The organism is Bifidobacterium sp. M0404 (assembly GCF_016101415.1).
GTDB lineage: Bacteria > Actinomycetota > Actinomycetes > Actinomycetales > Bifidobacteriaceae > Bombiscardovia > Bombiscardovia polysaccharolytica.
Window position 1 is genome coordinate 57672 of sequence record NZ_JACFQP010000001.1, and the last position, 57671, is coordinate 115342.

General features: G+C 59.0%; 52 protein-coding genes and 1 pseudogene (1 of these 53 only partly in view). 39 read left to right on the top strand and 14 right to left on the bottom strand.

Translation table 11 applies throughout. The features are described 5' to 3' along the window. Positions 1-828: 828 nt before the first annotated feature. Positions 829-1344 (top strand): single-stranded DNA-binding protein, encoded by a 516-nt coding sequence (locus H3T93_RS00270; protein ID WP_144177502.1) that lies wholly within the window; start codon positions 829-831, stop codon positions 1342-1344. A 119-nt stretch (positions 1345-1463) separates the two neighbouring features. On the opposite strand, the gene H3T93_RS00275 is transcribed toward H3T93_RS00270, so the two are convergent. Further along, positions 1464-3557 carry a M13 family metallopeptidase gene (locus H3T93_RS00275; RefSeq protein ID WP_144177501.1) on the bottom strand — a complete coding sequence of 698 codons (2094 nt, stop codon included), beginning with the start codon at positions 3555-3557 and terminating at the stop codon, positions 1464-1466. Between the two features lie 174 nt (positions 3558-3731). Here H3T93_RS00275 and H3T93_RS00280 point away from each other — a divergent pair, with 174 nt between their 5' ends. From H3T93_RS00280 to H3T93_RS00290, 3 genes are all read left to right on the top strand, one after another. After that, positions 3732-4430, top strand: coding sequence for an HdeD family acid-resistance protein (locus H3T93_RS00280; RefSeq protein WP_144177500.1), 699 nt, complete (start codon positions 3732-3734; stop codon positions 4428-4430). A gap of 103 nt (positions 4431-4533) precedes the next feature. Beyond that, positions 4534-5310 carry a type I methionyl aminopeptidase gene (gene map, locus H3T93_RS00285; protein ID WP_046323210.1) on the top strand — a complete coding sequence of 259 codons (777 nt, stop codon included), beginning with the start codon at positions 4534-4536 and terminating at the stop codon, positions 5308-5310. A 349-nt stretch (positions 5311-5659) separates the two neighbouring features. Next, entirely contained in the window at positions 5660-6949 is a 1290-nt protein-coding gene (locus H3T93_RS00290; protein ID WP_144177499.1) for a citrate synthase, read from the top strand. Positions 6950-6968: 19 nt separating this feature from the next. Here H3T93_RS00290 and dapD read toward each other — a convergent pair whose 3' ends face one another. After that, positions 6969-7928 carry a 2,3,4,5-tetrahydropyridine-2,6-dicarboxylate N-succinyltransferase gene (gene dapD, locus H3T93_RS00295; RefSeq protein ID WP_144177497.1) on the bottom strand — a complete coding sequence of 320 codons (960 nt, stop codon included), beginning with the start codon at positions 7926-7928 and terminating at the stop codon, positions 6969-6971. 145 nt (positions 7929-8073) lie between these two features. Here dapD and H3T93_RS09225 point away from each other — a divergent pair, with 145 nt between their 5' ends. The 12 genes and pseudogenes from H3T93_RS09225 (at position 8074) to H3T93_RS00350 (ending at position 22386) form a co-directional block, all read left to right on the top strand. Beyond that, entirely contained in the window at positions 8074-8205 is a 132-nt protein-coding gene (locus tag H3T93_RS09225; protein WP_255297770.1) for a hypothetical protein, read from the top strand. 107 nt (positions 8206-8312) lie between these two features. Then, complete coding sequence (gene prfB, locus H3T93_RS00300) at positions 8313-9446, top strand: peptide chain release factor 2 (protein WP_110425579.1); 1134 nt, start codon at positions 8313-8315, stop codon at positions 9444-9446. Positions 9447-9543: 97 nt separating this feature from the next. Continuing rightward, positions 9544-10575 (top strand): annotated as a pseudogene (gene ftsE / locus H3T93_RS09085) (cell division ATP-binding protein FtsE); the annotation flags it as partial. A 770-nt stretch (positions 10576-11345) separates the two neighbouring features. Then, entirely contained in the window at positions 11346-12269 is a 924-nt protein-coding gene (gene ftsX, locus H3T93_RS00310; RefSeq protein ID WP_046323206.1) for a permease-like cell division protein FtsX, read from the top strand. Between the two features lie 87 nt (positions 12270-12356). Next, complete coding sequence (locus H3T93_RS00315) at positions 12357-13745, top strand: CHAP domain-containing protein (RefSeq protein WP_144177495.1); 1389 nt, start codon at positions 12357-12359, stop codon at positions 13743-13745. 92 nt (positions 13746-13837) lie between these two features. Further along, on the top strand, positions 13838-14314 hold the full coding sequence (gene smpB / locus H3T93_RS00320) for an SsrA-binding protein SmpB (protein WP_046323204.1): 477 nt from the start codon (positions 13838-13840) through the stop codon (positions 14312-14314). Between the two features lie 309 nt (positions 14315-14623). After that, complete coding sequence (locus H3T93_RS00325) at positions 14624-15562, top strand: ABC transporter substrate-binding protein (protein ID WP_144177494.1); 939 nt, start codon at positions 14624-14626, stop codon at positions 15560-15562. Positions 15563-15628: 66 nt separating this feature from the next. Further along, positions 15629-16603 carry an amino acid ABC transporter permease gene (locus tag H3T93_RS00330; protein WP_144177493.1) on the top strand — a complete coding sequence of 325 codons (975 nt, stop codon included), beginning with the start codon at positions 15629-15631 and terminating at the stop codon, positions 16601-16603. 16 nt (positions 16604-16619) lie between these two features. Continuing rightward, complete coding sequence (locus H3T93_RS00335) at positions 16620-17432, top strand: amino acid ABC transporter ATP-binding protein (protein WP_144177492.1); 813 nt, start codon at positions 16620-16622, stop codon at positions 17430-17432. Between the two features lie 87 nt (positions 17433-17519). Next, entirely contained in the window at positions 17520-19412 is a 1893-nt protein-coding gene (glmS, locus tag H3T93_RS00340) for a glutamine--fructose-6-phosphate transaminase (isomerizing) (RefSeq protein ID WP_144177490.1), read from the top strand. Positions 19413-19421: 9 nt separating this feature from the next. Then, positions 19422-20162 carry a pseudouridine synthase gene (locus tag H3T93_RS00345; protein WP_144177488.1) on the top strand — a complete coding sequence of 247 codons (741 nt, stop codon included), beginning with the start codon at positions 19422-19424 and terminating at the stop codon, positions 20160-20162. Positions 20163-20283: 121 nt separating this feature from the next. Further along, positions 20284-22386: a beta-galactosidase gene (locus H3T93_RS00350; protein ID WP_144177486.1), complete on the top strand. Its 2103-nt coding sequence runs from the start codon at positions 20284-20286 to the stop codon at positions 22384-22386. Here H3T93_RS00350 and H3T93_RS00355 read toward each other — a convergent pair. Continuing rightward, a complete protein-coding gene (locus tag H3T93_RS00355; RefSeq protein ID WP_144177484.1) occupies positions 22343-23140 on the bottom strand; it encodes a type III pantothenate kinase in 798 nt (265 codons plus the stop codon). The two genes, H3T93_RS00350 and H3T93_RS00355, sit on opposite strands and share 44 nt — an antisense overlap. A 145-nt stretch (positions 23141-23285) precedes the next feature. Between H3T93_RS00355 and H3T93_RS00360 the strand changes: the two genes are divergently transcribed. The 10 genes from H3T93_RS00360 (at position 23286) to H3T93_RS00405 (ending at position 33635) form a co-directional block, all read left to right on the top strand. Continuing rightward, on the top strand, positions 23286-24932 hold the full coding sequence (locus H3T93_RS00360) for an ABC transporter substrate-binding protein (RefSeq protein ID WP_144177482.1): 1647 nt from the start codon (positions 23286-23288) through the stop codon (positions 24930-24932). Positions 24933-24934: 2 nt separating this feature from the next. Further along, positions 24935-25912: an ABC transporter permease gene (locus H3T93_RS00365; protein ID WP_144177480.1), complete on the top strand. Its 978-nt coding sequence runs from the start codon at positions 24935-24937 to the stop codon at positions 25910-25912. A 77-nt stretch (positions 25913-25989) separates the two neighbouring features. After that, positions 25990-26952, top strand: a complete 963-nt coding sequence (locus tag H3T93_RS00370; RefSeq protein ID WP_232348616.1) for an ABC transporter permease — start codon at positions 25990-25992, stop codon at positions 26950-26952. Beyond that, positions 26952-27746 (top strand): ABC transporter ATP-binding protein, encoded by a 795-nt coding sequence (locus H3T93_RS00375; protein ID WP_144177628.1) that lies wholly within the window; start codon positions 26952-26954, stop codon positions 27744-27746. The genes H3T93_RS00370 and H3T93_RS00375 overlap by 1 nt, the downstream gene beginning before the upstream one ends. Then, positions 27733-28581 carry an ABC transporter ATP-binding protein gene (locus H3T93_RS00380; RefSeq protein ID WP_144177478.1) on the top strand — a complete coding sequence of 283 codons (849 nt, stop codon included), beginning with the start codon at positions 27733-27735 and terminating at the stop codon, positions 28579-28581. The genes H3T93_RS00375 and H3T93_RS00380 overlap by 14 nt, the downstream gene beginning before the upstream one ends. 217 nt (positions 28582-28798) lie before the next feature. Then, on the top strand, positions 28799-29164 hold the full coding sequence (locus tag H3T93_RS00385; RefSeq protein WP_015022206.1) for a GntR family transcriptional regulator: 366 nt from the start codon (positions 28799-28801) through the stop codon (positions 29162-29164). Next, a complete protein-coding gene (locus H3T93_RS00390) occupies positions 29161-30021 on the top strand; it encodes an ATP-binding cassette domain-containing protein (protein ID WP_144177477.1) in 861 nt (286 codons plus the stop codon). The genes H3T93_RS00385 and H3T93_RS00390 overlap by 4 nt, the downstream gene beginning before the upstream one ends. Next, positions 30018-30980, top strand: a complete 963-nt coding sequence (locus tag H3T93_RS00395) for a hypothetical protein (protein ID WP_144177476.1) — start codon at positions 30018-30020, stop codon at positions 30978-30980. The genes H3T93_RS00390 and H3T93_RS00395 overlap by 4 nt, the downstream gene beginning before the upstream one ends. A gap of 90 nt (positions 30981-31070) precedes the next feature. After that, positions 31071-33074, top strand: a complete 2004-nt coding sequence (locus H3T93_RS00400) for a RecQ family ATP-dependent DNA helicase (protein ID WP_144177475.1) — start codon at positions 31071-31073, stop codon at positions 33072-33074. A gap of 78 nt (positions 33075-33152) precedes the next feature. Beyond that, positions 33153-33635, top strand: coding sequence for an S-ribosylhomocysteine lyase (locus H3T93_RS00405; RefSeq protein WP_029678668.1), 483 nt, complete (start codon positions 33153-33155; stop codon positions 33633-33635). A gap of 80 nt (positions 33636-33715) precedes the next feature. On the opposite strand, the gene H3T93_RS00410 is transcribed toward H3T93_RS00405, so the two are convergent. From H3T93_RS00410 to H3T93_RS00425, 5 genes are all read right to left on the bottom strand, one after another. Continuing rightward, a complete protein-coding gene (locus H3T93_RS00410) occupies positions 33716-34615 on the bottom strand; it encodes a dihydrodipicolinate synthase family protein (protein WP_110425565.1) in 900 nt (299 codons plus the stop codon). A 2-nt stretch (positions 34616-34617) separates the two neighbouring features. Next, positions 34618-35415, bottom strand: a complete 798-nt coding sequence (locus H3T93_RS00415) for an amidohydrolase family protein (RefSeq protein ID WP_144177473.1) — start codon at positions 35413-35415, stop codon at positions 34618-34620. A gap of 1 nt (position 35416) precedes the next feature. Continuing rightward, positions 35417-35551 carry a hypothetical protein gene (locus tag H3T93_RS09230; RefSeq protein WP_267900928.1) on the bottom strand — a complete coding sequence of 45 codons (135 nt, stop codon included), beginning with the start codon at positions 35549-35551 and terminating at the stop codon, positions 35417-35419. An 8-nt stretch (positions 35552-35559) separates the two neighbouring features. Next, entirely contained in the window at positions 35560-36351 is a 792-nt protein-coding gene (locus tag H3T93_RS00420; protein WP_110425563.1) for an SDR family oxidoreductase, read from the bottom strand. An 81-nt stretch (positions 36352-36432) separates the two neighbouring features. Further along, positions 36433-37716 (bottom strand): enolase C-terminal domain-like protein, encoded by a 1284-nt coding sequence (locus H3T93_RS00425; RefSeq protein ID WP_144177472.1) that lies wholly within the window; start codon positions 37714-37716, stop codon positions 36433-36435. A gap of 150 nt (positions 37717-37866) precedes the next feature. Between H3T93_RS00425 and H3T93_RS00430 the strand changes: the two genes are divergently transcribed. From H3T93_RS00430 to dnaG, 6 genes are all read left to right on the top strand, one after another. Then, positions 37867-38922 carry a LacI family DNA-binding transcriptional regulator gene (locus tag H3T93_RS00430; RefSeq protein ID WP_186363907.1) on the top strand — a complete coding sequence of 352 codons (1056 nt, stop codon included), beginning with the start codon at positions 37867-37869 and terminating at the stop codon, positions 38920-38922. 146 nt (positions 38923-39068) lie between these two features. Then, a complete protein-coding gene (locus H3T93_RS00435; protein ID WP_144177470.1) occupies positions 39069-39704 on the top strand; it encodes an N-acetyltransferase in 636 nt (211 codons plus the stop codon). A gap of 42 nt (positions 39705-39746) precedes the next feature. Further along, positions 39747-41105: an alanine racemase gene (alr, locus tag H3T93_RS00440; RefSeq protein WP_046323186.1), complete on the top strand. Its 1359-nt coding sequence runs from the start codon at positions 39747-39749 to the stop codon at positions 41103-41105. Positions 41106-41175: 70 nt separating this feature from the next. Further along, positions 41176-41634 carry an Ohr family peroxiredoxin gene (locus H3T93_RS00445; RefSeq protein WP_144177469.1) on the top strand — a complete coding sequence of 153 codons (459 nt, stop codon included), beginning with the start codon at positions 41176-41178 and terminating at the stop codon, positions 41632-41634. 18 nt (positions 41635-41652) lie between these two features. Next, on the top strand, positions 41653-42936 hold the full coding sequence (locus H3T93_RS00450) for a deoxyguanosinetriphosphate triphosphohydrolase (RefSeq protein WP_144177468.1): 1284 nt from the start codon (positions 41653-41655) through the stop codon (positions 42934-42936). A gap of 57 nt (positions 42937-42993) precedes the next feature. After that, positions 42994-45084: a DNA primase gene (dnaG, locus tag H3T93_RS00455; RefSeq protein ID WP_144177467.1), complete on the top strand. Its 2091-nt coding sequence runs from the start codon at positions 42994-42996 to the stop codon at positions 45082-45084. A 94-nt stretch (positions 45085-45178) separates the two neighbouring features. On the opposite strand, the gene H3T93_RS00460 is transcribed toward dnaG, so the two are convergent. Both H3T93_RS00460 and H3T93_RS09090 read right to left on the bottom strand, forming a co-directional pair. Further along, positions 45179-46741: an alpha/beta hydrolase gene (locus H3T93_RS00460; RefSeq protein ID WP_232348582.1), complete on the bottom strand. Its 1563-nt coding sequence runs from the start codon at positions 46739-46741 to the stop codon at positions 45179-45181. Continuing rightward, positions 46738-47097: a CocE/NonD family hydrolase gene (locus tag H3T93_RS09090; RefSeq protein ID WP_232348583.1), complete on the bottom strand. Its 360-nt coding sequence runs from the start codon at positions 47095-47097 to the stop codon at positions 46738-46740. The genes H3T93_RS00460 and H3T93_RS09090 overlap by 4 nt, the downstream gene beginning before the upstream one ends. A 283-nt stretch (positions 47098-47380) precedes the next feature. Here H3T93_RS09090 and H3T93_RS00465 point away from each other — a divergent pair, with 283 nt between their 5' ends. Next, the gene (locus H3T93_RS00465; RefSeq protein WP_110425556.1) at positions 47381-47611 is read left to right on the top strand and encodes a helix-turn-helix domain-containing protein; all 231 of its coding nucleotides are present in this window, start codon (positions 47381-47383) and stop codon (positions 47609-47611) included. A gap of 49 nt (positions 47612-47660) precedes the next feature. Then, entirely contained in the window at positions 47661-48434 is a 774-nt protein-coding gene (locus tag H3T93_RS00470) for an HAD family hydrolase (protein ID WP_144177465.1), read from the top strand. 10 nt (positions 48435-48444) lie between these two features. On the opposite strand, the gene H3T93_RS00475 is transcribed toward H3T93_RS00470, so the two are convergent. Then, a complete protein-coding gene (locus tag H3T93_RS00475) occupies positions 48445-48777 on the bottom strand; it encodes a nucleotide pyrophosphohydrolase (protein WP_144177464.1) in 333 nt (110 codons plus the stop codon). A gap of 67 nt (positions 48778-48844) precedes the next feature. Between H3T93_RS00475 and H3T93_RS00480 the strand changes: the two genes are divergently transcribed. The 5 genes from H3T93_RS00480 (at position 48845) to H3T93_RS00500 (ending at position 56232) form a co-directional block, all read left to right on the top strand. Beyond that, positions 48845-51007, top strand: coding sequence for a DUF2075 domain-containing protein (locus tag H3T93_RS00480; RefSeq protein ID WP_232348584.1), 2163 nt, complete (start codon positions 48845-48847; stop codon positions 51005-51007). A 96-nt stretch (positions 51008-51103) separates the two neighbouring features. After that, on the top strand, positions 51104-52048 hold the full coding sequence (gene uriH / locus H3T93_RS00485) for a uridine-preferring nucleoside hydrolase UriH (RefSeq protein WP_046323844.1): 945 nt from the start codon (positions 51104-51106) through the stop codon (positions 52046-52048). A 5-nt stretch (positions 52049-52053) separates the two neighbouring features. Next, a complete protein-coding gene (gene uriT, locus H3T93_RS00490) occupies positions 52054-53502 on the top strand; it encodes a uridine transporter UriT (protein WP_144177462.1) in 1449 nt (482 codons plus the stop codon). Positions 53503-53746: 244 nt separating this feature from the next. Further along, positions 53747-54928, top strand: coding sequence for an SLC13 family permease (locus H3T93_RS00495; RefSeq protein WP_144177461.1), 1182 nt, complete (start codon positions 53747-53749; stop codon positions 54926-54928). Positions 54929-55080: 152 nt separating this feature from the next. Then, positions 55081-56232, top strand: a complete 1152-nt coding sequence (locus H3T93_RS00500; RefSeq protein WP_198191027.1) for an MFS transporter — start codon at positions 55081-55083, stop codon at positions 56230-56232. A 47-nt stretch (positions 56233-56279) separates the two neighbouring features. Here H3T93_RS00500 and H3T93_RS00505 read toward each other — a convergent pair whose 3' ends face one another. The 3 genes in view from H3T93_RS00505 to H3T93_RS09095 are tightly spaced (each overlapping or abutting the next) and all read right to left on the bottom strand, a layout consistent with a single transcriptional unit that may run on beyond the window. Continuing rightward, positions 56280-56885 carry a DNA-3-methyladenine glycosylase gene (locus tag H3T93_RS00505; RefSeq protein WP_144177460.1) on the bottom strand — a complete coding sequence of 202 codons (606 nt, stop codon included), beginning with the start codon at positions 56883-56885 and terminating at the stop codon, positions 56280-56282. Further along, on the bottom strand, positions 56882-57268 hold the full coding sequence (gene fdxA, locus H3T93_RS00510) for a ferredoxin (protein ID WP_029678651.1): 387 nt from the start codon (positions 57266-57268) through the stop codon (positions 56882-56884). The genes H3T93_RS00505 and fdxA overlap by 4 nt, the downstream gene beginning before the upstream one ends. After that, positions 57265-57671, bottom strand: the 3' portion of a protein-coding gene (locus H3T93_RS09095; RefSeq protein WP_232348585.1) for a helix-turn-helix transcriptional regulator. 346 nt of this gene lie beyond the right edge of the window; only the last 407 of its 753 coding nucleotides appear in the window; its start codon lies off the right edge, out of view; the stop codon is at positions 57265-57267. The genes fdxA and H3T93_RS09095 overlap by 4 nt, the downstream gene beginning before the upstream one ends.

The window sequence follows — 57671 nt, forward strand, 5'->3', positions numbered from 1 at the left end:
AGAAAAGAGTTGTCTGAGTCTCTCATTCTTTTTGTACAGTTGTGTGCTTCCTGACGGATAGTGACTGGTGGCGACTGCCCAGCTGGAGTGTTCATGAGGTATTCGAATCAACATCACTATAAGCGGCCGGGAACAAGACAGTGGGTGGCGGCTTTTCTTATAACGCAGGTCACCACCCATTGTCGATGATGAAATCATAGGAATTGAAAGCCAGGGCCGCCCATAAGCTATTGCCTGGAATTATGTATGCTGTGTTCTGTTCTTCCTGGGATATCGAATCGACAATGTAACGAGTATGGCAACTACCATTATCCATGCTATGCGTCCCACTATCGCTACTACACCCGCAATCGCTCCTGCAATCATTTTGTGCCCACCTTCCTTCTTGAATTCCTTGAATAATCACTAATTATGAGTCGTCGAGACCTTATTGCCATTGACGTTTACCTGCATCCAAGCCGTCCATTTTTCGTTATCATGGTTTCCCTTGTTTTCGATTTTTCATAATCAGGGGTAAATCCACCTTGTTTTACCCAATGAGATAGATCTTCCTAACAATGGACCTATTTCATGTTTCTTATGGAACAAAGGTTGGTTTGTCCACAATGTGAATCAGGCCGGGTCCGTTCGACCACAATGGTCCGCAAATCAGGTGCGGGGAAGTGCGCAGAGGCAGGATGGATTCACCGTTCGACGGAGGGTTCCTGGCTGGGGCCAGTCCCTTCCCCCGCTCCAATTATCCGCGCTCTGGTCGGTGATCCTCCGTCGAATGGCCTCATCACTGCAAGATCAGGATCGAATTCATAACGTCAAAAGAGAGGTTCCGGTATGGCCATCAACGAAATAAAAACGACTGTCTTCGGCTTTATGGGGACCCAACCAACGCGTCTGGGACAGCCGGGGTCTACGCCTGTTTGCTCCTTCAGGCTGGGCTCTACTCCGGCCCATTACGATGCCGCGGCTGGAGTGTGGAAACGAAAATCCACTACTTGGCTTACTGTCAAAGCTTTCAGGACTCTGGCGGTCAATGCCCTGGCCTGTCTGCATAAGGGCGATCCGGTCATGGTGACGGGATCTTTGGTGACGGAGGAGTGGATCAGCGATGGCCAACCGCACAGCAGTCTGGTTTTGGTGGCGGATGGCATCGGTCACGACCTAGCCCGGGGGCAGGATACCTTCACCAGGATCCGATCGAGTACCGCGCCTATTGATGAGGGAGCTGACGGTCCGGACCCTTGGACCACGCCGCCATCGTCTTTATCGTCCGAAACTGCATCTGCCTCTGCATCATCTGCGTCATCTGCAGCCGAGGAGACATCGGTGAAGGCTTCCGATGCCGAATGAGCACAGGTTGTTTCGGCCTAGCAAAACGAAAGCGGGAGACCGACTGATTTTCGTCGGCCTCCCGCCTTGATCAGTAGGCTGATTAAAACCGTCAACCAACGGTTTTAATCAGAACAGGTTTACCAGATCTTGACTCGTGCGTCGGGTTCCAGCCACATGCCGTCGTCGGCGGTGACTCCGAAGGCCTGATAGAAGCGATCCACGTTCCTGACGATGCCGTTGGTGCGGAATTCAGCAGGGGAGTGGGGATCGATCTGCAGATACTGTTCGGCCAGCTGATCCCTGTTCTTGGTCCTCCATATGGAGGCATAAGACAGGAAGAACCGTTGCAGGCCAGTGTAGCCGTCCATGACTGGAGCCGAGGCCAGTGCCTGGTCCATGGCAGCATCGTCTGTCTCGGCTGTGCCGCCCTCCCTCTTCTGCAAGGAGATGGCATAGGCCTTGATGGCGATGTTGACGCCTCCCAGGTCCCCGATGTTCTCGCCAATGGTCAACGCTCCATTGACATGAGGTGCTTGCTCGGGCTCGTCGGCGTACTTCTCGGCAAGTTGCTGGGGGACAAATCCGTTGTACTGCTCAATGAGTGCTTTGGTCCGTTGTTCGAAGTTTTCGCGGTCCTGCGGGGTCCACCAGTCCTGCAGACGTCCGTCACCGTCGTATTTGGAGCCCTGGTCGTCGAATCCGTGGCCGATTTCATGACCGATGACCGACCCAATGCCTCCGTAGTTGACGGCATCGTCGGCGTCTGGATCGAAGAATGGCGGCTGCAGGATGGCTGCGGGGAAGACGATGACGTTCAGCGTGGGCTCGTAGTAGGCGTTGACCGTCTGAGGGTTCATCAGCCACTCTTCCTTGTCCACGGGCTGACCGGCCTTGCAGAACTGGTAGCCGGACTCGTAGAGGTTGGCCTGCCGCACGTTGTCGACCAGACCCAGCTTTTCGTCCACAGCCAGGGCCGTATAGTCGCGCCAGTGCTCGGTGTAGCCGATCTTGGGCGAGAATTTGTCCAGCTTGGCCAGAGCCTTGACCTTGGTCTGTTCTCCCAGCCAGTCGCTGGAGGTGATGGAGACCCGATAGGCATCGATCAGGTCTGAGACCAGGGCCTCCATGCGGGCCTTGCTGGAGGCAGGGAAGTGCCGGCGTACATATTCGCGTCCGACCTCCTCGCCGCAAATGCCATTGACCAGGGAGACAGCCCGCTTCCAGCGGTCACGCATCTTGGTCGTGCCTGAAAGAACCTTGCCATAGAAGTCGAACCTGGCCTGATCGAAGTCGCTGCTGAGCAGGCCTGCCCACTCAATCAGGGTGTGCACGCGGGCCCAGAGTTTGAGATCCTCCAAATCGCTGGTTTCCCAAAGCTCGTTCAAACCCTGCAGGAAGGAGGGTTCGTGCACTATGGTCCTGGACAGGGCTGAGCTCAGATCGACCGGTTGCAGATTGGCGACAGGACTGGCTGCATATGCATTCTGCCAGGACTCGATCCAGGTGTGCAGATCGAAATCGGCGAGTGTAGACTCCAGGTCGGCCAGGGTGGTGGGATTATAGGTGCGATCTTCGTCTCGGGTCGACACGTTGTCCCAGTGGCGTGCCGCTATGCGCGTCTCGACATCAAGGAAAGACTCCGCCTGTCTGTGGGCAGCCTCCTGGTCATCGGCGTAGCCGGAGAGCCTGAGCAGGGAGGCCACCATGTCGGTGTAGGCCTGACGGACCGGAGCGTAGCTCTTCTCCCGGTAGTAGGCTTCGTCGGGAAGTCCCAACCCGGCCTGTTCCATATGAGCCACGTTGACGCCAGCGTTGCCCGGATCGCCATAGATGGCGATGCCGAACAGATCAGGTCCGCCAGTGGGGTTGAGCCGGCCCAGCAGGCTGGTCAGCGCCTTTTTGTCGGACACAGCGTCAATGGCCTGCAGGTCTGGGCGGATGGGTTCCATTCCCGCGGCTTCTATGGCATCAGTATCCAGGAAGCTGCGGTAGAGCAGGGCTGATTTGACTGCCGGGGATTCCGGGTCCTCGAGGATTTCACGGATCTGTGCTTCGGCATCCTCGGCAAGCTTGTCGAAGGAGCCGAACCGGGAGCGGTCCTCGGGCAGACTGTAGGTGTCGATCCAGGGACCGTTGACAAAACGAAAGAGATCGTCCTGCGGCCGAATGACCGAGGAGAAGGAGGCCGGATCAAGTCCGGAGGAGGTCTTGGGTTCAGTAGATTGTGCCATGCCACAAGCCTAGCCATCTTTGGTGACATGCCATGCCCTGGGTTGCCGGGATCGGCGGATCGGCGAACCATCCGCCGAAGGGGAAAAGCCGCGATTGCCTCCTTGGTGATTTAAACTTGACAGACGGTAACAGGACGGCCGCTCGGCCGCCTTGAGCGAGTGAAAGAGGACGGTATGACGGATCCCATGCAGGGCGGTCAGCCCAATCAGTTCGGCGGTCAGAATTCTGGACAGAATGGCGGCCAATACCAGAATAATTATGGTCAGTACGGGCAATACCCCGGCTATCAGGGGCGCCCGCCACGCATGGATCCATTTTCCATGATCGCCGAAGATCTAGGATTCAGGACCCTGCGGGCCATCCGCATCATCATGGGTGTCATGGGCGTGATCGGAGTCATCCTGGGCCTGGCCCTGCTGCTCAGGCCGGACAAGACCCTGATTGCCGTGACTGTGGTGCTGGGCATCTACTTCATCATCTCGGGCGTGGTGCGTCTGGCCACTTCCATCGTGTCCAAGGGACTTCCCGGTGGATGGCGGGTGCTGGGCGTCCTCTTTGGTGCCCTGATCGCCGTCGGCGGCATTGTCATTGTCAGGAACACGGCCCTATCCGCTTCAGCGCTGACCCTGTTGGTCACCATCATTGTGGGCATCAGCTGGATTATGGAGGGCGTGATGAGTCTGGCCGCATCCTGGGGTCTTCCGCATTCAGGTTGGGCCATCTTCTCAGGCATCGTCTCCATCATCGCCGGGATCATCGTCATGATCTACCCGCTGAGCTCCGTCATCTTCCTGGTCATCTTCAGCGGGTGCGCTCTTCTGGTGCTGGGAGTCGTTTCCATTATCAGGGCCTTCACCTTCGGCCGGAACTGAGAGCCGGACTCGTCCGACTGACCCGATAATACTGAGTGGTAGTACTTGGGCAGGATCCTGAGGGGCGGCACCCGCGGGCACCAATCATGAAAGGACGCAGAGGATGATCGAGCTCAAAACCAAGCAGGAGATCGAACAGATGAAGCCGGCGGGCAGGTTTGTCGGCAGCATCCTCAAGGAGCTCAAGTCCATGAGCAAACCCGGGGTCAACCTGCTGGAGCTGGACGACTACGTCAAGGACAGGATCAACGCCCGCAAGGGAGCCACATCCTGCTACGTGGACTACGCGCCTGACTTCGGCACCGGCCCCTTCGCGCACTACATCTGCCTATCCGTCAACGATGCCGTTCTCCATGGGGTGCCCTATGACTACAACCTCAAGGATGGCGACCTGCTCTCCCTGGATCTGGCCATCAACGTGGACGGCTGGGTGGGCGACTCGGCCATCAGCTTCGTGGTGGGCGAGCATGCCGATCCAGAGGATCTTCGGCTGATTCGAACCACTGAAGAGGCCCTGAAGGCGGGCATCGCCCAGGCCCAGCCCGGTAACCGCCTGGGTGACATCTCCGCTGCAGTCGGTGAGGTTGCCCATGAAAACGGGTACAGCGTCAACCTGGAGTTCGGTGGACACGGGGTAGGGCGAATTATGCATGGTGATCCTCATGTGCCCAACGACGGTACTCCTCATCACGGCTACAAGCTGCGCCCGGGCCTGGTCATCGCCATTGAGCCTTGGTTCCTGGCAACCACCGATCAGATTTATCAGGATCCAAAGGATGGTTGGACCCTGCGCTCTGCAGACGGATCGCGCGGCGCCCACAGCGAGCACACCATCGCCATTACTGAGCAGGGGCCTGTCATCCTGACGACCCGGGACTGAGTCAGAGGTTGTTCGAGGTCGAATTAGGACTAAAAGGGATCTAGGAATGTCCACGATGTGGATGCTCCTGGATCCCTCTTCGATACCGACCTTCTTTGATACCGGCGCTTTCCTCCCGGGCCTTGTGCCCGCAGGCTGGTGCGGGAATGAAGACGGCGCTGGCTTGGACCTGCGCCTCGTGGCTGGAGGTGACGGGTTCATGCCTGTGGTTACAAGCCGGTAATCGAAGTCGTGGTTGTTTCTGCTAGCATGTCGGCAATTCCACGCCGGTACAGGTGCCGGTAGCCTGATCCGGCATGGCCGTCGACTCTCACTGGCACCTCACTGGTTGATTAACAGGAGGTGCGTGGTGTCTACTGCACGGTTGTCCATCGATTCCGAACAGGTTGATCTTCCCCTGGTTCGCGCCACCGAAGGGCCCGACGGCATTCTGGTCTCCTCCCTGCGCAACGACGGCTGGGTCACGCTGGATCCCGGCTTCCAGACCACGGCCCAGTGCGTCTCGGGAATCACCTTCATTGACGGCAAGCGTTCCATACTGCGCTACAGGGGCTATGCCATAGAGGATCTGTGCGCTCAGTCCAATTTCCTCGAGGTGGCCTGGTTGCTGTCCCATGGCGAGCTGCCTGATGGCGAGCAGTACCAGCGGTTCCGCCGCCATGTCCTGGGTCACACGCTCGTAGGGGAGGACTTCCGCCATCTGCTCTCGTCCTTCCCTCGCCAGGCTCATCCCATGAGTGTGCTGGCCGCTGCGGTCAACGCGCTTGCTGGCTTCCACCCGGACACCTGTGACGTAGACGATCCCGATCAGCTGGATGAGGCCAGCGCCATCATCATGGCCAAGGTGCGCACCATCGTCTCCCTGATTCACCGTCGTCGCCGCGACCAGCCCCTGCTCTACCCGGATAGGACCTGGGGCTATGTGGAGGACTTCCTGCGGATGAGCTTCGCCATGCCTTACCAGCCTTATCAGGCTGATCCTCTCAAGGTGCAGGCCCTGGACAAGCTCCTGATCATCCATGCCGACCATGAGCAGAACTGCTCCACCTCAGTGGTCCGGATTGCCGGATCAGCCCGGGCCAACCTGTATTCGGCTGTGGCTGCCGGCATCAATACCCTGTCAGGCCCCCTGCACGGCGGGGCCAACGAGGCCGTGCTGCGTCAGCTGAAGAGCATACGGGATTCCGGTCTGGGTGTCCGAGGCTATGTGGATCAGGCCAAGAGCGAGGGGCGGAAAATCGCAGGTCTGGGCCACCGGGTCTATAAGTCCTATGACCCGCGTGCGGCCATAGCCAAGCAGTGGCTCTACAAACTCATGGATGAACCCGACCAGAATAGAAATACGGATGATGCAGGACTTTTCGATGTGGCCCTGGAGCTGGAGGATCTGGCCCTGCACGATGACTACTTCGTCGAGCGCCACCTCTATCCCAACGTGGACTTCTACACCGGGCTTATCTACCGCGCCATCGGCTTCGACCCGGAGATGTTCACCACGCTCTTCGCATTGGGGCGCATCCCCGGATGGATCGCCCAGTACAGGGAGATGCTGGACGATCCAGACACGAAAATCGGTCGTCCCAGGCAGGTCTATACCGGGCAGGGCCCACGCGACTACCTGCCCATGGAGCAGCGCTGAGTCCGATGACCGACTGGGCTCAGTTGGCGTGCAGCCGCTCGTTCAGCTCGATGCCTTTCTTGCGGGGTAGGGCTTTGACCTGGCCGGTGCGGGAGTCGCGGATGAAGAGCAGATGATCCCGTCCGCTCAGTTCCGCTCCCTTGACCACATGGTCGCCCAGACCGATCTTGGTGCCGGCGGTGACGTAAAGACCGGCTTCGACCACGCAGTCGTCGCCCAGGGAGATGCCGATGCCGGCGTTGGCTCCCAACAAGGAGTGCTGACCGATGGAGACCCGATGGCGACCTCCTCCGGACAAGGTGCCCATGATGGAGGCTCCGCCGCCGATGTCCGAACCGTCGCCGACCACAACCCCTTGGGAGATCCGGCCTTCGACCATGGAGTGGCCCAGGGTTCCGGCGTTGAAGTTCACAAAGCCCTCATGCATGACTGTCGTTCCTGGAGCAAGATGGGCGCCGAGCCGAATTCGGTCAGCGTTGCCGATGCGTACCCCCTCGGGAACCACGTAATCCACCATGCGGGGGAATTTGTCCACGCTCAGTACCGTTACCTGCGTCACCGGGATGCCTGGCATGGACCGGCTGGCTGCAGCCATGACCTCTGACCTGCGCAGGGCGAAGTCCTCCACGGCGAAGGGGCCGTAGTTGGTCCACACCACCGTGGTCAGCTGTTCGAAGATTCCATCAAGGTTCATGCTGTTGGGCGGGGTCAGGCGCATGCTGAGCAGATGAAGCCGCAGATAGGCGTCGGCGGCATCCGCTATCGGGCCATCCAAGTCGGCTACGGTGAAGACAGGCACCCTCCGGATGCCGCGGGCGTCGAGCTGGTTATTGACCTGGTCGCCGAAGTCATGGTTGGGGCGGTTCGCCGGGGTGGGCGGTGTGGAGATCTCGGCCTTGGGGTACCAGACGTCCAGGATCCGGCCCTGCTCGTCCTGGCTGGCCAGGCCCCAACCCCATGCGGTGCGTGCTGTGCTCATCGTTCCTCCTTCAGGCGGTGCAGTCAATTGATATGAGTTGTCTTACAGGATAAGCCGGTCGACGCTCAAATACAGACTGTCCTTCCGACAGTCGGGTCTGGATGGTCGCCAGCCAGGTCCCAGCCGATAGGTAAAATTATTATCCATGAGTGCCTACAGTCATGAGCGGGAGCGTCGGGAGCGTCGGCGCCGCAATACGGCCAGAGCGGTCTGCCTGGTCATTGCCGTGGCTTTGCTGGCCAGCCTTGTCATCCCTGCCATCTTCAGCGGCCTTTGACCTGGCCCGTCCGGTCGGCGGGAATCCGGCCGTCACAGGCAAAGGCGGATGGGAATGAAGACAGCGGTCGGCTCGTGTGGAGCCGGTCTGGAAAGCGGTGAGACAGTATGGCAGAGATGGATTTTGCTCAAGCATTGGAGCAGGCCAAGGCCAAGTACGAGATGATTTCCAAGGCGCTGGACCCGGAGGGCCTGCGCTCGCGAATTGCTGATCTGGAGCGTCAGGCCAGTGCGCCTGGACTCTGGGACGACCAGGAGAACGCCCAGAAGGTGACCAGTAGGCTCTCGGCCTTGCAATCTCAGCTCAAGCATTTGGAGTCAGCATCCTCCCGGCTGGACGATGTCCAGGCTCTTGAGGAGCTGGGCCAGGAGGAGCATGATCAGGACACTCTGGTGGAGGCCCGCAAGGAGATCGACTCTTTGAGGTCCGACCTGGCTGACATGGAGATTCAGACCCTGCTGGACGGTGAGTACGACGAGCGTGCTGCCGTGGTCACTATCCGCTCGGGTGCCGGCGGAGTGGATGCAGCCGACTGGGCGCAGATGCTCCTGCGAATGTACATGCGGTGGGCTGAGAGGCATGGTTTCTCTACCAAGGTCATGGACACCTCCTACGCGGAGGAGGCCGGTATCAAGTCGGCCACCTTCCAGGTGGACGCCCCCTACGCCTACGGCCGTCTGTCGGTGGAGGGCGGCACCCATCGTCTGGTGCGGATCTCGCCCTTTGACAACCAGGGCAGGCGGCAGACTTCTTTCGCTGCCGTCGAAGTCATCCCCCTGGTGGAGCCCACCGACCACATCGACATCCCAGACTCGGACATTCGAGTGGACACCTACTGCTCCTCCGGCCCGGGGGGCCAGGGAGTCAACACCACCTATTCGGCCGTGCGCATCACTCACCTGCCGACCAACATCGTGGTCACCATGCAGGATGAGCGCAGCCAGATTCAGAACCGTGCGGCTGCCATGGCTGTTCTGCAGTCCCGGCTGCTGGTTTTGCGGCACGAGGAGGAAGCCAAGAAGAAGAAGGAGCTGGCCGGCGACATCAAGGCCAGCTGGGGGGACCAGATGCGTTCCTACGTGCTGCATCCCTACCAGATGGTCAAGGATCTGCGCACCGGATACGAGACCTCTGACACCCAGGGGGTTTTCGACGGTGACATTGATGCCTTTATCGAGGCCGGCATCCGTTGGCGGCACCAGCAGCGGGTCCAGGCTCGCGAGGAGGAAGCCAGTAAGTAGAGCTTCTTCCGGCCGTGGTTTGGTCGGTGTTTCATGAGTGAGTAGTGTCAGTCTTCTTGATAGCCTCTGTAGGTGAATACCGAGGAACGGAGTGTCAATGGCGTTGATTTCGCTCAAGGACGTGACCAAAATCTATCCCAAGGGGTCCCGCCCAGCCTTGGATGACATCAGTCTGGATGTCAATCGTGGGGATTTCGTTTTTCTGGTAGGCGCCAGCGGATCGGGCAAGACCACATTGCTGCGCCTGCTCCTTCGTGAGGAGGAGGCTACCGAGGGCGAGATCCGTGTGGCCGGCAACGACCTAAGACGTCTGCGCAACCGCGAGATCCCAGGGTATCGGCGCTCCATCGGTTTCGTTTTTCAGGATTACAAACTGCTCAACAACAAGACCGTATGGCAGAACGTAGCCTTCACGCTGGAGGTCATCGGTGCCCGTCGGTCCACCATCAAGACTCTGGTGCCGCAGGTGCTCAAGACTGTGGGTTTGACTGGCAAGGAGCACAACTACCCCCACGAGCTTTCCGGCGGTGAGGCCCAGCGAGTGGCTCTGGCCCGGGCCTACGTAAACAACCCGGAAATTCTGCTGGCGGATGAGCCCACTGGCAATCTTGATCCCACCACCTCCCTGGGCATCATGGAGGTCTTGGATGCCATCAACAGGACCGGCACCACCGTGGTCATGGCCACCCACAACGAGGAGATCGTCAACTCCATGCGCAAGCGGGTGGTGGAGTTGCATACGGGTCGGATCATGCGCGACGAAGCCCACGGTTCCTATGATTCTTCGCGATTTTTCCCAGATGCCGAGGTTGCGGCGCGCTCTCATCACGCCATCGGGGATCCAAATGACGGCGATGCCCTGGACCGTGCACGCGAGGCTGGAGTTGCAGGGCGCCGTCCGGTGCAGATCGTCGTGCAGGATGGGAACAACTCGGCTACCGGGCCCATCGCGGATGGAACCAAGGGGGCCAAGCAGGTAGTCCAGGCGGCAGCACAGGCTGTCAACCAGGGCCAGTATGGCGACGAGGGAATCGCACGTCTAGCCAAGTCCATGCATTCGGGGAGAACCGGACGCTATGGAAAGGTCTTCACCTCGGTGGAGGACACCCTGACCTGGGGCAAGGGTCTGGGCAGTCTTGAATCCGCGCAGGAAGATTCCAATCGGCATGAAGATGCGGCTGCAGGGCAGCCCGATCAAGGGAACGACTCTGGCTCGGATGAGCGATTCCGCAGGCCTGCGACCCATGGCGGCCAGGATCGGTCAGGTCAATCAACTGACGGTTCCGGCCACAGAGGACACGACAAGGCAGGAACTGATCGTGATGAGTCTGCGAAACACCTCCAGGCTGAACATACAGCTTCCCGGAAATCCCGGAAGTCTGCCCCTGATTCCGATGCTGCTCGGCCTAAGCCGACTGCCGAAAGCAGGTTCCAGGATCGGCAGACTGGAGATTCGAACAGTCGGAATCGGGACAAGAACCAAGACGATTACCGCAATCGTGATCGTGGCGAAAAAGCGTCTCAGAAAAACGTCAACGCCAAAGATCGCCAACCGATGAAGAACTCCTCTGCCAAGACTTCTGCTTCTGGGCAACAGAATAAGAGGCCCGATCAGCCTTCGAGGTCCGATGGTTCCAGCCCAGCAGAACCGACCGGCAAATCCGGTCAGACTGCAGGCCAGATGAAGCAGGACGTCGCGAAATCCTCAAAACAGACCTCCAATAAGAGCAGGGCCAATAAAAGGGTATCAATGGGCGAGAATCATCATGGTGTCGAGTCCATGGGGGCCCCACCGGCACCTCCTGCTCCGCCTGAAGCCCCCAAGCAATCAAGGAAGTCCCAACGAGATAATGATGCATCGGCTCGGGATGAGCAAGATGACGAGAAGAAGGCGGCACGATGAGACTGCGGTTCATCCTTTCCAGCACCTGGGACAACCTGCGTCGCAACGGGTCCATGATTCTCTCGGTCATGCTGGTCACCTTCATCTCCTTCCTGTTCATAGGTGCCTCAGGCCTCATGCAGGCTCAGATCAGCAAGGCCAAGGGAGACTGGTACGACCAGGTGGAGGTAGTGGTCTGGCTCTGCCCGGATGGCACCAGCCAGGCGGCTTCATGCGCGACCGGCAAGGCACCCACCAACGACGAGATCGTCAAGCTGGAGAACACCATCAATACCGAGTTGCGCGACTCCGTAGCCAAGATCACCTACCAGAGCCGTGAGGACTTCTTCAAGAACACCTTCCTCAAGCAGTACCCTGAAGGCACTTATGAGGGAAGGACCATGACTGCGGCAGATATGCAGGCCTCCCTGCGTCTAAAGCTCAAGGACCCGACCAAGTACCAGGTGGTCTCCGAGGTGCTGTCCGGACGCGATGGGGTGGAGGAGGTCTCCGATCAGCGTCAGATATTCGACCCGGTCTTCAAAATCCTCAATAGAGCCACAGCGGTCACCTTGGTCCTTGCTGTGGTCATGGTGATTGTGGCTATTCTGCTGACCGGCACCACCATCAGGATGAGTGCCGCCTCCCGTCGAAACGAGACGGAAATCATGAGACTGGTGGGAGCATCCAACTGGACCATCAGGTTGCCTTTCATCCTGGAGGGGGTGGTGGCATCCTTGCTGGGTTCGCTTCTGGCTGTCGGCGCTTTGAGCGCCATCGTCAAACTTTTCATCACGGATTGGCTGGCCCAGACGGTCCAGTGGATGCCCTACGTGGACCAGTCCACAGTCCTGCTCATGGCTCCAGTGCTGATCCTAGGGGCCATGCTGTTGTCCGCATTGGCCTCTTCCATCTCCCTGCGGAGGTACCTGCGAACCTGATCCGCAGCGACGGGCCGACCGACCTTATGGGCACGAGCTCTGCCATAATGATGACTAGCATGGATGAGTGATAGTGAGGACTTGACCATGAATCGCACGAAACATTTGGAAGCCATCTGTGGCCTGGTGGGGTCGTTGGCCATGATGTTTGGGGGAGGAATACTGGGATTGACAGTGGCCCCCGCACCGGCGCAGGCTGCTTGGAGCAGCTATCAACAAAAGGTACAGAACCATGAGGCCCTGAAGAGCAAGCTGGCGGGTGTCAGCAACGAACTGGCTAACCAAATTTTGAGTCTCAACGATTTGACCGCCAACCAGATTCCGGCTGCGCAGCAGAAGGCTGTCGAAGCCCAGCAGCAGGCCGAGCAAGCAGACAGCCTGGTTCAGGCCACCAACGATCGTCTGCAGGCGGCCCGGAAGGATCGAGCCGACTTGGAGACCAAGATTCGTCAGACAGGCATCGACTATGACGACGCCAAGGCTGGTGTGGCACAGATGGCAAGAAAGAGCTTCCGCGGCTCTGAGGTCTCCCAAGTCATGGACGTGGTGACTAAGTCTTCCAGCACCAAGGACTTTGTGGACAAGATGCAGGCTGATGCAGCCGTGACACGGTCCGAGGCCAACGCCGCCAATGATGCCGCCAACACACTCAATTCCTCCATGAACCGTAAGCAGCGCCTGGAAGCCATTGAGGAGCAGATCAGCACCTTGAAGGCCAAGGCCGACCAGCAGCAGGCGGCAGCCCAGCAGGCTGCAGCCGAGGCACAGGCCAAGCAGGACAGCCTGCAGGCCTTGCGGGATCAAGGAACCGCAGCACGCAAGCGGCTGGAAAGTCAGAAGGCTGCCCTGACCACGCAGTCGGCCCGTGAGGCCGCTGATATTGTGGCCACCGAGTCTATGATCGATTCCTTGAACACGGGCAATGCCGGCGGCGGTGCTGATCCCCATGCCGGCGGCGCCCAGCAGATCGGCGGAGGCGGTTCCGCACCAGCGCCGGCTCCGCGGCCTTCTCAGCCGAGCAACGGGGGCGGTGGAGGTGCTTCCGGCATGAACTATGGGGTACCTGGTAATTGCCCTGAGGGCTCGGGGTTCTGCTATGGCCATCCCACCGGCAACTCGGTGGGCGGCAGTGCCTATCCTGCTCGTCAGTGCACGCTCTGGGCATATATCCGTCGCTCGCAGCTGTCCCTGCCTGTGGGATCCTATATGGGAAACGGGGCTGATTGGGCTAATACGGCACGTAGTCTGGGCTACCTGGTCAACAACACTCCGCATGTGGGCGCCGCCATGGTCTTCGCCCGTGGCCAGCGGGTCGGTTCCTGGAATGCGGACTGGACCTATGGTCACGTGGCTGTGGTCGAGCGGGTCAATGCAGATGGATCGGTGCTCATCTCCCAAGGAGGTACCGGCTTCGCATCCTTCCCCGCTTATGAGACGGTCTATGGGGCCGGCAACTACCAATACATTCATTACTGATGTCGTTGCGGGCCAGGTCCGCCGCTTGGGACGTTACTATCGCTGTCCGGAGTGCCAGGTAGCCTCCTTGGCGCGATCGAGAGGAGGATATTATGGCTAAGGAAACCGGCACATCCATGATCGCCCAGAACCGCAGGGCCCGTCATGACTACCAGATCGAGGACCGGTACGAGGCCGGCATCGCGCTGACCGGGACTGAGGTCAAGTCCCTGCGCGAGGGGCGTGCCTCCTTGGCCGAGTCTTTCGTCAGCATTGACAGGCGGCACGAGGTCTGGTTGGAGAACGCCAATATCCCTGAATACCTCAATGGCACCTGGAACAACCACGCCCCCAAGCGCAAACGCAAGCTGCTCCTCCACGCCAAGCAGATCTTTCGCCTGGAGCGGCAGATTCAGGCCAAGGGCTACACGATCGTCCCCTTGAGCATGTACTTCAAGGATGGCAGAGTCAAGGTGGAGATCGCCGTGGCGCGAGGCAAGCGCGAGTATGACAAGCGCCAGTCTCTGCGGGAGGAGCAGGACCGCCGCGAGGCTCAACGAGCCATGCGCTACCGCAACCGGCGAGGCTGAGCTTCAGGTTTAGTCTCTTCTTGATTTTCAGATAAATCTACTGAATTTTCCCGGTCTCATAACAACCGACAGTCGTCTGCTGAGAGCTTCCCGTTCTATGCAGATCCGACACGCCCGGGGCGGATGTCGATAAGCAGCCCTCGATGGCGCCTTTGGCTTGTTACAGAGCCAAAACATCAGAGTATCTAGTTTGCAAAGACGGAGCAAGTCTTCATCTGTATGCATAAAAATACAAATGTGTGCATAATAGTGCATGTCAATCAAGGGCAATGAGGGGTCGCTTCGGGGCGGTCCGGAAGAGGAGAAGACATGGGCAAGATCAAGGCGGTGTTGGCGGCGGCTGTGAGTGTCACCCTGCTGGCCTCCATCGGGGCCTGCGGAACCACCGACGAGGCGGACACCAGTAGTGCATCGGGCAAGGCCACCACAAGCTCACATCCAGCGGCTTTTGACGTCAGCGGCATCAAGAAGGATCCTGCCATTGCGGCCAAGGTGCCTGAGTCGGTTTCCAAGGACGGTAAGCTGACCGTGGGCATGGAGACCTCATATGCGCCTGGCGAGTTCATGAATGAGGACGGAAAGACCCCCATTGGCTATGACGTGGACCTATCGAACGCCATTGCCAAGGTCATGGGGCTCAAGGGGGAGATGGTCAGCGCCTCCTTCGATACCATCATCCCAGCTATCGGCAGCAAGTATGATGCTGGCATCTCCAGCTTCACCATCACCAAGGAGCGGATGCAGTCGGTTGACTTCGTCACCACTTTCAAGGCGGGTACGGCCTTTGCCGTCAAGAAGGGCAACCCCTCAAAGATCAATCCCGACGACATCTGCGGTGTCAAGGTCGGAGTACAGACTGGGACCATCGAAGAGCAGCAGGCTGCCGACAAGATCTCGGCCGAGTGCAAGGCCAAGGGCAAGAAGCCGGTGGATGTTCAGTCTTACAAGCAGCAGACTGATGCCGCCACGGCAGTGGTCAACGGCAAGATCGACGTTTTCTACGCCGACTCCCAGGTGACCGGGTATGCCATCAAGCAGACCGATGGACAGCTGGAGAAGCTGGGCAAGGATACCGACATCGTCCTTCAAGGTGCCGCACTGAAGAAGGGCAGCGGCATGGCCGAGGCCACCCAGGCGGCTCTTCAGAAGCTGATCGACGACGGCGTCTACACCAAGATCCTCAAGAACTGGGGCGTTCAGAGCGGCGCGGTCGAAAAGGCTGAGATCAACCCTGCGGTCTCTGATTAAGGCAAGGCCAGGTGGTTCGGCTAGGCTAGGCCTGAATAGGTTCAGCGGTGCGGAAGGAAGCAGGAGATGCATACCAAGAAGGGGACGGACCAGATTCAGATCCCCGGGAGAATACATGCCAGGCCGGTGCGCAAGCCAGGGCCTATTGTGGCTGCGGTCATCGTAGCCATTTTCGTGGCCATGCTGATCCACGGCATGGTGACCAATCCCAATTTTGATTGGCCCACGGTCTGGAAGTATCTTTTCAACGAGCACGTCCTTGACGGCATCAAGTGGACCCTTCTGCTGACCGTCTACGCCATGGTCCTGGCTACAATCCTGGCCATCATCCTGGCGGTCATGCGCAAATCATCCAATCCGGTGCTGCGCTGGGTCAGCTGGTTCTTCATCTGGTTCTTCCGCGGCACTCCTGTGTACACCCAGCTGGTCTTCTGGGGCCTGCTTTCCGTATTGATTCCTAAGCTGGCCGTCGGCATCCCCTTCGGGCCTGAATTCTGGAGCATCGACACCAAGACCGTGCTGAACGCCACCGTGGCTACGGTTCTGGGCTTGGGGCTCAACGAGGCCGCCTATCTTTCCGAGATTGTCCGTGCCGGCATCGAGGCTGTGGATCCCGGCCAGGAGGAGGCGGCCAAGGCTCTGGGCATGCCCCCGTCCATGATCATGCGGCGGATTGTACTGCCTCAGGCCATGCGCATCATTGTGCCGCCTACCGGCAATGAGACCATCGGCATGCTGAAGACCACATCCTTGGCTCTTGCCGTGCCCTTCACCCTGGAGCTCCAGTTCGCCACCAACGCCATTGCCAACCGCATCTACAAGACCATCCCGCTGCTGATTGTGGCCTGCATCTGGTACCTGGTCATCACCTCCGTTCTGATGGTCATCCAGGCCCAGCTGGAGAAGCACTTCGGCAAGGGCTTCGACTCGCGCCCCCTGGCTGGGTCAGGGGCCAAGGACGGCAAGGATGGCGATGACCCGCAGACCCGTCAGGAGACTGATAAGGTCAACAAGGTCATGATGGCCGGACTGAACGCCTGAGGGCAGAAGGAGAATCATGGACGAGGACAGGCAGACCAGGAAAGACGGTCAAGGCGGTAAGGATCCGGCCATCGTCATCAGGAATGTGCACAAGGTATTCGGCGATCAGCATGTGCTGCGGGGAATCAACCTGGAGGTCATGCCCGGCACGGTAACGGCTGTTCTAGGACCTTCCGGCTCAGGCAAGTCAACCTTGTTGCGGCTGATCAACCAGTTGGAGACCCGTACAGCCGGCGAAATCTACGTGGACGGCGAACTGACCGGTTACCGGAAGGTCGACACCGGCAAGGGTCCCGTGCTGCAGACCCTGGATGATAAGGCCATTGCCAGGCAGCGCTCCAAGATCGGCATGGTCTTCCAGCGTTTCAACCTCTTCCCCCACATGACTGCCTTGGAGAACGTCATGGAGGCGCCGGTCCATGTGGGTAGGGTTCCCAAGACCGATGCCCGCAAGGAGGCTCAGGCCCAGCTGGAACGTGTAGGGCTCGAGGACAGGATGGACTACTATCCCACTCAGCTCTCCGGCGGCCAGCAGCAGCGTGTGGCCATCGCACGAGCCTTGGCCATGCACCCTGACATCATGCTCTTTGACGAGCCCACCTCAGCCCTGGATCCAGAGCTGGTGGGGGAGGTTCTAGGGGTCATGCGGCAGGTTGCTCAACAGGGTATGACCATGGTGGTGGTCACCCATGAGATGGGCTTCGCCCGCGAGGTGGCCGAGCAGATCGTCTTCATGGACCAGGGTGTCGTGGTGGAACAGGGAGGCCCTGACATCATCGACCATCCTCGCACCGAGCGGTTCACTGAGTTCCTGCATACCGTGCTCTAGAAGCAGGCACTGTTCAGGTTGTAGAAATTCCGGCAAGAAGCCTTCTGGATGGTCGGCGGCCGAGCTCCCATGGCTAGACTGGGGCCCATGTGCGGAATCGTCGGTTATGCGGGATCAGTACGGACGGCCTGTGGCAGGCCCTTGGAGGTCTGCCTCAAGGGTCTGGAACGCTTGGAGTACCGTGGTTATGACTCGGCCGGAGTGGCCCTGGCTGCCCCTGGGATGGCGCGGGTGGCCGTGCGCAAGAAGGCCGGGCGCTTGGGCAATCTGGTTGCAGATCTGAAGGCCAAGCCCATGCCCGAGGCCACTGTGGGCATCGGCCACACCCGTTGGGCCACCAATGGCGAGCCCACTGACGTCAACGCCCATCCCCACATCAGCCGTGACGGCAAGGTCGCGCTGATTCACAACGGGATCATCGAGAACGCCTCCAGGCTGCGGCTGGACTTGGAGACCGAAGGTTATACTTTCGTATCCTCCACGGACACCGAGGTGGCTGCCAAGCTTCTGGGCAAGATTGCCCAAGAGATTATTGATGCTACTGGTCAGCCCGACATCTTCGAGGCCATCAGGCGGCTGGCCCGCATGCTCAAAGGGGCTTTCACCATCCTGGCTGTGGATTCACGGCAGCCCGATCTGGTGGTGGGCATCCGACACGATTCACCGCTGGTGGTCGGTCTTGGGGACGGAGAGAACTACCTGGGCTCCGATGTAGCGGCCTTCGTGGCCTATACCCGTCAGGCTATGGAGTTGGGGCAGGACCAGGCTGTCTGCATCAGCGCGGACCAGGTCTTGGTCACCGACTTCCAAGGACACCCGGTGGAGCACCCCCGCCGCTATACCATCGACTGGGATGCATCGGCCGCCGAAAAGGGCGGGTGGGACTCCTTCATGGACAAGGAGATCCACGAGGATCCGGCGGCGGTTTCCAACACCCTGCTGGGCCGGTACGACGAGTCGGGCGACCTGGACCTGGACGAGGTCCACATCGACGAGGATGTCTTCCGCCAGATCGACAAGATCATCGTTGTGGCCTGCGGAACGGCCTCCTACGCAGGGCTGGTGGCCAAGTACGCCATCGAGCACTGGGTTCGCATTCCGGTGGAGGTCGAACTGGCCCATGAGTTCCGCTACCGTGATCCCATTCTGACCCCGCGCACCTTGGTCGTGGCCATTTCTCAGTCCGGGGAGACCATGGACACGCTGATGGCGCTTCGGCATGCACGCGAGCAGGGCTCCCGGGTTCTGGCCATCTGCAACACACAGGGGTCCACCATCCCCAGGGAGTCCGATGCTGTGCTTTACACGCACGCCGGTCCTGAGGTGGCTGTGGCTTCCACCAAGGCTTTCCTGGCTCAGATTGTGGCGGCCTACCTGCTGGGGCTCTACCTGGCCCAGGTCAAGGGAACCATGTATCGAGACGAGATCCACCAGACCATCGACAATCTCAAGGCCATGCCTGCCAAGATCCAGAAGGTGCTGGACAGTCAGGCTGATGTCATCAATCAGACGGCCCAGCGCATGTCCAAGGCCCGTTCCTTCCTCTTTCTGGGGCGGCATGTGGGTTATCCGGTAGCCCTGGAGGGGGCGCTCAAGCTCAAGGAGATCGCCTACATCTTCACCGAGGGGTTCGCCGCCGGCGAGCTCAAGCACGGGCCCATCGCCCTGGTGGAGCCGGGGGAGCCTGTGGTGGTCATCGTCCCCAGCGCCCGGGGCCGCAATGTGCTGCACGACAAGGTCGTCTCGGCTATCGAAGAGGTCAAGGCCCGTGGTGCCTTCACCATTGTCGTAGCCGAGGAGGGCGACCCAGATGCCGACCGCTATGCAGATGTGGTCTTTTGGCGGCCGCCCTGCCCGACCCTGCTCAGCCCTCTGGTGGATGTGGTCCCCTTGCAGTTGTTCGCCCTAGACATGGCCCGGCTCAAGGGCTTGGACGTGGACAAGCCTCGCAATCTGGCCAAGTCGGTCACTGTGGAATAGAGGCTGTCCATGGTCGTCGGGTCCGAGGAGCGGGGGCATCGGATCGTTCTGGAGGAGCCGCAGATCCCTTTTGAGCCCAGAGTCATTTACGAAGATCGCCGCATCATTGTGGTCGACAAGCCCCACTTCCTAGCTACCATGCCTAGGGGGATGTGGTACGAGGGTACCGTGCTGATTCGAATGCGCCAGCAGTACGGGGAGCCCGACATCGTACCTGCCCACAGGCTGGACAGAGCCACCGCAGGTGTGCTGGTCCTGGTGCGCGATCCGGCTGCCAGACGGGCCTATCAGATGCTCTTCCAGGAGCATCGCGTGCGCAAGGTCTACCAGTGCCTGGCGCCGGTACGACCCATACTTCATCCGCGGACCGGTACAGTGCAACACCTGGATCCGCCCAGGGTCTTCCCGCTAGAGCGCCGCTCCAGGGTGATCAAACGTCGAGGGACTCTCCAGGCCTGGGAGGAGCGCGGACCGGTCAATGCCGTTACCAGGGTCGAGCTGACGGCGGGCCGGGGATGTCTTGCCACCTACACGCTCTACCCGCAGACAGGCAAGACCCATCAGCTTCGCGTGCACATGAACGCTCTAGGCCTGCCCATAGTGGGCGACGATCTTTACCCCAGAATTCAGACCCGGGCCTATGACGACTTCTCCCGGCCACTGCAATTGGTGGCTCGTCGCCTGGAATTCACCGACCCCTTCACCGGGGTTAAGCGCATCTTCACCTCTTCTGTTCCCCTGGATTCTTAAGGAGAAACCTGAACAGTCAGCCTGGTGGGACATAATGGTCAGGGGATTCCGGAGCTGCGGGACGACGTGGACGCGGCAGGCATCCCGTCCGAAGATTGAGACGGACCAGGAGGTTCTACCCATGAGCAAACCGACACGGCGGGCCTATCGATGGCCCAAGCATCTCAAGGGTCAGCAGTCCCTCTGGTACGGCTGTGACTACAACCCCGACCAGTGGTCCGAGGATGTCTGGGATGAGGACATCAGGCTGATGACCAAGGCAGGGGTCAACGTGGTGGCCCTGGCGGTCTTCTCTTGGTCGCGCATTGAGCCCAGCGAGGGTGTTTTCGACTTCGATTGGTTGGACTGGATCATCGACAAGCTCGGTCGGGCGGGCATCGGGGTCAACCTGGCCTCGGCCACGGCCTCGCCGCCGCTCTGGCTGACCCAGGCCCATCCCGAAGTCCTGCTCAGGGACGAGCGTGGCGACACGGTTTGGCCCGGTGCCCGGCAGCACTGGCGGCCCACCTCGCCGATCTTCCGCTCCTACGCTTTGAAGCTCTGCCGGGCCATGGCCGAGCACTACCGGGACAATCCCTATCTGGTGGCCTGGCATGTTGGCAATGAGTATGGCTGTCACAATCGCTTCGACTATTCCGACGATGCCATGAGGGCCTTCCAGCGCTGGTGCCGCCGTCGCTACAAGGACATCGACGCCGTCAACCGCGCCTGGGGCACGAATTTCTGGTCGCAGAGGCTGAGTGATTTCTCGCAGATTCTGCCCCCGCGTTTTATCGGCCAGGGGAATTTCCAGAATCCGGGCCGCATGCTGGACTTTGAGCGGTTCAGCTCCGATGCCCTCAAGGATTTTTATATGGCCGAGCGTGACACCCTGGCTGAGATCACCCCGGATATACCTTTGACCACCAACTTCATGGTCAGCGCCGGCGGATTTACCCTGGACTACGACGACTGGGGCGACCAGGTGGACTTTGTGGCCAATGACCACTATGCGATACCGGGCAGGGATCATCTGGAGGAGCTGGCCTACTCCTCCAGCCTGGTGGATGCCATCGCCCGCCGGCGTCCCTGGTGGCTTATGGAGCAGTCCACATCGGCGGTCAACTGGCGGCCGGTCAACCCCCGCAAGGAGCCCGGACAACTGGAGCGCGATTCCATGGCTCACTTGGCACTCGGTGCTGATGCCATCTGTTACTTCCAGTGGAGGCAGTCTCGGGCTGGCGCGGAAAAGTTCCACTCGGCCATGCTGCCTCATGCTGGTGAGGACACAGCGGTCTTCCGTGATGTCTGCCAGCTGGGAGGGGATCTGCAGGGTCTCGCGCAGGCTGGCTTGGCCGGCAGCATGCTGGCCAAGGCCCCGGTGGCCCTGGTCTTCGACTACGCAAGCCAGTGGGCCAGCTCCCACGCATCCTCGCCCAGCAACCGGGTCGAGCATGGCCAGGAGCCGCCGGTCTGGTACCGTGCCTTTCTGGACAACGCCATCCGGCCTGATGTCCTGCCGGTCAGAGCCTCCTGGGAGGAGTATCCGCTGGTGGTCCTGCCGGCCCTCTACCTGATCGATGCCGATCTGTCCAAACGGCTGCACAAGTATGTACATAGTGGAGGACGGCTGATCGTCACCTGGGGCAGCGGTATCGCCGACGAGCAGGATCGCGTCTGGACCGGCGGGTATCCAGGGCCGCTTCGGGACCTGTTGGGGCTGTCGGTGGAGGAGTTCGCACCCATGGCTCCCGGCACGCCCGGTCTGTTGGACCATCTGGACCTGACTAACGGGGTTACCGCACACGACTGGGCCGATGTCATCGGCAGCCTGGACAAGGGCACCAAGGTCCTGGCAAGCTACCGGGCGGATCCCTGGACGGGTATGGATGGCATGCCGGCCATGACCGTCCATGACTGGGGTCATGGCAAGGCCGTCTACCTGGGATGCCGTCTGGATGCCCAGGATCTGGCCAAGGCCCTTCCTGCCCTGTTGGATGCCCTGGATGTCGCCGATATGAGGTCGGCCCAGGGCGACCCCGATCTATTGAGAGTTGAGCGGGTCTGCAAGGATGATCGAACGCGCTTCGTCTTTCTGTTCAACCGGACCAGGCATCCGGTGCAGGTTCAGCTGGAGGGCCAGGTCCTGGTGGGTTCGCTGGCCAGCATCGCCGGGGATGGCAGGCAGGCCGGTCTGCAGGTCAATGGCGCGCTGGTGCAGCGTGTGGTCGGCCATCGGCATTGAGCTGGTGAATCCTGTTCATGCCGGTGAAGATCAGCTCGGGATCGTAGACCTCGATCAGATCGGTGTCCTGTGAGAAGGTACGACCCATGCCGCCCGTGGCCACCACGTGGAAGTCTCGGCCTATCTCGCTGCGGTACTGGCGGATGATCCGCTCCAGACCGCCGAGGAAGTTGTAGTAGAGTCCGGCCTGCATGGCGGTCCTGGTGCCCGTGGCCATGATGGTCTGTGGACGGGTGATCTCCACCTGGGGCAACTGGGCGGTCTGACCGGCAAGGGCCTGGGCCCCCGAGCGGATGCCCGGCACTATCAGGCCGGAGCGGATGGCGCCCTTGTCGTCCACATAGTTGAAGGTGGTGGCCGTGCCGAAGTCAATGACCAGAACCGGCCCTCCGTAGCGGTGGAAGGCGCCCACGCAGTCAGCCAGACAGTCGGCGCCCAGGGAGCGTGGATCGTCCAGACGGATGTTCATGCCTGTCTTCACGCCGGGGCCCACCACCATGGGGTCGATGGAGAAGAAACGGATCAGGCAGGATCTGACGGCGTGCATGACCGCAGGAGCCACTGATGAGATGATGGCATCCTGCACATCCGCAGTCCCGTAGCCGGCCAGGGCCAGGAGCTGCCCCAGCAGAAGCCCGAACTCATCAGCCGTGTGGTCGATCCTTGTGGTCAGCCTGTAGGAGGCGGCGACCTGGTCGCCCTCCATGAATCCGACCTCGATGTTGGTGTTGCCGATGTCGATGGCCAGCAGCATGTCTCTTCCTCCCTGCCGTCGTCCGGGCGCGTGACGCTTTTCAAATCCATCCTAAGCGCATAAGCCGGGGTGATGGCTTCGGGGAGTATGCTGGTGGGCGGTGATCGACCAGAATGGCGGTCAACCGCAGCATAAGGATTCGTCAATGAATGCAGATCGACACGGCACGCATGCCCATGGCAGCGTGACCGCAGCAGATATGGATACGGCCCAGGAGCCAGGCCCCAGCACTGACCCCGAACTTAATGCCAGGATCAGGCCCATGAGGTCGGGCGGCAACACCTTGCCCTGGAAGCTGCTCAGTCTCCTGTTGGCCCTGGCCTTGGCCTTCTCCCTGTGGACCGGGCATCGTGGAGCCTCCGGTCAGGCTGGAGGCGGAACCGTGGCCGATACAGTCACGGTGGGGCTCAAGCTGGCTCCCACCAATCTGGACATTCGCAACCAGTCAGGCACGGCGTTGGATCAGCTTTTGATCGGCAACGTCTATCAGGGCCTGGTGTCGCGGGATTCCCGGAATCGGGTGCGTCCGGGGCTGGCCAGGAGCTGGAATGTCTCCGAGGACGGCCTGGTCTACACCTTCCACCTGCATGAGGGCATCCGTTTCTCCAACGGCCATGCTCTTCAGGCGCAGGACGTGGTCGACTCCATTCGTGGGCTTATGGCAGGCCATTATCAGGGCAGCGAGATGCTGGAGGGCTTCCAGGGCGTTCAGGCCACAGATCCGCTGACGGTGCGCCTGGCGCTGTCCAGACCATACCAGGATCTGCTCTGGCAGTTGAGCGGCCGGGCTGGTCTGGTCTTTGACCGGCGGGCCGATTATGACATGAAGACCCAGGCCGTGGGATCCGGCCCATACCTGTTGGAAAGCTTCCGACCAAACGATTCGGTCACACTCAAGGCCGATCCTCACTATTGGGGCAGCAACAAGCCTAAGACGCCAACCATCGTCATCCGCTACCTCAATGACGACAACGCCGCCGTCAACGCCCTGCGCAGCGGGGATGTGCAGGTGCTGGCTCCGGTCACCGAGAACCTGGCCAGCCCATTCCGCAACAGCCCCGACTTCCAGGTCAAGGCGGGCGACGACACCGACAAGTACGTCCTAGCCATGAACGGCAAGGGAGCCGCCACATCCGACCCGCGGGTACGTCAGGCCATCCGCCATGCCATTGACCATCGGCAGCTGATTGCCTCCCGAGGCGGATCGGACAGGGCCTTGGGCGGACCCATACCCTCTCTGGATCCCGGCTATCAGGATTTGACCGGTCTCTACCCCCACGATCCGGAGCAGTCACGGAGGCTCCTGGCCCAGGCCGGGTATGGTCCCGACCACCGTCTCAGGCTGCGGTTGACCTACGCCAACACCTACGGCAGCGAGTTGGGTGATCAGCTGCGCTCGCAGCTGCGTCAGGTGGGCATCGACCTGGATGTGAGGGTGGTGGAGTTTTCGATATGGCTGCAGGACGTACATGCCAACAAGGACTATGACCTGTCTCTGGTGGATCATGGCGAGAGTCACGATTTCCATCAGTGGGCCAATCCTGGCTACTACTACAACTATGACAATCGTCAGGTCCAAGAGCTCTACCAGAAGGCCATGGCCACGACCTCCACCGATGACTCCGACAAGCTCCTGGCCCAGGCTGCCCGGATCGTCAGCAGCGATGCGGCGGCGGACTGGCTTTTCAACTACCGGGTGACCACGGCCTGGCGGACAGGGTTGGAGGGCTTCCCGGTCGATCTGAACCAGTCCCTCTTGCCCCTGTCCGATGTGATTTATAGGCGGGGGTGACCATGGCCAGATTCCTGATGCGGCGCTTGGTGCTCTTCGTTTTGGCGTTGATGGGCATCTCCCTGCTGATCTTCCTGGCCCTGCGCATTCTGCCCGGGGATGTGGCCGCCGTCATGGCCGGACTGGATGCCCCGCCCGAGCGTGTCGACCGGCTGCGTCGGCAGATGGGTCTGGACCGCTCCTACCCAAGGCAGTATCTGGATTGGATCAGCGACTTTCTGAAAGGGGACCTGGGCAGGTCCATTCTGACCAACCGTTCCATCGCCTCCCAGGTGGGCAGCCGGGCCCAGATCACCTTCCCGCTGATTCTTTTGGGCCTGTGTGTGGCTCTGCTGCTGGGCATTCCCCTGGGCTGTGCGGCGGCTCTGGCGCGCTCGCCACGGATGCAGTCCTTCAGCCATATGGTAGCCATCGTAGGTGGATCCGTGCCGGCCCTCTGGTCAGGACTGCTGCTGATCATGCTCTTTGCCAAAGGCAGCGGCCTGATTGGCCTGCTGCCCTCCCAGGGCTTTCCTGCTCGCGGCTGGGCCCAGCCGGGGCAGGCCCTGGCGTCCTTGATTCTGCCTGCTCTATCCACCGGTATCATCGTAGGCGCCGGCATCATGCGATATACCCGCTCTTTGTTAGGCGACATGCTCTCTTCGGGTTACGTGGACATGGGCATGGCCTGCGGGATGACACGAACCCAGGCCGCCCTGCGCATCGGTTTGCGGCTGGCTTCCCCTCAGCTGGTCTCGGTGGTCGGGCTGACCATGGCCGAGATGATCACTGGGGTCATGGTCAGTGAGAACCTGTTCGCCCTGCCAGGACTGGGAGCCATGCTGATAACCGATGTGGGCAACCGGGATCTTCCGGCCGTTCAGTCCGAGCTGCTTCTTCTGGCGGCCTTCTTCCTCTTTCTGGGACTGCTGGTCGACGTTATCCATAGACTGATCGATCCGCGTTTTCGAGGTGCAGTCAGGCAGGAGGTGGCTGACTGATGAATTGGGAGCATGCAGGCAGACCGCGCTTGGGATCCCGGGTTGCATTCCCCGGGCAACTAGGATTCTTCGTGCGGATGCGGGTGGTACTGGCCAGCATGTGGCGCAAGGCCTCGGGGCGATACTCCCTGATCGTTCTGGCCATTTGGATTCTGGTCTCCCTGGTCTCCAGGTTCTGGACCCCGGTCCCTATCTGGAACACCGATGGTTATCGGATCTGGCAGGCCCCCAGCCGCGCCCACCTTCTGGGAACAGACGGCACCGGGGCAGACATTCTCTCCTGGCTGATGGCGGGGTCGGCCACCAACCTGGTCATCAGCCTTCTGGCGATCGTCCTGTCAGGCGTATTGGGGCTCCTTCTGGTCATGGCTATGGTCTCGCGCCGTTCAGGAGTATCGCAGACGGTCGTAGTCCTGGTCGACGCTCTGATTTCCCTGCCCACAGTTCTGCTGGCCCTGATCCTGGCCGTCCCCCTGGGTCCCAGCATTGCCGTGGTCGTCGTAGCCTGCGGGTTCGGCTACGGACTCAACCTGGCCCGGATTGTACGGCCCCAGGCGCTCCTGGCGGAAGAGTCGGACTACGTGCAATCCGCCCGGCACAGCGGGGTCGGGTCCTTCAGAATATTCTGCACCCACCTGGTGCCCAATGTCGTTCCTGTCCTGTGCGTGCAGCTTTCCATGTCGGCGGGTACCTCCGTTCTGGCTGAGGCAGGGTTGACCTACCTGGGGGTGGGCGTTCCCTCTGGCCTACCCTCCTGGGGTCATTCGCTGACTACCTCGGTCAAGTTCATCAACGTCTTTCCGTTGACCGTGCTCTGGCCCGGCCTGGTGGTCACCATGGTGGTGGTGGCGCTGAACCTGTTCGGTGATGCCCTGCGTGATGCCATCGATCCGGTTACCAACCCCACTCTCAGAGCAGCCGTGGCTGCCGCTGGACGATCCGCTCTCCCGTCTGAGGAGCGCCAGGAGATGTCTGCACAATTAGATGACTCCGGTCGTCATGTCGAGAATGCAATCCATGCAGGCGAGGGAGGTCGATGATGTCCCTGAGTATTGACGGCCTGAGCCTGTCCATCAATGGACGCACCATTCTTGACCAGGTGGACCTCAAGGTGGCAGACGGCCAAAGGGTCGGCCTGATCGGCTCCTCTGGCTCTGGAAAGTCGATGATAGCCCGCAGCGTTCTGGGCACCGCACCGCTGACGGCCTCCCTGTCGGGATCCATTCTGGTGGACGGGTTTCAGATTCTCGGTTCGGATGACCGGTCCCTGGCGGACCTTCGCGGTTCCCGGATGGGCATGATCTTTCAGAATCCTTCCACGGCCCTGAACCCGGTCAAGAAAATTTACAGTCAGGTCGAGCTGCCTCTCCGTCGCCACTACCGTCTGAGCGCCCAGGAAAGGCGCAGACGAGTCATGGAGATATTGTCCCAGGTCGGGTTGGATGCGGAACTGGCCGGCTCCTATCCACATGAGCTGTCCGGGGGTCAACAGCAGCGGGCGGCCATAGCTACAGCCCTGGTCACCAAGCCCAGACTGATCCTGGCGGACGAGCCGACCACGGCCCTGGATGCCATCACCCAGCGGCAGATTGTGGACCTGTTGGTCTCGCTGGTTGATCAGAGTGGGGCCTCCCTGCTGTTCATCACCCATGATTTCTCCGTCCTGGCCCGGGTTGCTGATTACTGTTACATCCTTGACGCGGGCCGAGTGGTGGAAAGCGGACAAACGCAGAGCATTCTGCGCAATCCATCCAGTCCACAGGGCAGGACTTTAGTGACAGCGGCCAAGGAGTTGACGCTGAGCGCAGATGGAGGCAAGCATGAGGACGACTGACGATGCGCATGCCGATCCGATCCTGACCGGGAAGGGCCTGATCAAGGTCTATGCCTCCAACGGCAGCGGCATGGCTCGAAAGGCTGCGGTTGACGGAATCGATGTCTCCCTCCAGCCGGGGGAGTGCTTGGCGATTATAGGGGAGTCTGGTTCGGGGAAAACCACACTTTCCCGTCTGCTTTTGGGTCAGTTGAGGCCTGATGCCGGACAGGTGACATATCAGGGCAGGCCAGTTCTGCATGGTTCTCCGGCCGCCAAGGCGCTTGCCCGGGACTCTGCTCTGGTCTTCCAGAACCCTTTTGTCTCCTTGGACCCTCGGTGGACCATCGGCCGGTCGGTCGCCGAGCCTCTTTTGGCTGCCAAGCGCAGGGAGAGTGGGCGCGTATGGTATCGATATCAGAAGGAGCGAGACCTTGCTGATCAGGTGGCCGAGGCGCTGTCAGAGGTTCAACTTGATCCGGACAGGATCATGACGGCTTATCCTTCTGATCTATCAGGTGGCCAGGCCCAGCGGGCGGCCATAGCCCGGGCCCTGGTCGTCAAGCCCCGGATACTCTTGGCCGATGAGCCTATGAGCGCCATCGACGTCTCAGCACGCGTGGGGATTCTCCATACCCTTCAATCCATCATGGCCCAGTCAAGACAGCAAAGCGATTCGTCAAGCGGGATGTCCATGATCATCATCTCCCATGATTTGGGCGTGGTCCAGCACATCGCGGACAGGGTCATGGTGCTCAGCCAGGGGAAGGTGGTGGAGGAGGGGCCTGTGAGGACCATCCTCGATCACCCAAATCAGCCCTATACCCGTCAGCTACTGGCAGCTGCAACCCTCTAGGTACCGGGGCCCGTACGGCATCCTGCCCAAGCGGAATCGGGTGAAAGCAGTGGGATGAGCCGTGCAGAGCCAACCGACGGATTACGACTGCACATGATTTGACGGTTGGGAAAGCAAATTATAGACTGTTGGTTAGTTACTTAAGTAACTAAGTAATAAACAATAGTAAAGGTCCTAACTCGACGCCCTGATTCAAGGCAGACAAGGCGGTCAAACGATGGCGATCGAAATACCGGATGGTCGGCCCGTTTTCGTGAAGGTGGCAGACAGGTTGGCCGAAGCCATAGCCGAGGGTCTGGTCGCCGATGGTGAAAGGATTCCCAGCACCACGGAAATCTCGACCGCCTACCAGATCAACCCGGCCACCGTCCTCAAGGGGATGAACCTGCTGGTCGACCGGGGTCTTCTGGAGAAACGGCGGGGGCTGGGCATGTTTGTCACTGCCGGTGCGGGCCGAAGCGTTCGTGAGCGTCGCAGGAGTGAACTCCTGAACGGAAGGTTTCAGGATCTGGTCGAAGAAGCCAAGTCTCTGGACGTATCCCGTGAGGACCTGGACGCCATCATAGAAAGGGTCTACCAATGAGTCTGACAGTTTCCAAGGTGGACAAATCGTACGGAAAGCTGAAGGCCCTGGATGAGATCTCGCTCTGCTTTGAGCCCGGCAATATATACGGACTCTTCGGGCGGAACGGGGCCGGCAAGTCCACCCTGTGCAATCTGATGACGGGCAGGGCACTTCCGGACCAGGGGCTGATTCACCTGGATGGAAGCGATCTGGTAAGCGACTCAAGAATCGTTCGTCGCGTGGCCTTGGTCAACGAAACCTGGCCCTATCCATCCCGACGGCACATTAGGCAGGCATTTGCCATGGCCGAGGGGTTTTACGGTGATTTCGACTGGCACTTGGCTGAGAGTATTCTTAAAAGCTTCGCATTGAGGCTGACTGACACTTTTGCCTCCCTTTCCACAGGGCAGCGTCAGGTGGTCAAGGATATCATCGGACTCTGCCTGCCTGTGGAATACCTCATTCTGGATGAACCGACGACAGGAATGGATGCGGCGGCCAGGGAGAGGATCTACTCCTTCCTTCTGGAGGCCTATCAGCGCCGTGGACCGACCATGATCATCGCTACACATATCATCAACGAGGTCAGCCAGCTCATCTCCCGCGCCACAATCATCCACCAGGGGCGGGTCCTGCGATCTTTCAGCGTGGATGATCTGTCAGCCCTGGGGAACACTGTCACTGGACGTCCGCGTGATGTAGAGGGTTACCTTGCCCAGGGCGACCCGCAGCTGCTGAGCAGGCAGCGCATCGGCGACCTGCTGCGCGTCAGCTTCGAGGGGCCGGTGCCCGACGAGCAGCCCAAGGGGCTTATTGTCGCCCCCATGGATCTGCAGACCTACTTCGTCCAGATTACGGAAGGTGCGACACAATGAATAACATGCAAGTTGCAGAGGCAGTGCGGACGAAGACCAAGTCAGGGCCAGACAGGCCCGACATCGGTGCGGGACCGGCTGAAGGATGGGCCCGAATCAAGCGCTTCCTGTCGCCTGCGGTGCAGACCCGGATGGCCCTGCGCGTACAGGTGATGCCGAGGCTGATCGTCTTTTTGATTTGGGCTCTCGTCCTCGCTCTGGGAGTTGTGGGGTTCATTCCCCTAAGCTCCGGCTTCACCGGTCTGTTCACCGAGATGGTGTTCATGGCCACCGCCCTTGTCTGCTCACTGACGACTTTCCGGCCCCTGATCTCCAACGCCGTGACCCGGTCCACGATCGCTTGGACCCAGATCATCTCCAATGTGTTCATGGCCCTAGCGACAGCTACTTTCATGATTGGGGTCGCCATTATCAGTAGCCTGGGCCAAATCGGATGGATGCCCTTTACGGAAAGTTACCAAAGGTTTCTCGTGCAGGGCTGCTCACCTTGGAGGCTCACTCTTGATCCCTGGAGTGTTTCATGCTTTAACCGGTCGTATGACCAGCAGCCGTCCCGTTGGCTGGCTCTGGCGTTGCATGTCTTCATGGTGCAGGTAGCCTTCGTTCTTCTTGGCCAGGTGCTGGGTGACCTAGCTGCCCGTCTTGATCGAAAAGGCAGATGCCTGTTGCTGGCAGGGCTGTTGATCTGTGTTGGTCTCTGGTATTCGATTTCCGGCTGGAATTTCTGGGGTTGGCCGCAAACGGCGGTTCAGATGCTCAATCTGACGCGCGGCCATTGGGTGTACAAGACCTTGAATCCCTTCATGAATACTGACCTATGGGGATACTTCACCGTGTATTTGCTCTGGCCCCAAGTGGTCTTCACCCTGGTCTTCTCGGCCATATGCATCGTGTTCAGCTACTGGCTCACCAGCCGTCGGCAGCTACCAGCCATCCAAGGGTTCAGCATTCTGAACTAGCGGCAGGATAGCTATGCATACCGGCGACGATTGACCACATGGTCGTTCGCCCACTGCTTGACTCCTGCCGGGGCAATAGACTGGGGAATCATGGTGGACATCCAGGATGCAGGGCAGGCGCTGAAGCGGTATTTCGGATATGAGTCTTTTCGCCCGGGTCAGGAGGATCTGGTCAAGGCCATCCTGAACGGGCGAGACTGCCTGGGTGTTATGCCGACCGGTGCCGGCAAGTCCATCTGCTATCAGATTCCTGCCACCCTTCTGGACGGTTTGACCATCGTCATCTCTCCCTTGGTCTCCCTGATGAAGGACCAGGTGGATGGGCTGGAGGATGCCGGCATCCAGGCCTCATTCGTCAATTCCACCCAGGACATGGATGAGCAGTCCCTGGCCCTGGCTCAGGCTGCCCAGGGACGCAGCAAAATCCTCTACGTGGCCCCCGAGCGGCTGGATGCCCCCAGATTCAGGGAATTCGCCCAGCATACGAGGATCTCCCTGCTCGCTGTGGACGAAGCCCATTGCGTATCCCAGTGGGGTCAGGACTTCCGCCCTGCCTACTTGGGTATCGGGGACTTCATAAGATCCCTGCCTAACCGGCCCACGGTGGCAGCCTTCACTGCTACGGCGACCGAGAAGGTCCGGCGCGACATCGTATACATGTTGGGCTTGGACGACCCCTACGTGGCGGTGACGGGATTCGACAGGCCCAACCTCTTCTTTGACGTGATCAAACTGGAGAGCAGATACAAGAATCGCTGGGTGGTCCAATACGCCCTGAAGCATGGAGGCGATTCGGGCATCGTCTACTGCGCCACCCGCAAGGAGACCGAAGCTCTGGCCGATGATCTGACCAAGGCTGGTGTAAGCGCTGTCAGCTACCACGCTGGTATGGATGCCCAGGACAGAGAGCAGGCGCAGCGGGACTTCGTCAACGACAAGGTGCAGGTGGTCGTGGCCACCAATGCCTTCGGCATGGGCATTGACAAGTCCAACGTGCGCTATGTCATCCATCACAACATGCCCGAGAGCATCGAGGCCTACTACCAGGAAGCTGGCAGGGCAGGACGTGACGGTGAGCCCGCCCGATGCTCCCTGCTGTGGAACGAGAGCGATATCGTCACTCGCAGGCGCCTGCTGGACATGGACAATGGCAATGACAGACTGACCGGTGAGCAGGCTGAAGCGGTCAGGGCCGAACACCGGCGTCTGCTCAACGTCATGATCGGTTACTGTCGGACCACCGGTTGCCTTCACCGGTACATGCTGCGGTACTTTGGCGAAGAGGTGGACCAGGCTGCCGCGGGTCTTTCGCCTGCGGAGGCCGACAAAGGCAAACCCGTCCCAGTCGGGCATCCCGACACCGGCAGCACCGGCTGCCAGAACTGTTCCAACTGTCTGAGCACCTTCAAAACTATCGATGTCAGCGATGTGGCCCGTGCCATAAGCAGGTGCGTGCACGACGTGAATCAGGGGTTCGGCTCCGGCAAGATCGCCCAGATCCTCCGGGGCTCGCGCTCGCAGGACCTTCTTCGGCGAGGGCTGGATCGGTGCCCCAGCTATGGCGTTCTGGCCCAGATTCCGGAGGCGCGCATTCGCGACGTGCTCAACCAAATGGCCTCGGACGGATATCTGTATATCACCGAAGGACGGCTGCCCATGGTCCATTTCGGACCCAAGGCTGCGCAGACGGTCAGTCCGGACTTTCATTATGAGATCAAACGGACGGAACGCCCGAGTACTTCAGGCAAGGTCTTCGGCGGCGGGTCTTCTTCGACCGTCGATGATGACGGTCTCGAGCAGGCCGGCGCAAGCGATGCCAGCCCAGAGGACGAGGAACTTTTCCAGAAGCTGCGAGATTTGCGGACCAGCATAGCCCGCGAGATCGGCAAACCTCCCTATATTGTCTTCTCCGACAAGGCGCTGCGCGATATGTGTCGTCTGCGTCCAGTTGATGATGCGACCTTCTTGGCCGTCAACGGGGTGGGACAGCACAAGCTGGAGCAATATGGGCCCCGGTTCATGGGGGTCATCTCCGAATTCTCGGCGGGAAAAGGAGCGAATGTGGTCTTAGGCGCTGCCGGATCTGATAGGTAGGTCCGCCTACCATGAGGTATACATGACTTCATCGCGGCTGCCTTTCAGATTAGGCGCCCGAGAGGAAAGGAAACAACAATGGCTGACAAACCAATCGTAGAGAGCTTCCAGCTGGATCACACCAAGGTCAAGGCGCCCTACGTTCGCCTGATCGACGAGGAGAAGGGCCCTCAGGGAGACATCATCTCCAACTATGATCTACGCCTGGTTCAGCCCAATCAGAACGCCATTCCAACTGCCGGGCTGCACACCATAGAGCACACGATTGCCGTGCTCCTGCGCGAGCGCATCCCTGGCTATATCGACTGCTCGCCTTTTGGCTGCCGGACGGGCTTCCACCTGCTTGCCTGGGGCCGTCATTCGACCGAAGATGTGGCCAAGGCTCTGAAGGAGTCGCTGGAGTTCATTGCCGAAAAGGCCACCTGGGACGACGTGCCAGGCACCGAGATCACCTCCTGCGGCAACTACCGCGACCATTCGCTCTTCTCGGCCAAGCAATGGAGCCGTGATATTGTCGCTGCCGGCATCAGCTCCGATCCTTACGAGCGCAAGCTGGTCTGAGCGCGAACAGGCAAACAATAGGGCCTGAGGAGGGGGTAGGTTCCTCTTCTCAGGCCCTATTCGATGCAACAGGTGAAAGCTCAACTACGCAGTATGGTCTCGATCTGTTTCATCTGGTCGTCATCAATCTGCATAGCCGGTTCGCGGATGCGTGTGCTGATGGGCAGACCCTGCAGTCGCACAGCTCCCTTGATGGCCGACACGAACAAATCCGCAGTGTCGTAAATAGCCATCAAGTGGTTGATGCGTCGGGCCTTGTCTAGTGCGGTTTGGTAATCGCCATCTTGATAGGCCTTATGCATGGCAACGAAGGTTTCCGGCTCTACGTTGGTCAGGCCTGATAAAACACCGTTGCCTCCACAGATGCGGTTGACCATATAGTATTCGTCGAATCCTGAGAACACAGAAAACTCAGGGCTGACATGCCGGACTGCCGCAACGACTCGACGTGTGTGGCTGATTGTGTCCACGGTGTCTTTGATGCCAACGATATTCGGGCATTCCTGGGCAAGTCTTGCGACCAGCTCCGGGGAGCAGTCGTTGCCTGTACGGGCAGGGAAGTTGTAGAGGATCACCGGCACAGTTGAGGCATGGGCGATGCTGGTGAAATACCTATAAGCGGTTGGTTCCGAAGGGCCGAAATAATAGGGGCTGACAGCCACCACGGCATCGGCGCCGATTTGTCCGGCAAACTTGGTCAGATCCATGACCCGGTCCATATTCGTGTCGCCAACTCCGACGAATACCTTCATGCGTCCTTGTATATGGTCGACGGCGAATTGCAGGGCCGAGCGCTTCTCTTGGAGATCATAGGCATAAAACTCGCCGATGCTTCCGAACAGGAGCACCCCGTTGATGCCAGCCCGGATCAGATGGTCCAGATGTCGTCCCCACAGGTCGGTGTCGATGACTCCCTGATCGTCGCTGACGGTTATCGACGGGCAGAAAATTCCCTCAAATTTGGCTGATAATGTGCTCATGTTCACCCTTCCGAAGTAAGCGTATCGGTATCGATTCCATAGGCCCTCATGGCATTGTGCTTGAAGAAGTCCTCATCCGGGCCAAAGGTATCCAGCATCAGTTGCCAGTGTTCCCTGAGCGAGGAGTGTACGGTGACTACCGGCCAATTGGAGGCGTAGAGGATCCTGTTCGGGGGAAAGGTGTCCCTGACGAAGGCGACAATGTCGCGATCGACCGGCAGATCGCCAGACACCTTGATATAGCAGCGCGGCAAGGCCGCCATGGCCTGTATTGCTTTTTTGCAGGCCGACGACAAGTCGGGCATATTGCCCAGATGGTCCATGATGACAGTCAGGGAAGGAACCTGAGAGAATGCCTGAGCCATGTCCGGCAGTTCTGCGCCCCTGTTGCATAGCTCGAAGGGCATCCCCTTATCAGCCATGGCGTGGAGCCCGGCGATGAAGGAGGGTTCCAGGCAACGGCCGCGCGGGGCAGATTCAGTATGCAAGGGCTCTCTGATGCCCGTAGCATTGATAGGTACCCTCATATAGGGCCCTACCTGTGCCCGTAGCATTCGGGCGAGAATTTTCGGGTCATCGTTCTCATAGACCAAGCGGTCCTCTAATAGGGGGTCATCCGAGTCAACTTCCACATAGACTCCGCCCAAAAATTCCACTCCCAACTGCCCGTACTCGTCTTCCAGCTCATGAAGGGGAAAGCTCCGGTTCAGTGATGGCATTCCTTCCAGCCAAGGCAGATGTTGCCGTTCAAGATTCCACATGTGGAAGTGAGCATCGATGACCTGCAATTGTCGCGTCATCTCAGGCTCCCTGCTCAAGGCATATGTGGCACCCACGAAAGGCATACAAGGCGATGTAGAGGAATCTGGGAGCGGTTACCAGCATGGCGACGGTGCCCTGGGAACCGCCTTTGCTTTGCGTATTTGCATTTTTCATGGCAGAGCTCAATTCAGTGCCCGGTCCAGGTGGACGTATCCGCCATCGACAAACACCCATTGGCCGGTGGTGTGTGATGCGCGATCAGAGAGCAGGAAGGTGGCGGTGTTCCCGATCTCCTCGGGTGTGGTCATGCGATGTTCCAGGGGGATCTTGTCTGTGATGGCTGAAAGACGGGCTTGCTGGGCCTTTTCATCGCCAAACGTCTTGATCCAGTCGGCGTAGAGGGGGGTCCAGCATTCCGAGACCACGATGGCGTTCACTCGTACGTCATCGTGGACCAAGGCTGCGGCCCATTCTCTGGTCAGGCCCAGAACTGCGCCCTTGGCCGCCGCATAGGCGCTGGTCTTGCCCTGACCGGTCACGGCGGTTTTGGAGGTGATGTTGATGACGGATCCGTGGCTTTTCTTCAGATAGGCACAAGAGGCGTGCATGAGTTCGTAGTAGTGGGTGAGATTACCGTGTACGGAACGCTCGAACTCCCGCCAGTCAGTAGTTTCCAAGGCCTTGTTGTCGTTGACTCCAGCGTTGTTGACTATGCCATCGATATGGCCGAATTCCTTGTGCACCTGCTCCACAATGGGGGCTATGCCGTCGGTGTCATTCAGATCCAGAATGAAGGTCCGGTAGGTATCGGTATAGGCCTCGATGTCTTTGCAGAACTGGTCCCTGGCTGACTCGTCACGGTCTATGACTGCGGTTATGGCGCCCTCCTGGGCCAGTTGTAGGGCGATGCCCCTGCCGATGCCCTTGAAGCCACCGGTGATGATGAATACCTTGTTTTTGAGATGCAGATCCATGAAAGCTTCTTTGTCTGTATGAATGGATGATTTGCTAGGGATCCAGCGATTGGGCCTGGTTTTGATTGAGATGACCCGAAGTCACTCCTGGTGGAGGTAGCGCTGCGCAGTCTCAACGGTCATTTCAGCCCCGTTGCCGGGAGCGGTTGGTGCTTGATACATGCCCTGGCTGATACGCACGGGGTTTACGAAATATTCGTGCTGGTTGTCCACGTATTCGATCATTCGGCCCTGCGTGGTGCAGGAGACGGCTGCGTAGTCGAACATGGCGAAGTGACAGACCATCTCGCACAGCCCGACCCCGCCAGCGTGGGGGCAGACTATCTTGTGGAACTTGCGAGCCAGCAGGTATTCCAGAACTATCTCCTGGGGGCCCGCCACTCTGGTGGCGTCGATCTGCATAATACCGAAGGCATTGGCCTGTAGGAATTGCTTGAACATGATGCGGTTCTGCATCTGTTCGCCGGTTGCCACGGGGATAGGATTGATGGCCCTGGCAATGGTTGCGTGGCCGATGATGTCGTCGGGGCTGGTGGGCTCTTCGACCCATGCCAGGTCGAAGTCATGGAAATGGTTGATCCAATCAATGGCTTGCGGGACGTCCCAGACCTGGTTGGCGTCGACGGCCAGACGCACGTCGGGGCCGATGGCATCCCTGGCCAATCCCAGACGGCGTATGTCATCATCGAGGTTCTGGCCTACCTTGAGCTTGATTTGCTTAAAGCCCTTTTCCCTTGTCTCTCGTTTGGCAATTTCCACCATCTTTTCGTCGCTGTAGCCGAGCCAGCCTGGTGCTGTCGAATAACCGGGATATCCGTGCTGGCGAATGTCCTCGATGCGCTCCTGCTTGCCGGATTGCCCATCCTTGAGAATGTCTATGGCCTCCTCGGGACGCAGGGCATCGGAGAGGTATCTGAAGTCCAGGGTGCTGACCAGGTCTTCAGGGTCCATTTCAGCCAGCAGCAACCACAAAGGTTTCCTCGCTCTTTTGGCCTTCATGTCCCAAAGGGCGCTCAGCAGTGCGCCGATGGCCATATGCTCGACTCCCTTTTCGGGTCCCAGCCAGCGCAGCTGCGAGTCATGGACCAGTAGGTCCCAGGCTAGGCCCATGCTGTCCAGCAGACGTTCAACCTCCAGGCCACACAGAGTCTCTCCTATGGAATCTATGGCTCTGCATACAACATCGTTGCCTCGTCCGATGGTGAAGACCAGACCGCACCCTTTGATGCCATCGTCAGCCGAGGTGTGTATTTCCACATAGGCGGCCGAATAGTCCGGGTCCTTATTCATGGCATCCGATCCTGACAAGGTCAGAGAAGTGGGAAAACGAAAGTCATACGTTTTCACCGCAGTGATAGTACTCATCGTGGCTCCTTTGCCAATCTAGTGAACATAGACGTCAGTATAGGCGCAGAAATAGAAATTTGAAAATTAAAAATGTAAAAATTCTAAACGCGACATGAATGTTATCGCCGCTTCATTGGTTACGATTGTTGGGTACTGGAAAGGATGCACATGGCCAGACAGGAACCCGGCAATCCGCACGTTAGCGCTATAGCCGAGCAGCTCGGCATCTCGGCTTCGACCGTTTCCAAGGTGATCAACGGTCGACCGGGCGTGGCGGCAAAAACCCGTCGGAGGGTCGAAAAGGCCTTGGCTGATCAGGGTTATGCACATCCGCTCGTCAGTACCAAAATCGCCCAGACCATTGAACTGGTGGTGGATTATATCGCCAACAATGGCACCATCGAGATGATACGTTATGCCTCGAAGTGGGCTTTGGATGCCGGTCTGGCTCTGACTGTGACGCAGACCGATCACCAGCGGCGTGCCGAGGAATGTCTGAGGGGGATCATTGATCGCAACCCGCTGGGTGTGATTACCCAGATGTCCTCCATAGACCAGAAGGGCAAGAATGTGCTCAAAGCAAGAGGCATTCCCTTGGTGGCGGTCGATCCGGTGGACCTGGTCAACGATGAGGACATGAGCATAACGCTTGACAATTGGACTGGAGGATACCAGGCCGCAAAATGCCTTCTTGATGCCGGGCACCGGCGCATTGGCGTTATAGCCGGACCGGCGAATGTGCAATCCGCGCAGGCCAGACTGGCTGGATACCGAGCAGCATTGGCAGCCATTGGTGCCAGCCTGCCGTCTAGCATGGTTCTGCAGGGAGACTATTTGCCCGACAGAGGGTACCAAGCCGCCTGTGATCTGCTGGACCGTGCTCATCCTCCGACCGCGATCCTGGCCTGCAACGACTTGACAGCCGTCAATATCTACAGAGCGGCGCGTGAACGTGGACTGGAGCCCGGTCAGGACCTGTCTGTGGTCGGATTCGACAACGTTTATCCATCCTCCTACCTGATGCCTGCCCTTACCACGGTGGATCAGCCATTTGATCTGATGGCCAGGATGGCCGTGGGAATGATTCTCGATGCACGACAGGGCAAGGAGTTCCAGCGGCATGTGGTCATGCCGACCCGTCTGGTCAGCCGACACAGTGTGGTCAATCTGACCCATGCCAGTCATTTGCAATCGGAAAGTCGGGTTCAAGAGGCCGCACAATAGCCCAAACTATTCCCCGATTCGCTCAATGCGTACTCACTTCATGACTGCCTGCTGATGGATACACTCGTACTTCGGCAATCGCAGGGGCGGGTTTCGTCCCTGCCGCACCGGTCGAGAAAGAGGTAGCCACAGTGAGCAGGTACGCGATGGAAACTGCACGTTGGATCCGTCATGCCACCATGGACGACTTTGAGGCGATCATGCCTGTCTACGCCTACGCCAGAAAGCGGATGGCCGAGACCGGTAACCCCCGTCAGTGGGGGGACAAGTACCCTCTGCCTGAACGCATCCGCGAGGACATCGCCGGGGGCCACACCATGCTCTTGGTCGATGATGCAGCTGGTATGGATCAGATTCCTGAGGATCCCGTCTACCCTGAACCGGAGTTGGACGAGCACAAGGGCAGCCATGAGCGCATCATCGGCGTTTTTGCTCTCTTCCATGACCCGGAACCAGATTATAAGGTCATTGATGGCAGCTGGCTGGACGACCGGCCCTATACCACCATCCATCGGGTGGCCGCCTCGGGACTGGGGCGTCACGCGGCCGGGGACCTGCTCGATTGGAGCATGCGCCGGTACGAGAACATCCGCGCCGATACGGGACTGAAGAACTACGCCATGCAGCACATCCTGGAGACCCATGGCTTCACCCGCTGCGGCAACATCATCATGCCTGAAAACAAGGAGATCGAGAACGTGCGGGTGGCCTATCAGCTGCACAATCGTCCCCTTGACCTGGCTGAGCGCGAAAGGGAGGCCAAGCGCTTGGTCACCGTCTGAGAGCGAGGGCAGACCGTCGTAGTGCCGTCGCACAATGGAGCCATGACTTTGAGCGCAGCACCGGCATGGCAGTTCTCCGGGCCCGAGGGCCAGCAGCATTACGAGCAAGCTCTTCGGGCCTATCCTGGGCAGATCATCGTGGACTTGCGGACTTTGAAGGCCAATATGGCCACCCTGGTGAAACTGGTTCATTCCACGAACCCCGGTGCTGCTGTCATGGGTGTGGTCAAGGCCGATGCCTACGGCCACGGGCTCATTCCCGTTGCTCTGGCAGCCTTGTCCGGCGGGGCGACCTGGCTGGGAACGGCCCAGTCCAGCGAAGCCCTGCGTCTGCGTCGGGCAGGCATTGGCCCCGACCGTTGCCGGATACTGTCCTGGATGTTCAACGGGGACCGCGCGCCCTTCGACCAGCTGATTCAGGCTGACATCGACCTGGGCGTCGGTTCCCTGAAGACCATGAACATGGCGGCTCAGGCGGCAGGCCAGGTCGGCAAACCTGCCCGCGTCCATGTCAAGGTGGACACCGGCTTCGGACGCAACGGCTTCACACCTGAGACCTTTGGGGATGCCTTGCGTGAGCTTTCCCGCCTGGCATCCCAGGGCCTGTTGGAGCCTGTGGGGCTTTTCAGCCATCTGGCAGTGGCCGACATGCCTGGGGTGGACGAGTTCGTGTCGTCCACTGACGAGCAAATCGCCCTCTTCGAAGAGTTCTATGACAGGATGACGGCCGCAGGCATGAAGCCTGAAATTCGGCATCTTGCCAACACCGCCGCCACGCTCAGCCGCCCAGGGATACGTTATGACCTGACCCGTCCGGGCATCGGCCTGTATGGGTACGAGCCTGATCCTTCCATGGGGATTTCGGCGGATTATGGTCTGCGTCCGGCAATGACCCTTCAGGCCCAGCTGGGCACTGTCAAGGATATGCCGGCCGGTCACGGCATCTCCTACGGGCGCACCTATTTGACGGAGAAGCCCACAAGCACGGCCATCATGCCCTTGGGATACGCCGACGGGATCCATCGGTCAGCCTCGGGCTTTGACTGCGAGGGCGCTATGGGCCGAGAGCATCTGGGAGGTCCCGTCCGTCTGATGACTCGTCAAGGGCCCAGGTTGGTTCGTGTCGCTGGAAGGGTCTGCATGGACCAGTGTGTACTGGATCTAGAAGGGATGGCTTCCGACTTGGGAGTGGACGAGGGCGATACCGTTGTTCTCTTTGGGCCAGGCCAGGGGGAGGACCAGGCTGAGCCAACCGCTGATGACTGGGCACGGGCCGCTGACACCATCAGCTATGAGATCTTCACCTGCCTGCGTAGTAGGATTCCACGGCTCTACCTGGGTGTGCATGAGGTGGTCGAACCCTCCGACCTGCACCTGATTGCCCCTGAATCCATTCTTTGAGACCACTATCACAGGTAGAACCTGGGCTTGGGGCCTTGTCAAGGGGCAATATAAGTGGTGAGATGAGGTTATGACTACATATACAGGAAATGAACCCAGCAATATCTCATACACAGCCGTAGCTGACATCACCGGAGGCCGCGAGGGCCATGCGGACAGCCAGGAGCCCGATCTTTCCCTGGACTTGGATACACCCAAGGCTATGGGAGGCAAGGGCCAGGGCACCAACCCCGAGCAACTCTTCGCCATCGGCTGGGGTGCCTGCTTCCAGGGAGCCATGGGACTGGCCGGAAAGGAGCTGCGCGTGCCAGCCACCAAGCTGGCCCAGAGCAAGGTGCGCACTCACATCTCCCTTGGCGACCAGGGCGAGTCCTTTGGCATCAAGGCTCTGATCGAGGTCTGCCTGCCCGGCGTCGATCGTGATCTGGCCACCCGTCTGGTGGAGCGGACCCAGGAGCTTTGCCCCTATTCCAAGGCCACAGCGGGCAATGTGCCCACTGAAGTGGTGGTCGTGGATAATCTGGACTGAACGGAGCGGGCGCGCCTGATGGGCACTGATGAGGAGGGCGGATCCCGCCTGCTGGCCGAGGGCTACTCCGCCCGGGATCAGGAACGGTGGGCGCCAGAGCCTCCAAAGACCAGCAGCAGGACCGCCTTTGAACGTGACCGGGCGCGTCTGGTCCATTCTTCGGCGTTGCGTCGACTGGGGGCCAAGACGCAGATTCTGGTGGCCGGCACTGACGACTTTGCCCGTACGCGCCTGACCCACACCTTGGAGGTGGCCCAGATCGGCCGGCAGATCGGTACCATGTTGGGTTGCGACCCCGACGTGGTGGACTGTGCCTGTCTGGCCCATGACCTGGGTCATCCGCCCTTCGGCCACAACGGCGAACGTGCCCTGTCCTCGCTGGCCTCAGACATAGGGGGATTCGAGGGCAATGCGCAGACCCTTCGACTGCTGACCAGGCTGGAGCCCAAGGTTTTCCACCCGGACGGACGTTCGGCAGGGGTCAACCTGACAAGGGCCGCCCTGGACGCTGCAGTCAAATATCCTTGGACCTTGGCTGAGGCCTCGGCTCATCCCAAGGGGGAGAGGACTGCCAAGTTCTGCGTCTACCCGGACGACCAGGAAGTTTTTCGCTGGCTCAAGCAGGGAGCACCGCAGGCCAGCACGCCTATGGAGTGCCAGGTTATGGACTTGGCTGATGACATCGCCTACAGCGTTCACGACGTGGAGGATGCCATAGTGGTTGGCTCCTTCGTGCCTGAGCGGCTGGCTGAGCCCAGGATCATCGATGGTGTGGTCCGAGCCGCCCGATCCTGGTATGGCGACCGCTGGGATGCTGACCAGCTGGTCCAAGCTTTGGAGGCCGTCCGTGTCATGCTGCCGACGGGCTTCGATGGTTCACGCCGGGCCTTGGCTACTTTGAAGAACACCACCAGTTACCTGATTGGCCGCTTTGCCGACTCCGTGGAGGCGGCTACCCGAAGCCGCCACGGCCAAGGCCCGTTGACCAGGTACTCGGCTGGGCTGGTCATCCCACCCCGGACCTCCTATGAGATTGTGGCCTTGAAGGGGATTGCCGTCTACTTCGTCATGGCTCCCCGTGAGAAGGAGCCCTTCCATGCTGAGCAGTTGAAAATCGTGACCGACCTGGTTGAGGTGATGATGGCGGACTCGCCGGCCCCCTCTGATGCCTTGGAGGATGTCTTCCTGGAGGATTGGCGCCAAGCGGGTTCGGACGGGGAGCGCCTGAGGGTGGCTATCGACCAGGTGGCCTCCCTGACCGACGGCTCGGCCTTGGCCCTGCATTCCTTGGTTTGCCCGTAGCCCTGCGGCGTTTATGCCGGGCGCAACACATCGGCCTGGCCCGGTAGGCTGGGTGTCATGTCCGGAATGATCAAGAAGGAAGACATCGAGAAGGTCAGAGCCAAGGCCGATTTATATGAGATCGTCTCTGAAAGCGTGACTCTGAAGCCTTCAGGTTCCGGCACCTACATGGGCTTGTGCCCCTTCCACGACGAGAAGTCTCCTTCTTTTTCGGTCCGTCCATCCATGGGGGTCTGGCACTGTTTCGGCTGCGGTCTGGGCGGCGATGTCTTCACCTACGTGGAGCAGGAGGAGAACGTCGAGTTCGGCGATGCCGTTGAGATCCTGGCAGACAAGTACCAGATCGAGCTGCACTACGAAAACTCCCGTCAGGACAAGCGTCGCGGGTCCAAACGTTCCCGTTTGCTGGAGGCCAACGAGGAGGCCCAGCGTTTCTTCGTCTCGCAGATCATGAGCAAGGAGGCGCTTGCGGCCCGCAAGCTCTTGGCGGGCAGGACCTTCTCCCAGGCTGACAGTGCTCATTTCGGCTGCGGATACGCCCCACGTGGATGGGACAATCTGGTTCGACACCTGTCCACCAAGGGTTTCACCCAGCAGGAAATGCTGGATGCGGGGCTGGCCAGGCAAGGGCAGCGGGGGGTCTACGACTACTTCCGGGGCAGGGTCACCTGGCCTATCAGGGATTCCACGGGTCGTACCCTGGGCTTCGGCGCTCGCAAGCTCTACGAGGACGATGGCATCAACGCCAAGTACATCAATACGCCCGACACCCAGCTCTACCGCAAGAACCAGGTGCTCTACGGCATCGACCTGGCCAAGGATGCCATTGTCAAAAAGCGGCAAGTGGTCATCGTGGAGGGCTATACCGATGTCATGGCCTGCCATCTTGCCGGTGTCGATACGGCTGTAGCCACCTGTGGCACTGCCTTCGGTGAGGACCATGCCAAGATCGTCCGTCGGCTCATCTCCGACGACGCCTTAGGGGCTATCCAGCTGGTGGGGCCGGTCCAAGGCTCACGCGTGGTCTTTACCTTCGACGGTGATGCCGCCGGCCAGAAGGCTGCCCTGCATGCTTTTGGCCTTGACGGGAGCTTTTTGACGCAGACCTTCGTGGCGGTGGCCCGGGAGAATTTGGATCCCTGTGATCTGCGCATCCAGTATGGTGATGAGGCTGTGCGTTCTCTGGTCGAGCATGCCCGGCCGCTGTACGATTTCGTCATCGACACGGCCGTAGCCATGTTCGACACCCAGTACACCACCGGGCAGATGGGGGCGGTCAAGGCTGTGGCGCCCATCCTGGCCCAGATCAGGGATCGCTCCCTGGTGGGGGCCTACACCCGCAAAACCGCCAGAAAAATCGGCGTGGATCTGGATCTGCTGCGCCAGGAGGTCAACAGGGCCCGCCGCAAGCTGCATGTGAAGGACCAGGATGCCTATGCGGTCCGCGCTCCTCACCGCGGTGCGGGTGAATCGGAGGGTCGCGCGGGCCATGGCAGTGACGATGCCATGCAACGTCGTAGGGTACAGCGTGAGGATGCTCTCCGACAGGGTTATCATCACATCGATGATTCCGTCTTCATTTGCGAGCAGCAGTTCATGGGCGTGCTTATCCAGATTCCCAGAGCAATCGGTTCAGATGCCTTCGCTCAGCTGAGTCCGGACAGTTTCGAGGTTCCGATTTTCCGCTCGCTCTATCGGGCTGTGCAGGCCGCCGGAGGACTGCCTGACATGAAGACACCCCAAGGATTGTGGATGCATAACTTGACCAAGGCGGGCGGGCCCATGCTGGAGTCGGCCATCAACGAGCTGGCTGTCATGCCTTTGCCGCTGAATTTGGATAAGCAGGAGGATAGGCAGAGGGGCTCAGGACCGGGCTCCAAGAAAAACGATAAGGGGGACGATCAGGGCGCGGGCTCCGAGGACGCGGATGTTCAGCTGAAGCAGCCTAGCCCGGAGGAGCGTCAGTATGCCTCCGAGCTGCTGGCAAGGTTGCTGGATGCCACTTACATGCGACTGATTGCCTCGACCAGGCACCGGATGAATCAGTTGCCAGACGGTCAGGAGAAGTTCGACCTTCTTGGTCAGCTCACCCAGTACGAGACTCAGCGCAACGAATTGCGCAACCAGGTCTTCGGCAACGCCGAGTGAACTGGTGGTCAGATACGTTGGTCCTCCCTGTCCTTGTCGAAGTTTTGCTTGTAGACAGGGGCAGGAAGGACTTAGGTTAGGTGTGGTCTCCCCGTTAGGCGGGGAATGATATCTGTGAGTTGATGCAGGTCATCACGGTGACAATGATCGCGGTAATGATGCCACCCAGATAGGGATTTCTGGTGTGACGGTAGATCGCCCGGGTCACCATAGGCATGACGGCCAGCGGGACCAAGGGTGTCAGCATCCAGTCCGGTATCTGTGTGTTGTTACCGAACAGGCCGTTGACTCCAGTGACGAAGAAATACCCGTATCCAACTACAGCTATAAGCAGGGCCGGCAGCATGTTGAAGAACGCCAGCAGACCTATGTTGGCTGTTGAGTTCCTCCCGAATGATGTGGAGTAATTCAGACTATTGATGAAGACCGATGTGGTTCCGTAGGCTACAAGGAAGAAGGGCAGTAGCTTGAGCATCTCAGGAATCTTGTCGGCGGTGAATGGTCTGGCGGCCCAGTACCAGAACCGAAAATCGGAGTTGAAGAGGAACTTGCAGGTGAAGATCAGCAATATAGCCAGAAGGCTCACTGTCAATGCAAGTGTTATTGTCTGCCAAAGTCTTCGTCCACCGATGGGCAGATCAAGATCCGAGACTTTAGTGCCCCGCTTTCGCGCATACATGCGGTACCACAGAATTGTCAGTCCGATCATGAATATGGCATTCAGGCAGCCCCACACACCATAGAACAAGGGCATACCTTGCCGAAAGTAGTTGCCGATATGCTTGTCGACCTTCAGTCCAAACAATGTCAGAGCGCTGGCAACTGAGAAGGCGGTGGCTGACAGCAGGCAGGCCCACAGCCATACTGAACCTCCCTTGTAGGCATCAGCTTGACGCATGTGTGCCGGTTCCTCTGATCCGGCCCTTTTGAAGAGGCTGGTTCTGACCAGACAGAGCGTCCCATAGACCATGAAGAGCATGAGTCCTATCAGTCCGAGAAGCCCTCCGATCATTTTGAGCGGGTAGATATGGTCGCCGTCGACAAGGTCTGTTTTCATGTTGAAAGCCCGGACCATGAATTGGACGGCATCGGTGCATGGGCGGGATAGGAAGAGCACTGTTCCATGCGTCCCGTTCTCCATATATATGACGTGCGAGGCTTGATGGCCATTGATCTGCTTGTGGTACCACCGGCCGCTGATCCCTGCAGGGGTCTGATCGGTGGGTGTGATGCCGAAGTTGAGGAAGGATCGTGCGTTATTTGATTTGAGATACTGCGGATTGGGTTTGATTTTGCCAGTTGACGTATCTTTTTCCTTAAAAGAGTAGTCGTCGTATTTGCCGGCGAGTACTCCTACAGTACGGTCACGGTAGTAGTTGAAATACTTGCCATTGGTGTTCTTCTTGGCTGCTTCGACGACGTTGGTCTTACCAGGAACATATCCGAAAGCGGCCGTCTCATTGTCCTTATAGACCGGATCCCGGCTGACATAGAGCACGGTCTTGATCAGTGGATGCTGTCGCTTATTGTCGATCAGGATGGATTCATGTATGGTGTTCCCACCTCTTGAATGCCCTGAAACCCCTATCCGATCAGCATCGACAAAGGGGAGAGAGGTGAGGTATTCCACTGTGTCATACAGTCCACGTCCGTTCACCACCATTCCTGGTCATTGAGAATTTCGGATTCGCCATGGCCATAAAGGTCGAAAGATACCACGACGAAACCTCTGCGAGCCCACTCAATCTGGAAGTCATCGCTTTTCTCCTTGTTGGTGTTGCCTCCGTGAGCAAAGACAATGGCAGGTGCCGGGTGCTTAGGAGTAGCCGTTTTCGGCTGGAGCATGTCCATGCTCAACCGGTGGCCTGATGGAGATTCAATCTGCAGCGTCTCCTTGGTGACGCGGCCCCCATCGGTTTGGGCCAGATTGGACATAAGCCCGCACGCCAGACAGAGGATGAGTGAAATGGCCAAGCCAATGGCCGGGTTATGAAGAATGGCAGATTTTTTCATGGATTCGTCCTTTTTGCAATGTTTGCATAGTTGCCTTGGATTGTGTCTTTCATTGATGATCCTCTTTGTTCATCGGATTTGTAGGTGCCGAAACCAGTAACGACTACGACAGACCTATTTTTGGCGTGAGGCAGAGCTAGGAAATCGTCTCCCGTTTAAATAACCGGTAATGCCTTACTGATATAGTATTACCGGTAAGGCATGACATTTTATTTATTGTTTCTATCTTGGCTCTGTGGCACATTCTCAAGTACCGAGTGGATGGGCGGATTACGCCGTAATAATGGGCTTGAACATACAACGCAGAAGGGCAGCTCTGCACTACAGCCAAGAGTTCGTTGCTTATAATGCCAACCTTTCCCGGTTCGCATACCAACAGTTGGAGCATGGCCAGTCGCGACCCGGGAGTCCAGCCAATCCCAGTTTGATCAATATCATGGCAGTTGCCCAAGTACTTAATGTGAGCCTGGATGAGCTGCTGCCTGATCCGTGGCCGGATCTTCACGCCAAGTAGTGTGGGGTGACGCCATTTTCAAGACAAGCCCTGCCGATAGGGTGAATGCATGAACATGGAGCATCAAAAGGAAGAAAGTCGTGCCGGGTCGACTGACAAAGCCCGGTCCGCTGTGGGTCGTCGTCCGCTTGCAGTCTTCTGGGACATGGACGGAACTCTGATCGATTCAGAGCCCTACTGGCATCAGGCGGAGCTCGATTTAGCGCACGAGCATGGAGGAGACTGGAATGCCGACATGGGTTGGCAGGTTTCCGGCAAACCTCTGCCCACCGTGGCAAGGTTGATGCGGGAGCGTGGTCTTGACCTTCCTGAGGATCAGATTCCAGATTTGTTGATTGATGGGGTCATTGCCATGGAGGAGCGTCACTTGCCTTGGATTGAAGGTGTTCGCACTATCCTGACAGACCTGGTTGGGGCCGGCATTCCCTCGATTCTGGTCACTACTTCGCCACGCCGTATGGCCCAGGCAGTGGTTGCCAAGGCGCCCGAGGGGGCTTTTGCCGACTATGTTTGCGGGGACGATGGGCTGGCGCAGAAGCCCGACCCTGCGCCCTATCTGCATGCGGCCAGTCTGGTTGGCATCAACAGCCCTGATTTGATGACCTCCTGCTTGGCTTTCGAGGATACCTTGACCGGCATCACTTCGGCTGTGGCATCAGGAGCCACCACTGTGGCCTATACCGGCACCAACCCGGTCGACACCTCATCAGGCCCTCAGTTCGCTTCCATGAAGAGCTATGTTGGAGTCACCCTGGATGATCTGTCTGCACTAATCGCCAAGCGACTCGGACGATTGGGGTTGTCGGCTGCGCAGACTCGCTGAATCGATCTGCCTACTGCAGGGGCCGGTATTTTCGGCTGGAGCCGCGTGAAGTGGCCACCGGATACCTGTCGGCTGTCCTTTGCAGTTTGTCCATGATGATTCGATTCATGTCCAGATTCAGCCGATCCGCCAGCTGGATGCAATAGGTGAGCACATCAGCCAGCTCGTCGGTTACGTGGCCTTCATCTCCGTCCCTGGGATCGTCCCCCCACTGATAGCATTCCAAGAGCTCGGCAGCTTCGATGCAAATTGATTTGGCCAGGTTGGCGGGCGTGTGGAATTGATCCCAGTCGCGCTCGTGTACAAAATTCATCACCGCTGTTTCTGTTTCCTTGCTGATCATGATTTCGAGCCTATCAGCCGGCCCTCCTGCCATCAGATTGGTATGGGTTCGTGGCATAGTGAAAAACATGGATTCATCAAGCGCGCCGCAGCCTGTTGTGATGACTCTGCCCTATGGCGATTTCAGAGATGAGGATTTTTCCAAGGCCATTGCAGAGTACAAGCAGGCGAAAGCTGTTGGCAGTCAGGGCAGTCATTTGGAGGAGAGGCTGCTTGAGGAGCTGTTCCTACGCTATCCCACTGTATATATTGTCTCTGCTGATGAAAGGGACAGCAGCAAAAAGCATGGCGGTGGACCCCCTTACGTGGTTTACGTCGGGGAAACCAATGACATTCGTTCTCGGACCAGGCAGCACATCGAGCTGGATCCACGAACCCGCACGGATTGGGAACGCCTGGTGCGATTCATGCGCAATCACCAAGACAGGGTCTGCCAGTACATCATCGGTGATCGCCACTTCAACAAGTCCCTGACCCTGGATATGGAAAATCGGTTGATGGGGTATATGCAGAGCGTCGATGCAGTCAAGCTGGTTATGAACCGTAGAACTAACGCTCAAGACATGTATTACACCAGCGATGAATTCGACAGCATCTTTTCCAAGGCTTGGCAGATCCTGCATGAAATGGAGCCTGATCTGTTTCCGGAAGAGAAGGCAATCTTGGACTCCGCCCTGTTCAAGGCCTCGCCCTTCCGCAAGCTCACCGACGAACAACGGCGAGCTGAAGAAGCTGTTCTGCATGTGCTGGAGTCGGTCATTATTCAAAACCCCGGCGAGGGTTTCCACTCGATGACAGAATCGATAGGCCCGGTTCGGATCGACGATAAAGCCCATACTCGAGTCATAGTCGTTCAGGGCATGTCAGGAACCGGCAAGACCGTTTTGCTTAGCCATCTCTTCTATCAGATATGTGCCAGATATGGCATCTATGGGAACTTGGACGGCAAGGACGATAACCGTTCGGCAAATGCCAGACAGCGTTCCTACATCATTGTCAACCAGGCCGAGCAGGCCAATGTCTACAACCAAATGGCTCTGAAGCTGGGACTGCAGAAGAAGCGCGGCCAGTGCGTTGTTGGCGCTGTCCAGTTCATCAACCGGTTCAGCAAGCACACTCATCGAAATGGCCGGTCCACAGGCAGGGCGGCAGACCCTATGAATAGCGTCGAGGCGAAGGCGGATGTGGTGCTGGTTGACGAGGCGCACCTGCTGCTGACGCAAGGGTCGCAGAGCTACTCCGGAAGCAACCAGCTTTACGACATTCTGCGGCGGGCAAAAGTAGCCATCGTGGTCTTCGACCCGGAACAGGTCTTGCGTGGATCCCAGTTCGTAGATGCTCAGGAAAGTCGGCTTCTGGGGTTGACGGGTTCTGAGCATGACAAGACCTTTCCGCAACCCATGCTCATTCGCGAAAAGTCAAGGGACGGTCAGCATGTACGCAAGGATATCTTCCAGGTCAGTCATGTTCATTTGGATCAACAGATGCGTATCCAAGCTGATCCTGCAACCTGCGCCTGGCTGGATCGGATGACAGCCAAGGATGGCACCATTGGCCAACTGCATCCGGATCCCTGGGAGCATCCTTATGAGATCAAGGTTTTCGATTCGCCTAAGGCTTTGAGAAAGTTCATTCGCCAAAAGGACCAAGAGCAAAGGGGAGAGGGCTCCTTGGGCCTTTGCCGACTCCTGGCCACCTATGACTGGCCTTACAGCAGCCAGAATCACCCGGACCCACAGGATCCCTCCCATCACTGGCAGGTTGTACTGCGCCAAGGGGATTCAGGCCAGTGGGTGTGGGCCGAAGAGGGTCAGGACGGGGATGGTGAATTCGCCATGCCTTGGAATTACGAACTGTATGAGGAAAAGGGAAACTCTGCTGCAAATCACCGGATCGCCTGGGCCGAGCTGCCCTTCACCATTGATGAGGTCGGCTCCATCTTCACCATCCAAGGTTTTGACCTCAACTATGCGGGAGTCATCATCGGGCCCTCGGTCACCTACAGGAATGGAAAGGTCGAATTCGAACCGAAGCTCAGTTGCAACACACTGGCGACCAATCGGCGGTCGGAGCAGGAGATGGACCCTGTGGATAATCTTCGGCACGAGTTCAACGTGTTGCTCAAACGAGGGGTGCACGGATTGGGGTTATTCGCGGTGGACCCCGAGCTTCGGGATCGACTGGCCTGGGCAGTGGGTGGATTCGCCACCTCCGGTCCCGACCCAGCCTAACGCGCCTACATCGTTTCAATGCCAATCAGGGGTATCATGTCCTGGGCCATGGTCCATGGCCCAGGACATATCCATGAGAAAGGCGTAGGCGAGTATATGACGACGCGCAAGATCATCCTGGACTGCGATCCAGGTCATGACGATGCGGTGGCTATCCTTCTGGCAGTAGGTGATCCGCGGATCGACCTGATCGGAGTGACTACGGTTGGCGGCAATCAGAGTCTGGACAAGGTTACCTACAATGCGAGGGCTGTGCTGGAAAAGGCTCATGCGCGCCAGGTGCCGGTCCACGCCGGATGTGATAGGCCGCTGGTGCGTCCTCAGGAGGTGGCCGCCTCCATCCATGGCCAGACTGGTCTGGACGGTGTCGAGCTGCCTGAACCTACCCGGCCCCTGGATCCTGGCCACGCCGTCGATTGGATCATCGAGACCATCATGCGCGAGGAGCCGGGCACAGTGACCCTGGTCCCCACCGGACCCTTGACCAACATCGCCATGGCCGTCCGCAAGGAACCCCGCATTGTCGACCGCGTCCGTGAGGTCGTGCTCATGGGCGGCGGCTACCATGTGGGCAACTGGAGCGCTGTCGCTGAATTCAACATCAAGGTGGATCCTGAGGCTGCGCATATCGTCTTCAACGAGCCCTGGCCGGTCACCATGGTGGGGCTGGATCTGACTCATCAGGCCCTGTGCACTCCCGAGGTTCAGCAGCGCATAGAGGGCATCGGCACCGATCTGGCCCACTTTGTAAGCGGGCTGATGGACTTCTTCCGCAAGTCCTACCAGGACAACCAGGACTTCGTGGACCCGCCCGTGCATGATCCATGCACTGTGGCCTATCTGATCGACCCCTCTATTGTGAGCACCCGTCGTTGCCCGGTTGATGTGGAGCTGCGCGGGGATCTGACCTGCGGGATGACCGTGGCCGATCTGCGCGGCCCTGAGCCTTCAGCTGAGGACTGCCACACCCAGGTGGCCGTCAAGCTGGACTTCCAGGGATTCTGGGACCTGGTGGTCAAGGCCATCACCGCGATTGGATGAGATCAATGAAGACTTCGAACACAGCCGCACCCAAAACTGACAAGCCCACCACCACAACCGCTGGCGGTTCAGGCTCTTCCATCGTCGCCTTGATGACCGCCCTGATGGCCGCCGTCTTCGCCTTCCAGCTCAACGCCTCCATGCTCTCGCCGGCTCTGACGACCATGGGGAACGAGCTCAACGCCAGTAGCTCCAGCATCGGACTGACCCAGACGGTGTTCTTCACCTCCTGCGCGGTCTTCTCTCTCTTCCTGCCTCGGCTGGGCGATCTTGCCGGCCGCAAGAAGGTGCTGCTGGGCATGCTGAGCCTGACGGCGCTGGGATGCGTGGTTTCCGCTCTGGCACCGAATGTGACGGTGCTCATGATTGGTCGTGTCATTCAGGGGGTGGCCGGTCCGGTCGTGCCCATGACCCTGATCATGCTGCATGCCGAGGTGACTGATGAGGCCCGATACGCCAGGCTCATGGCCGTTTTGACGGCGGTCAACGGCGGCATCGGCGGCGTGGATGCTATCTTAGGCGGGTGGCTGGCTGGCACTTTCGGTTTCCGCTCGGTCTTCTGGTTCATGGTGGCCATTGCTGTGATCGCCGTACTCCTGGTGGCCCTCTTCGCCCGCGAGAGCTATGCAGACGATCGCCCCCGCATGGACTGGGCAGGTGTGGTCTTCCTCTGCATCGCCTTCCTGGCCGCATACCTGGCTATCAATGAGGTCGAGAAGCTTGCCCAGGCGCGCTGGCTACTGGTGGTTGTCGAGATCCTGGTGGCCGCGGTCTTCTTCGCGGTCTTCTGGAAAGTTGAAAGCACAACGTCAGCACCCATGGTCACCACCACCTATCTCAGACAGCGGCGCACCTGGGGCCTTCTGCTGACGACTCTCACCACCATGGTCGGTGTCTTCGCCATCATGAACGGGATCGTTCCGGCCCTTGCCCAGGATGGCGAGGTCGGTGTCGGCTTGAAAGCCAGCATCGTCTCCTTTGCGACGCTGACCCCCTATGCCTTGGTCGGTCTGGTCTTTGGCCCGGTTGCCGGGATGCTGGCCTCGCGCTTTGGCTACATCAAGGTCCTGAGAGTCGGTCAGCTAGTCAGCGTGCTGGGACTGGTCTTCGGCATCTATGTCTGTCTGGTTCCCAGCATCTGGAGTCTGGTGCTCCTCTCCCTGATCCTGGGTGTCTCCTATGCAGGGACGGCCAATATCATGCTCAATGGGTTGGGCGTGGTCCTGTCTCCTGCGGACAATACCGGGTACCTGCCGGGACTCAACGCCGGAGCCTTCAACCTGGGCTCAGGCCTAAGCTATGCGGTCCTCTACGCATTCATGAGCGGCCTGGCGGCATCCGGGGGAGCCCGCGCTGGATATGTTGCCGCCATGATCGGAGGCGGAGTGCTGGTGCTGATTGCCCTGATCCTGTCCTACCTGATTCCCGATCCGGAACGAATGGATGACAAGTAATATTGCCATCTGACGGGGGTCCTGCGAATGCAACCTATCCGCAGGACCCCTATTCATGTTTAATGGGCATCCGACTCTGTGACTGTCCGACAAGGGTCAAAAGTCGGGGCCAGACAGACTAGCCGTCAGTAGCGCCGAGTGTTCCGACCCCGGGTTCAGGAGCGGAAAATAGCGTCAACAGAGGCCCTGTAAGCCATGAGCGGGCGCGTAAACTAAGTGAGGAATTCGTTCGCCGGAGGTGACCATGCAACATCGGGTGATCGGACTGCTGAAAAACGAGACCGTCCTGGTCGTCGCGGCAGTCATCGCTCTCGTATCCTGCATTCTCATTCCTCCCGACCGGCAGTATCTGGGCTACATCCACGTCAATACCCTTACTCAGCTGGGTTCCCTGATGATGGTGGTCTGCGGATTTCAGCGGATTGGGGTCTTCCATGCCATTGGTGCCGGCCTGCTGAGTCGCGTCCGCTCGGTGCGGGGCCTGGCCTTGGTCCTGGTTTCCCTGCCTTTCTTCTCCAGTATGTTCATCACGAACGATGTAGCCCTGGTTACTTTCGTGCCCTTCGCCATTGCTGTGCTCATCATGGCCGGTCTGGAAAGCCATGCTCTGCTGATCGTCACCCTGATGACCCTGGGTGCCAATGTGGGCAGCATGCTGACGCCGATTGGCAATGCCCACAACTTATACCTCAAGGCCCGCTCCGAGATGCCTACTGGGGAGTTCCTCCTCCTTATGGCGCCCTACGCTCTGGTGGCGGCCCTGATGCTCTTCCTGTGCTGCTGGTTCGCCTTCAGGAATCAGCATTTGGATAAGTTCGAGGGCATGGATGCACAAGAGATTCGTCACAGCATTCTAGCGCCCCGGGAAGAGGGGATACAGCCTCAGGTCAAGGAGATGCAGCAGTCCAGCGGATGGCGCATCGCCATCTACCTTCTTCTCTTTCTTGTCTGCCTGCTCGGTGTGGCCAAGCTGATTCCCCAGTGGACCATGGTCCTGGTGGTGGTTGTGACCTTTCTGATCTGCGACAGGCGGGTCTTTCTGCATGTGGACTGGGGTCTGCTGCTGACCTTCGTGGCTTTCTTCATTTTCATAGGCAATGCCAGGAGGATTCCCCAGTTTTATAACCTGGTCAGCGGCCTGGTCAATATCCACCCTTTGATTACCTCGGTCCTGTGTAGCCAGGTCATCAGCAATGTGCCTACAGCACTTCTGGTCTCAGGTTTTTCGACAGCCTGGCGCTCAATTATTCTGGGCACCAACCTGGGCGGGCTCGGAACCCTGGTCGCTTCAATGGCGTCGCTGATCTCCTACAAGGCTGTAGTCAAGCAGTATTCGAGCAAGAAAGGTGAGTACCTGAAAATCTATACTGCTTTTAATCTGCTCTTCCTCGTCGTGTTGGTTGGCATGGCCCTGCTGCTGGAGTAGACTACCCACCATCAACCAGGAATGGTGCCGCTGACATTGAGAGGGAGGCAGCAACGGTGGAACCGGACCCGTGCGCGTCTAAGTCCAAGGACACAGGGATATTGACCAGACGGAACCTTGGGGTTCTGGTCGGAATCATGGCCTTGGCTATCATGTCGCGGTTTGACTCCATCATCTCTCCTTCCGTGGCGGCCATTCAGGCATCTTTTCCTCGCGCTGATCCCTCCACCGTTGAATCGGTGGTCTCCATTGGCTCTTCGGCGGCCATAGTTTCGGCCCTTTTATTTGGTCAGCTCTTGACCAGAATGAGTTTCAGAACCGCTGCATGCATCAGTTGTCTGTGTGTCGCCCTGGGCGGCTTGATGCCCCTTTTGGTGCATAGCAGTGTAAGCCAGCTCCTCTTGTTTGCCTTGGTTGTCGGATTCGGCGTGGGCATCGCCACTACAGTTCTTCCGAGCCTGTCGGCCAGGTTCTTCCGCGGGAAGCAGTTGGCGGCGCTGATGGGGCTGGTCCTGGCTGTTCAGGATGGCTCTTCCATGCTGGTCCTTGCCCTGGGCGGTGTCCTGGCCAAGGGAGGGTGGCTGCACAACTATTGGCTTTATTTCCTGGCCTTGCCTGCCCTGGTTTTGGTCATCTTCATGGTCCCCGGAGTCGGTGCCGTCGAGGAGGAGTCGGAAAAGGCCACAGAGCCTCAAACATCCCCCTTGCAGAAGGGCAGACAATGCTGGTGGGCTACCATTTCTTGCATTCTCATCGGTTTTCTGAGCATTTTCCTGGTCGCGGTCCTGTACAACAAGCTCGCAGTCTACATAGCCAAGTACGGTTTGGGCGGCACTAGTGCAGCAGGGGTGGCCTTGATGTTCAACACGGGTTCCTCGGTCGTGATCGGGCTTAGCATCAACGGCATCAAGCGGGTCTGCCGGCAATGGACGATTCCGGTCGCCTTCCTGCTGATGGCCCTGGGCGCCCTGCTCTTCCTGACCACCCGCTCCTTCACGCTGGTCTGCCTATCGGCCTTCTTGGTTGGTTCGGGCAGTGCCATCAACATGGCCACCTGCCCCTTCCTCCTATCCAACCTAACTCCGCACAGACGCTATCCCTTGGTCATGGGGGTCTTCTCGGCCACCACCAGCCTTGGTTTTACGGCATCCACCTGGGCTTTCAAGGCTTTCTCATCAGCGTTTGGACTGGATCCGGTAACCGGCAGTTTCATGGGCATGCTGATCATCGCTCTGCTGGCCGCTGTCATTCTCTCGCTTGTTCGCTTCCAGAGCTGTGTCGAATCCCGCTTCATTGAGCAATAAGTCACCCCGTAAGCTGTACAAGCCAGAAGTGTAGGTTCTTCGTCTAATCATCGCGACAGGTAGGGGTTGCCGGTGATGATGAACCTCCGTAGGGTCTCCTTGGCGTGGGATATGCCAATTCGGGGGGTTGCCGTGATGGTCTCGTCCTGGTCCAGACTGGCGGCTGCCAGGCGGATGGGCGGTTTTCTGAGGTCATGGCCGTAGTTTCGCTTGTCGATGTCCAAGGCCTGACAGAGCTTGGCAGGACCGTTGGTCAGTTCCCGGTCCGGGTGATGGCCGTGCCTGTGGCTGCGCAGAAGGTCCAGACCCTGCACTGGCTGGCAGGCTCGAATCAGCACGCCGGCACCGAATCCGTCCTCCTGGCAGGAGATGTTCATGCAGTAGTGCATTCCATAAGTGAAGTAGACATACATGTGTCCGCTGGGACCGAAAAGGGCATCGTTGCGGGCCGACCGTCCATGGTAGGCATGGCTGGCCGGATCATTTTGATCGTAGGCTTCGGTTTCCACGATCCGAACCCAGGCCTGCTTTCCCTCCGACTCATAGTCCCGGATGATCAGGCAACCCAGAAGCATCCGGGCTGCCTCCTCTACAGGGCGGTCCAGAAAGTCAGGGAAGACCAGATGATCATCCTGGCTTGAACCGGCCTTCATTCTGTCTGATCCTTGCGGACCCAGACCGCGCGCTGACCGCGTGATTCTGGCTGAATGCAGACGAAATTGTCCTGGTGGGGCAGGGCGGCGACCTGTGGATGGTCGTGATCGTAGGGCCCCTGGGCTTGGGCGCCGCCGGCATCACCGACCTGGGCAAAGAAGTCTTCGGAGGCATCCTTGAACCAGGTCCACTCCTCCGGCAGATCCTCCTCATAGAAGATCGCCTCCACAGGGCAGACAGGCTCGCAGGCACCACAGTCGATGCATTCGTTGGGGTTGATATACAGGTTCCTGGGGCCCTCGTAGATGCAATCTACCGGGCACTCGTCCACGCAGGCCTTGTCTTTGACATCCACGCAGGGCTGGGCAATCACGTAGGTCATTGCTTCATTCTCTTTTTTGAATTGTTGTCCGCTTTCGATACTTTCAGGAAGCATCCTTTTGGTGAGGTCAGAGGTTTCAGCAGTACACGGGCCTTTCTGTCCCTGGTCGCGCTGTTGCTGCTCTCCACGAATCCCTGGACCATGCCCCGATGGATTGTGCAGATAATTGGATGGCTGCTGACGCTGTCCAGGAAGGGGCATGAGGTCAGATACAGACTTGCTGAATCTGACCCCGTCCTTACCGGTGCAAAACCCAAGGTATTCAGAACATTCAACAGCGTCTGGGCGATACTCGACGGCACACTCTTTTCTGCATGCTCCCGCCTCTGCTGGGCCAGGGTCCGACCCCAGGCCAGACCTGCTTTCAGCGCAGCCGCATTCCTGCTCCGAGTATCGGGGCAGG

What these genes read in the sequence shown, in the direction of transcription:
- H3T93_RS00270 (WP_144177502.1), top strand. Translation starts at nt 829, where the DNA reads ATGGCCATCAACGAAATAAAAACGACTGTCTTCGGCTTTATGGGGACC.
- H3T93_RS00275 (WP_144177501.1), bottom strand. Translation starts at nt 3,557, where the DNA reads ATGGCACAATCTACTGAACCCAAGACCTCCTCCGGACTTGATCCGGCC.
- H3T93_RS00280 (WP_144177500.1), top strand. Translation starts at nt 3,732, where the DNA reads ATGACGGATCCCATGCAGGGCGGTCAGCCCAATCAGTTCGGCGGTCAG.
- map (WP_046323210.1), top strand. Translation starts at nt 4,534, where the DNA reads ATGATCGAGCTCAAAACCAAGCAGGAGATCGAACAGATGAAGCCGGCG.
- dapD (WP_144177497.1), bottom strand. Translation starts at nt 7,928, where the DNA reads ATGAGCACAGCACGCACCGCATGGGGTTGGGGCCTGGCCAGCCAGGAC.
- H3T93_RS09225 (WP_255297770.1), top strand. Translation starts at nt 8,074, where the DNA reads ATGAGTGCCTACAGTCATGAGCGGGAGCGTCGGGAGCGTCGGCGCCGC.
- prfB (WP_110425579.1), top strand. Translation starts at nt 8,313, where the DNA reads ATGGCAGAGATGGATTTTGCTCAAGCATTGGAGCAGGCCAAGGCCAAG.
- ftsX (WP_046323206.1), top strand. Translation starts at nt 11,346, where the DNA reads ATGAGACTGCGGTTCATCCTTTCCAGCACCTGGGACAACCTGCGTCGC.
- H3T93_RS00315 (WP_144177495.1), top strand. Translation starts at nt 12,357, where the DNA reads ATGAATCGCACGAAACATTTGGAAGCCATCTGTGGCCTGGTGGGGTCG.
- smpB (WP_046323204.1), top strand. Translation starts at nt 13,838, where the DNA reads ATGGCTAAGGAAACCGGCACATCCATGATCGCCCAGAACCGCAGGGCC.
- H3T93_RS00325 (WP_144177494.1), top strand. Translation starts at nt 14,624, where the DNA reads ATGGGCAAGATCAAGGCGGTGTTGGCGGCGGCTGTGAGTGTCACCCTG.
- H3T93_RS00330 (WP_144177493.1), top strand. Translation starts at nt 15,629, where the DNA reads ATGCATACCAAGAAGGGGACGGACCAGATTCAGATCCCCGGGAGAATA.
- H3T93_RS00335 (WP_144177492.1), top strand. Translation starts at nt 16,620, where the DNA reads ATGGACGAGGACAGGCAGACCAGGAAAGACGGTCAAGGCGGTAAGGAT.
- glmS (WP_144177490.1), top strand. Translation starts at nt 17,520, where the DNA reads ATGTGCGGAATCGTCGGTTATGCGGGATCAGTACGGACGGCCTGTGGC.
- H3T93_RS00345 (WP_144177488.1), top strand. Translation starts at nt 19,422, where the DNA reads ATGGTCGTCGGGTCCGAGGAGCGGGGGCATCGGATCGTTCTGGAGGAG.
- H3T93_RS00350 (WP_144177486.1), top strand. Translation starts at nt 20,284, where the DNA reads ATGAGCAAACCGACACGGCGGGCCTATCGATGGCCCAAGCATCTCAAG.
- H3T93_RS00355 (WP_144177484.1), bottom strand. Translation starts at nt 23,140, where the DNA reads ATGCTGCTGGCCATCGACATCGGCAACACCAACATCGAGGTCGGATTC.
- H3T93_RS00360 (WP_144177482.1), top strand. Translation starts at nt 23,286, where the DNA reads ATGAATGCAGATCGACACGGCACGCATGCCCATGGCAGCGTGACCGCA.
- H3T93_RS00365 (WP_144177480.1), top strand. Translation starts at nt 24,935, where the DNA reads ATGGCCAGATTCCTGATGCGGCGCTTGGTGCTCTTCGTTTTGGCGTTG.
- H3T93_RS00370 (WP_232348616.1), top strand. Translation starts at nt 25,990, where the DNA reads ATGCGGGTGGTACTGGCCAGCATGTGGCGCAAGGCCTCGGGGCGATAC.
- H3T93_RS00375 (WP_144177628.1), top strand. Translation starts at nt 26,952, where the DNA reads ATGTCCCTGAGTATTGACGGCCTGAGCCTGTCCATCAATGGACGCACC.
- H3T93_RS00380 (WP_144177478.1), top strand. Translation starts at nt 27,733, where the DNA reads ATGAGGACGACTGACGATGCGCATGCCGATCCGATCCTGACCGGGAAG.
- H3T93_RS00385 (WP_015022206.1), top strand. Translation starts at nt 28,799, where the DNA reads ATGGCGATCGAAATACCGGATGGTCGGCCCGTTTTCGTGAAGGTGGCA.
- H3T93_RS00390 (WP_144177477.1), top strand. Translation starts at nt 29,161, where the DNA reads ATGAGTCTGACAGTTTCCAAGGTGGACAAATCGTACGGAAAGCTGAAG.
- H3T93_RS00395 (WP_144177476.1), top strand. Translation starts at nt 30,018, where the DNA reads ATGAATAACATGCAAGTTGCAGAGGCAGTGCGGACGAAGACCAAGTCA.
- H3T93_RS00400 (WP_144177475.1), top strand. Translation starts at nt 31,071, where the DNA reads ATGGTGGACATCCAGGATGCAGGGCAGGCGCTGAAGCGGTATTTCGGA.
- H3T93_RS00405 (WP_029678668.1), top strand. Translation starts at nt 33,153, where the DNA reads ATGGCTGACAAACCAATCGTAGAGAGCTTCCAGCTGGATCACACCAAG.
- H3T93_RS00410 (WP_110425565.1), bottom strand. Translation starts at nt 34,615, where the DNA reads ATGAGCACATTATCAGCCAAATTTGAGGGAATTTTCTGCCCGTCGATA.
- H3T93_RS00415 (WP_144177473.1), bottom strand. Translation starts at nt 35,415, where the DNA reads ATGACGCGACAATTGCAGGTCATCGATGCTCACTTCCACATGTGGAAT.
- H3T93_RS09230 (WP_267900928.1), bottom strand. Translation starts at nt 35,551, where the DNA reads ATGAAAAATGCAAATACGCAAAGCAAAGGCGGTTCCCAGGGCACCGTC.
- H3T93_RS00420 (WP_110425563.1), bottom strand. Translation starts at nt 36,351, where the DNA reads ATGGATCTGCATCTCAAAAACAAGGTATTCATCATCACCGGTGGCTTC.
- H3T93_RS00425 (WP_144177472.1), bottom strand. Translation starts at nt 37,716, where the DNA reads ATGAGTACTATCACTGCGGTGAAAACGTATGACTTTCGTTTTCCCACT.
- H3T93_RS00430 (WP_186363907.1), top strand. Translation starts at nt 37,867, where the DNA reads ATGGCCAGACAGGAACCCGGCAATCCGCACGTTAGCGCTATAGCCGAG.
- H3T93_RS00435 (WP_144177470.1), top strand. Translation starts at nt 39,069, where the DNA reads ATGGAAACTGCACGTTGGATCCGTCATGCCACCATGGACGACTTTGAG.
- alr (WP_046323186.1), top strand. Translation starts at nt 39,747, where the DNA reads ATGACTTTGAGCGCAGCACCGGCATGGCAGTTCTCCGGGCCCGAGGGC.
- H3T93_RS00445 (WP_144177469.1), top strand. Translation starts at nt 41,176, where the DNA reads ATGACTACATATACAGGAAATGAACCCAGCAATATCTCATACACAGCC.
- H3T93_RS00450 (WP_144177468.1), top strand. Translation starts at nt 41,653, where the DNA reads ATGGGCACTGATGAGGAGGGCGGATCCCGCCTGCTGGCCGAGGGCTAC.
- dnaG (WP_144177467.1), top strand. Translation starts at nt 42,994, where the DNA reads ATGTCCGGAATGATCAAGAAGGAAGACATCGAGAAGGTCAGAGCCAAG.
- H3T93_RS09090 (WP_232348583.1), bottom strand. Translation starts at nt 47,097, where the DNA reads ATGAAAAAATCTGCCATTCTTCATAACCCGGCCATTGGCTTGGCCATT.
- H3T93_RS00465 (WP_110425556.1), top strand. Translation starts at nt 47,381, where the DNA reads ATGGGCTTGAACATACAACGCAGAAGGGCAGCTCTGCACTACAGCCAA.
- H3T93_RS00470 (WP_144177465.1), top strand. Translation starts at nt 47,661, where the DNA reads ATGAACATGGAGCATCAAAAGGAAGAAAGTCGTGCCGGGTCGACTGAC.
- H3T93_RS00475 (WP_144177464.1), bottom strand. Translation starts at nt 48,777, where the DNA reads ATGATCAGCAAGGAAACAGAAACAGCGGTGATGAATTTTGTACACGAG.
- H3T93_RS00480 (WP_232348584.1), top strand. Translation starts at nt 48,845, where the DNA reads ATGGATTCATCAAGCGCGCCGCAGCCTGTTGTGATGACTCTGCCCTAT.
- uriH (WP_046323844.1), top strand. Translation starts at nt 51,104, where the DNA reads ATGACGACGCGCAAGATCATCCTGGACTGCGATCCAGGTCATGACGAT.
- uriT (WP_144177462.1), top strand. Translation starts at nt 52,054, where the DNA reads ATGAAGACTTCGAACACAGCCGCACCCAAAACTGACAAGCCCACCACC.
- H3T93_RS00495 (WP_144177461.1), top strand. Translation starts at nt 53,747, where the DNA reads ATGCAACATCGGGTGATCGGACTGCTGAAAAACGAGACCGTCCTGGTC.
- H3T93_RS00500 (WP_198191027.1), top strand. Translation starts at nt 55,081, where the DNA reads ATGTCGCGGTTTGACTCCATCATCTCTCCTTCCGTGGCGGCCATTCAG.
- H3T93_RS00505 (WP_144177460.1), bottom strand. Translation starts at nt 56,885, where the DNA reads ATGAAGGCCGGTTCAAGCCAGGATGATCATCTGGTCTTCCCTGACTTT.
- fdxA (WP_029678651.1), bottom strand. Translation starts at nt 57,268, where the DNA reads ATGACCTACGTGATTGCCCAGCCCTGCGTGGATGTCAAAGACAAGGCC.